At 45.0% G+C, this 57,671-nt stretch carries 55 protein-coding genes (2 of these 55 running past the window's edge); 16 read left to right on the top strand and 39 right to left on the bottom strand.

What is annotated here, in order from left to right; genetic code table 11:
• From D1614_RS04845 to queA, 4 genes are all read left to right on the top strand, one after another.
• Positions 1 to 215 carry the 3' portion of a DUF3098 domain-containing protein gene (locus D1614_RS04845; RefSeq protein ID WP_119436765.1) on the top strand. The gene continues 43 nt to the left of window position 1, outside the view, so only the last 215 of its 258 coding nucleotides appear in the window; the start codon falls outside the window, past its left edge; its stop codon occupies positions 213 to 215.
• Between the two features lie 8 nt (positions 216 to 223).
• Entirely contained in the window at positions 224 to 1,003 is a 780-nt protein-coding gene (locus D1614_RS04840; RefSeq protein ID WP_119436764.1) for an undecaprenyl-diphosphate phosphatase, read from the top strand.
• Between the two features lie 46 nt (positions 1,004 to 1,049).
• Positions 1,050 to 1,763, top strand: a complete 714-nt coding sequence (gene truB / locus D1614_RS04835) for a tRNA pseudouridine(55) synthase TruB (protein WP_119436763.1) — start codon at positions 1,050 to 1,052, stop codon at positions 1,761 to 1,763.
• Between the two features lie 97 nt (positions 1,764 to 1,860).
• The gene (gene queA, locus D1614_RS04830; protein ID WP_119436762.1) at positions 1,861 to 2,910 is read left to right on the top strand and encodes a tRNA preQ1(34) S-adenosylmethionine ribosyltransferase-isomerase QueA; all 1,050 of its coding nucleotides are present in this window, start codon (positions 1,861 to 1,863) and stop codon (positions 2,908 to 2,910) included.
• Between the two features lie 84 nt (positions 2,911 to 2,994).
• Here the strand turns inward: queA and D1614_RS04825 are convergent, their stop codons facing one another.
• From D1614_RS04825 to D1614_RS04745, 17 genes are all read right to left on the bottom strand, one after another.
• Positions 2,995 to 3,675: a hypothetical protein gene (locus tag D1614_RS04825; RefSeq protein WP_119436761.1), complete on the bottom strand. Its 681-nt coding sequence runs from the start codon at positions 3,673 to 3,675 to the stop codon at positions 2,995 to 2,997.
• A gap of 190 nt (positions 3,676 to 3,865) precedes the next feature.
• On the bottom strand, positions 3,866 to 4,483 hold the full coding sequence (gene hisIE / locus D1614_RS04820) for a bifunctional phosphoribosyl-AMP cyclohydrolase/phosphoribosyl-ATP diphosphatase HisIE (protein WP_119436760.1): 618 nt from the start codon (positions 4,481 to 4,483) through the stop codon (positions 3,866 to 3,868).
• A gap of 36 nt (positions 4,484 to 4,519) precedes the next feature.
• Positions 4,520 to 5,275: an imidazole glycerol phosphate synthase subunit HisF gene (hisF, locus tag D1614_RS04815; RefSeq protein WP_119436759.1), complete on the bottom strand. Its 756-nt coding sequence runs from the start codon at positions 5,273 to 5,275 to the stop codon at positions 4,520 to 4,522.
• A 29-nt stretch (positions 5,276 to 5,304) separates the two neighbouring features.
• The gene (gene hisA, locus D1614_RS04810) at positions 5,305 to 6,039 is read right to left on the bottom strand and encodes a 1-(5-phosphoribosyl)-5-[(5-phosphoribosylamino)methylideneamino]imidazole-4-carboxamide isomerase (protein ID WP_241558080.1); all 735 of its coding nucleotides are present in this window, start codon (positions 6,037 to 6,039) and stop codon (positions 5,305 to 5,307) included.
• Positions 6,036 to 6,305, bottom strand: coding sequence for a type II toxin-antitoxin system RelE family toxin (locus tag D1614_RS04805; protein ID WP_119436757.1), 270 nt, complete (start codon positions 6,303 to 6,305; stop codon positions 6,036 to 6,038). Before D1614_RS04805 ends, hisA begins: the two co-directional genes overlap by 4 nt.
• The gene (locus D1614_RS04800) at positions 6,305 to 6,520 is read right to left on the bottom strand and encodes a hypothetical protein (RefSeq protein WP_119436756.1); all 216 of its coding nucleotides are present in this window, start codon (positions 6,518 to 6,520) and stop codon (positions 6,305 to 6,307) included. The genes D1614_RS04805 and D1614_RS04800 overlap by 1 nt, the downstream gene beginning before the upstream one ends.
• A 35-nt stretch (positions 6,521 to 6,555) precedes the next feature.
• On the bottom strand, positions 6,556 to 7,500 hold the full coding sequence (locus tag D1614_RS04795) for an N-acetylornithine carbamoyltransferase (protein ID WP_119436755.1): 945 nt from the start codon (positions 7,498 to 7,500) through the stop codon (positions 6,556 to 6,558).
• Between the two features lie 89 nt (positions 7,501 to 7,589).
• Positions 7,590 to 7,883: a type II toxin-antitoxin system RelE/ParE family toxin gene (locus tag D1614_RS04790; protein ID WP_119436754.1), complete on the bottom strand. Its 294-nt coding sequence runs from the start codon at positions 7,881 to 7,883 to the stop codon at positions 7,590 to 7,592.
• Complete coding sequence (locus tag D1614_RS04785; protein ID WP_119436753.1) at positions 7,865 to 8,101, bottom strand: hypothetical protein; 237 nt, start codon at positions 8,099 to 8,101, stop codon at positions 7,865 to 7,867. The genes D1614_RS04790 and D1614_RS04785 overlap by 19 nt, the downstream gene beginning before the upstream one ends.
• 30 nt (positions 8,102 to 8,131) lie before the next feature.
• Positions 8,132 to 9,382 (bottom strand): glutamate-5-semialdehyde dehydrogenase, encoded by a 1,251-nt coding sequence (locus tag D1614_RS04780; RefSeq protein ID WP_119436752.1) that lies wholly within the window; start codon positions 9,380 to 9,382, stop codon positions 8,132 to 8,134.
• Between the two features lie 195 nt (positions 9,383 to 9,577).
• A complete protein-coding gene (gene proB, locus D1614_RS04775; protein ID WP_119436751.1) occupies positions 9,578 to 10,681 on the bottom strand; it encodes a glutamate 5-kinase in 1,104 nt (367 codons plus the stop codon).
• Positions 10,682 to 10,764: 83 nt separating this feature from the next.
• Complete coding sequence (gene proC / locus D1614_RS04770; RefSeq protein ID WP_119436750.1) at positions 10,765 to 11,565, bottom strand: pyrroline-5-carboxylate reductase; 801 nt, start codon at positions 11,563 to 11,565, stop codon at positions 10,765 to 10,767.
• Positions 11,566 to 11,597: 32 nt separating this feature from the next.
• On the bottom strand, positions 11,598 to 12,752 hold the full coding sequence (locus tag D1614_RS04765) for an aspartate aminotransferase family protein (protein ID WP_119436749.1): 1,155 nt from the start codon (positions 12,750 to 12,752) through the stop codon (positions 11,598 to 11,600).
• An 86-nt stretch (positions 12,753 to 12,838) separates the two neighbouring features.
• A complete protein-coding gene (argC, locus tag D1614_RS04760) occupies positions 12,839 to 13,807 on the bottom strand; it encodes an N-acetyl-gamma-glutamyl-phosphate reductase (RefSeq protein ID WP_119436748.1) in 969 nt (322 codons plus the stop codon).
• A gap of 323 nt (positions 13,808 to 14,130) precedes the next feature.
• Positions 14,131 to 15,324: an argininosuccinate synthase gene (argG, locus tag D1614_RS04755; protein ID WP_119436747.1), complete on the bottom strand. Its 1,194-nt coding sequence runs from the start codon at positions 15,322 to 15,324 to the stop codon at positions 14,131 to 14,133.
• Positions 15,325 to 15,416: 92 nt separating this feature from the next.
• On the bottom strand, positions 15,417 to 16,073 hold the full coding sequence (locus tag D1614_RS04750; protein ID WP_119436746.1) for a GNAT family N-acetyltransferase: 657 nt from the start codon (positions 16,071 to 16,073) through the stop codon (positions 15,417 to 15,419).
• 8 nt (positions 16,074 to 16,081) lie between these two features.
• Positions 16,082 to 16,561: an arginine repressor gene (locus D1614_RS04745; RefSeq protein WP_119436918.1), complete on the bottom strand. Its 480-nt coding sequence runs from the start codon at positions 16,559 to 16,561 to the stop codon at positions 16,082 to 16,084.
• A 219-nt stretch (positions 16,562 to 16,780) separates the two neighbouring features.
• On the opposite strand from D1614_RS04745, the gene carA reads away from it, so the two are divergent.
• From carA to D1614_RS04725, 4 genes are all read left to right on the top strand, one after another.
• Positions 16,781 to 17,866: a glutamine-hydrolyzing carbamoyl-phosphate synthase small subunit gene (carA, locus tag D1614_RS04740; RefSeq protein ID WP_119436745.1), complete on the top strand. Its 1,086-nt coding sequence runs from the start codon at positions 16,781 to 16,783 to the stop codon at positions 17,864 to 17,866.
• A 49-nt stretch (positions 17,867 to 17,915) separates the two neighbouring features.
• Entirely contained in the window at positions 17,916 to 18,290 is a 375-nt protein-coding gene (locus D1614_RS04735; RefSeq protein WP_119436744.1) for a four helix bundle protein, read from the top strand.
• A gap of 68 nt (positions 18,291 to 18,358) precedes the next feature.
• Positions 18,359 to 21,589 carry a carbamoyl-phosphate synthase (glutamine-hydrolyzing) large subunit gene (gene carB / locus D1614_RS04730; RefSeq protein ID WP_241558079.1) on the top strand — a complete coding sequence of 1,077 codons (3,231 nt, stop codon included), beginning with the start codon at positions 18,359 to 18,361 and terminating at the stop codon, positions 21,587 to 21,589.
• A gap of 324 nt (positions 21,590 to 21,913) precedes the next feature.
• Positions 21,914 to 23,155, top strand: a complete 1,242-nt coding sequence (locus D1614_RS04725; RefSeq protein ID WP_119436743.1) for a serpin family protein — start codon at positions 21,914 to 21,916, stop codon at positions 23,153 to 23,155.
• Between the two features lie 464 nt (positions 23,156 to 23,619).
• Here D1614_RS04725 and D1614_RS04720 read toward each other — a convergent pair whose 3' ends face one another.
• The 14 genes from D1614_RS04720 to D1614_RS04655 form a co-directional block, all read right to left on the bottom strand.
• Positions 23,620 to 23,931, bottom strand: a complete 312-nt coding sequence (locus D1614_RS04720; protein WP_119436742.1) for a copper ion binding protein — start codon at positions 23,929 to 23,931, stop codon at positions 23,620 to 23,622.
• A 41-nt stretch (positions 23,932 to 23,972) separates the two neighbouring features.
• Positions 23,973 to 24,446: a DUF302 domain-containing protein gene (locus D1614_RS04715; RefSeq protein WP_119436741.1), complete on the bottom strand. Its 474-nt coding sequence runs from the start codon at positions 24,444 to 24,446 to the stop codon at positions 23,973 to 23,975.
• Positions 24,447 to 24,586: 140 nt separating this feature from the next.
• Positions 24,587 to 25,498: a cysteine synthase A gene (gene cysK / locus D1614_RS04710; RefSeq protein ID WP_119436740.1), complete on the bottom strand. Its 912-nt coding sequence runs from the start codon at positions 25,496 to 25,498 to the stop codon at positions 24,587 to 24,589.
• Between the two features lie 335 nt (positions 25,499 to 25,833).
• Positions 25,834 to 27,174: an ABC transporter permease gene (locus tag D1614_RS04705; RefSeq protein ID WP_119436739.1), complete on the bottom strand. Its 1,341-nt coding sequence runs from the start codon at positions 27,172 to 27,174 to the stop codon at positions 25,834 to 25,836.
• Between the two features lie 45 nt (positions 27,175 to 27,219).
• Entirely contained in the window at positions 27,220 to 28,143 is a 924-nt protein-coding gene (locus D1614_RS04700; RefSeq protein ID WP_119436738.1) for an ABC transporter ATP-binding protein, read from the bottom strand.
• 682 nt (positions 28,144 to 28,825) lie between these two features.
• Positions 28,826 to 30,247, bottom strand: a complete 1,422-nt coding sequence (locus D1614_RS04695) for a flotillin family protein (RefSeq protein WP_119436737.1) — start codon at positions 30,245 to 30,247, stop codon at positions 28,826 to 28,828.
• Positions 30,248 to 30,270: 23 nt separating this feature from the next.
• The gene (locus D1614_RS04690) at positions 30,271 to 30,867 is read right to left on the bottom strand and encodes a hypothetical protein (RefSeq protein WP_147384021.1); all 597 of its coding nucleotides are present in this window, start codon (positions 30,865 to 30,867) and stop codon (positions 30,271 to 30,273) included.
• A gap of 389 nt (positions 30,868 to 31,256) precedes the next feature.
• Positions 31,257 to 32,417: a quinol:cytochrome C oxidoreductase gene (locus D1614_RS04685; protein ID WP_119436735.1), complete on the bottom strand. Its 1,161-nt coding sequence runs from the start codon at positions 32,415 to 32,417 to the stop codon at positions 31,257 to 31,259.
• Positions 32,418 to 32,435: 18 nt separating this feature from the next.
• The gene (locus D1614_RS04680; protein ID WP_162304417.1) at positions 32,436 to 33,002 is read right to left on the bottom strand and encodes a c-type cytochrome; all 567 of its coding nucleotides are present in this window, start codon (positions 33,000 to 33,002) and stop codon (positions 32,436 to 32,438) included.
• A 56-nt stretch (positions 33,003 to 33,058) separates the two neighbouring features.
• A complete protein-coding gene (locus D1614_RS04675) occupies positions 33,059 to 33,556 on the bottom strand; it encodes a DUF3341 domain-containing protein (RefSeq protein WP_119436733.1) in 498 nt (165 codons plus the stop codon).
• Positions 33,549 to 34,937 (bottom strand): NrfD/PsrC family molybdoenzyme membrane anchor subunit, encoded by a 1,389-nt coding sequence (nrfD, locus tag D1614_RS04670; protein WP_119436732.1) that lies wholly within the window; start codon positions 34,935 to 34,937, stop codon positions 33,549 to 33,551. Before nrfD ends, D1614_RS04675 begins: the two co-directional genes overlap by 8 nt.
• A 101-nt stretch (positions 34,938 to 35,038) precedes the next feature.
• On the bottom strand, positions 35,039 to 37,975 hold the full coding sequence (locus D1614_RS04665; RefSeq protein WP_119436731.1) for a TAT-variant-translocated molybdopterin oxidoreductase: 2,937 nt from the start codon (positions 37,973 to 37,975) through the stop codon (positions 35,039 to 35,041).
• Between the two features lie 116 nt (positions 37,976 to 38,091).
• Complete coding sequence (locus D1614_RS04660) at positions 38,092 to 39,243, bottom strand: cytochrome c3 family protein (RefSeq protein ID WP_119436730.1); 1,152 nt, start codon at positions 39,241 to 39,243, stop codon at positions 38,092 to 38,094.
• Between the two features lie 195 nt (positions 39,244 to 39,438).
• On the bottom strand, positions 39,439 to 40,563 hold the full coding sequence (locus tag D1614_RS04655) for an AI-2E family transporter (RefSeq protein WP_119436729.1): 1,125 nt from the start codon (positions 40,561 to 40,563) through the stop codon (positions 39,439 to 39,441).
• Between the two features lie 130 nt (positions 40,564 to 40,693).
• Here D1614_RS04655 and D1614_RS04650 point away from each other — a divergent pair, with 130 nt between their 5' ends.
• The 7 genes from D1614_RS04650 (at position 40,694) to lon (ending at position 49,172) form a co-directional block, all read left to right on the top strand.
• Positions 40,694 to 41,992, top strand: a complete 1,299-nt coding sequence (locus tag D1614_RS04650; protein ID WP_162304416.1) for an oligosaccharide flippase family protein — start codon at positions 40,694 to 40,696, stop codon at positions 41,990 to 41,992.
• Between the two features lie 3 nt (positions 41,993 to 41,995).
• The gene (locus D1614_RS04645; protein ID WP_119436727.1) at positions 41,996 to 42,709 is read left to right on the top strand and encodes a DNA alkylation repair protein; all 714 of its coding nucleotides are present in this window, start codon (positions 41,996 to 41,998) and stop codon (positions 42,707 to 42,709) included.
• 120 nt (positions 42,710 to 42,829) lie between these two features.
• Entirely contained in the window at positions 42,830 to 43,600 is a 771-nt protein-coding gene (locus tag D1614_RS04640) for a Bax inhibitor-1/YccA family protein (RefSeq protein ID WP_119436726.1), read from the top strand.
• 115 nt (positions 43,601 to 43,715) lie between these two features.
• The gene (locus tag D1614_RS04635) at positions 43,716 to 44,879 is read left to right on the top strand and encodes a GNAT family N-acetyltransferase (protein WP_119436725.1); all 1,164 of its coding nucleotides are present in this window, start codon (positions 43,716 to 43,718) and stop codon (positions 44,877 to 44,879) included.
• Between the two features lie 49 nt (positions 44,880 to 44,928).
• Positions 44,929 to 46,098, top strand: a complete 1,170-nt coding sequence (locus D1614_RS04630; RefSeq protein WP_119436724.1) for a GNAT family N-acetyltransferase — start codon at positions 44,929 to 44,931, stop codon at positions 46,096 to 46,098.
• Positions 46,099 to 46,245: 147 nt separating this feature from the next.
• Positions 46,246 to 46,509 carry a type B 50S ribosomal protein L31 gene (locus D1614_RS04625; RefSeq protein ID WP_119436723.1) on the top strand — a complete coding sequence of 88 codons (264 nt, stop codon included), beginning with the start codon at positions 46,246 to 46,248 and terminating at the stop codon, positions 46,507 to 46,509.
• Between the two features lie 209 nt (positions 46,510 to 46,718).
• Positions 46,719 to 49,172 carry an endopeptidase La gene (gene lon, locus D1614_RS04620; protein ID WP_119436722.1) on the top strand — a complete coding sequence of 818 codons (2,454 nt, stop codon included), beginning with the start codon at positions 46,719 to 46,721 and terminating at the stop codon, positions 49,170 to 49,172.
• Between the two features lie 73 nt (positions 49,173 to 49,245).
• Here lon and D1614_RS04615 read toward each other — a convergent pair whose 3' ends face one another.
• The 4 genes from D1614_RS04615 to D1614_RS04600 form a co-directional block, all read right to left on the bottom strand.
• On the bottom strand, positions 49,246 to 50,082 hold the full coding sequence (locus tag D1614_RS04615) for a nucleotidyl transferase AbiEii/AbiGii toxin family protein (RefSeq protein ID WP_119436721.1): 837 nt from the start codon (positions 50,080 to 50,082) through the stop codon (positions 49,246 to 49,248).
• Complete coding sequence (locus D1614_RS04610) at positions 50,075 to 50,704, bottom strand: type IV toxin-antitoxin system AbiEi family antitoxin domain-containing protein (protein WP_119436720.1); 630 nt, start codon at positions 50,702 to 50,704, stop codon at positions 50,075 to 50,077. Before D1614_RS04610 ends, D1614_RS04615 begins: the two co-directional genes overlap by 8 nt.
• A 238-nt stretch (positions 50,705 to 50,942) precedes the next feature.
• The gene (locus D1614_RS04605; protein ID WP_119436719.1) at positions 50,943 to 51,248 is read right to left on the bottom strand and encodes a metal-sulfur cluster assembly factor; all 306 of its coding nucleotides are present in this window, start codon (positions 51,246 to 51,248) and stop codon (positions 50,943 to 50,945) included.
• 10 nt (positions 51,249 to 51,258) lie between these two features.
• Complete coding sequence (locus D1614_RS04600; protein ID WP_119436718.1) at positions 51,259 to 51,681, bottom strand: SufE family protein; 423 nt, start codon at positions 51,679 to 51,681, stop codon at positions 51,259 to 51,261.
• A 358-nt stretch (positions 51,682 to 52,039) separates the two neighbouring features.
• On the opposite strand from D1614_RS04600, the gene rbr reads away from it, so the two are divergent.
• Positions 52,040 to 52,615 (top strand): rubrerythrin, encoded by a 576-nt coding sequence (rbr, locus tag D1614_RS04595; RefSeq protein WP_119436717.1) that lies wholly within the window; start codon positions 52,040 to 52,042, stop codon positions 52,613 to 52,615.
• Positions 52,616 to 52,660: 45 nt separating this feature from the next.
• Here rbr and D1614_RS04590 read toward each other — a convergent pair whose 3' ends face one another.
• The 4 genes from D1614_RS04590 to sufB all read right to left on the bottom strand — a co-directional run.
• A complete protein-coding gene (locus tag D1614_RS04590; RefSeq protein WP_119436916.1) occupies positions 52,661 to 53,878 on the bottom strand; it encodes an aminotransferase class V-fold PLP-dependent enzyme in 1,218 nt (405 codons plus the stop codon).
• A gap of 157 nt (positions 53,879 to 54,035) precedes the next feature.
• A complete protein-coding gene (sufD, locus tag D1614_RS04585) occupies positions 54,036 to 55,403 on the bottom strand; it encodes a Fe-S cluster assembly protein SufD (RefSeq protein ID WP_119436716.1) in 1,368 nt (455 codons plus the stop codon).
• 1 nt (position 55,404) lies between these two features.
• The gene (sufC, locus tag D1614_RS04580; RefSeq protein WP_119436715.1) at positions 55,405 to 56,151 is read right to left on the bottom strand and encodes a Fe-S cluster assembly ATPase SufC; all 747 of its coding nucleotides are present in this window, start codon (positions 56,149 to 56,151) and stop codon (positions 55,405 to 55,407) included.
• Positions 56,152 to 56,239: 88 nt separating this feature from the next.
• Positions 56,240 to 57,671 carry the 3' portion of a Fe-S cluster assembly protein SufB gene (sufB, locus tag D1614_RS04575; RefSeq protein ID WP_119436714.1) on the bottom strand. 14 nt of this gene lie beyond the right edge of the window, so the window shows 1,432 of its 1,446 coding nt (coding positions 15-1,446); its start codon lies beyond the right edge, outside the window — the gene reads right to left on this strand; its stop codon occupies positions 56,240 to 56,242.

The raw sequence follows: 57,671 nt of genomic DNA, 5'->3' as shown, positions 1-57,671 counted from the left end.
CCCTCGGAAAAGAGAACTATAAATTAATGGCTATTGGCTTTGCCATCATTATTTTAGGTTTTATTTTAATGGCCGGCGGTGGCAGTCATGATCCCAATGTTTTTAGTGAAGAAATTTTCAGCTTCCGCCGAATTACACTGGCACCGATTCTTCTTTTCATCGGTTTTGTTTTTGAGATCTACGCCATTATGAAAAAACCCAAAGAGGAAGAATAAACGGCCCGATGAACGAACTCCAGGCACTTCTACTCGGAATTATCCAGGGACTTACTGAATTTCTACCTATCAGCTCAAGCGGACACCTTGAAATGGGGCATGCTTTGCTGGGAATACACGAAGGCAACAACCTGTTGTTTGTGCTCGTCGTGCACGTTGCCACCGTTTTAAGTACACTGGTTGTGTTCCGAAAAGACATAAAAGTTTTATGCCGGGATCTGTTTGCATTCAAATGGAACCAATCAACCCAGTACATTGCCAAGCTACTTTTATCTTCGGTTCCCATTGTAATCATCGGTCTCATTTTCAAGAAGCAAATCGAAGGTCTTTTTACCGGTAACCTTTTACTAGTGGGCTGTATGCTGCTGGTTACTGCCGGCTTACTTACACTCACCACCTTTGTAAAGAAAAGTGATGGTGAAATCACCTATAAAAACGCATTCATAATTGGCATCGCGCAAACACTTGCCATTTTACCCGGTATCTCCCGCAGTGGATCTACCATTGCCATCGGTCTCTTATTAAAAGGAAAGAAAGAAGATGTCGCCCGTTTTTCGTTTCTGATGGTACTTCTACCTATTCTTGGAGCATTGGGTTACGACTTGTTGAGAGAAGGCGTGGTTGTATCAGAAGTCAACATCAAAAACCTGGCAATTGGTTTTATAGCAGCCTTTGGTTCCGGCTTGCTGGCCTGCTCCTGGATGATCAAAATTGTAAAACGAGGCAAACTGATTTATTTCGCCGTTTATTGCGCGCTTATGGGACTTATTGCTATCTTTGCAGCTTGATTTTCAAGAACTTTAATCCAATGCTCTGAAATTCAGAGAATTACGCATGCCCGAATTAAAAAACAAATATGACTTTCCTGCCGGAGAGATTTTATTGTTTGACAAAGATTTGAAATGGACTTCGTTTGATCTTGTAAACAAGGTCCGTTATGAACTTTGCCGGAAACTGGGTATTAAGAAGCTAAAAGTAGGGCACGCCGGAACACTCGATCCGTTGGCTACCGGGCTAATGATTTTATGCACCGGGAAGGCCACAAAAAAAATAGAGGAAATTCAATACCAGGAAAAAGAATACCTGGCTACCATTAAACTAGGCGCCACAACTCCTTCTTTCGATTTGGAAACCGAAGAAGACAGTTCGGCCGACTACAGTCATGTAACTCCTGAAATGCTGAATGAAGTGTTAAAGACATTCATTGGCGAGATCGAGCAGGTACCTCCCATATTTTCGGCTGTTAAAGTAAAGGGAAAGAGGGCTTTTGATTATGCCCGAAGTGGAAAGGAGCTAGAACTTCCACCCAAAAAAATTGTTATAAAAGAGATCAAAACAGAGCAGTTTGATTTACCCTACATAAACTTGAGGGTTACCTGCGGCAAAGGGACTTACATTAGGTCTCTGGCGCGGGATATAGGAAAAGAATTAAATTGTGGGGCTTATTTAACCGCTCTGGAGCGAACAAGAATTGGAGATTTTGGTTTGAATGATGCATTTAGTGTAAATTATTTTCTGGAAAATTTAACTTTAGATGAATCAAAATGAAATTTCAGCCGTATAACGGAACTCTGAATAAAAAAACCAATTATCTGTACTATTTTTGTCAATCACTTAAAAAAGAATTACTTAAAAAGAGAAGCATATGAAGTTATCAAAATTCAAGTATGAGCTGAATCCAGAAAGAATTGCCTTACATCCGGCCGACAATCGAGATGAGTCAAAACTGATGGTTTTGAACAGAGCTACCCGGACCATCGAACATCGCTTGTTCAAAGATGTGCTTGACTATTTTGATGATCAAGATGTAATGATTTTCAATGACACCAAAGTTTTCCCTGCGCGTTTGTATGGGAACAAGGAAAAGACCGGTGCCGAAATCGAGGTATTTTTGCTGCGCGAACTCAACCGCGAACAACGTCTTTGGGATGTGTTGGTTGATCCTGCCCGGAAAATCCGTATCGGTAACAAGTTGTACTTTGGCGACGACGATCTGCTGGTAGCCGAAGTGATAGACAATACAACATCGCGCGGACGTACGCTTCGTTTCCTGTTTGACGGTCCTTACGATGAATTCAAAAAGGCACTTTACGGTCTCGGCGAAACACCTCTGCCTAAGTTTATCAATCGCCAGGTTCAGCCTGAAGATAAAGACAGGTATCAAACGATTTTTGCCAAACACGAAGGTGCTGTAGCTGCCCCAACTGCCGGGCTGCACTTTAGCCGCGAGTTGATGAAACGTTTGGAGATAAAAGGAATTGATTTTGCCTACGTAACACTGCATGTTGGACTGGGCAACTTCCGCAGCGTGGACGTGGAAGACCTTACCAAACATAAAATGGATTCAGAACAGATCTGGATTCGCCAGGAAGCCTGCGACGTGGTAAACAATGCGAAAGAAAACAAGCGAAATGTTTGTGCGGTTGGAACCACTGTAATGCGCACCCTGGAAAGTTCAGTTTCAACTCAGGGACATTTAAAACCTTACGAAGGTTGGACCAACAAATTTATTTTCCCGCCTTACGATTTTAGTGTGGCTAACTCGATGATCACCAATTTCCACCTTCCTTACTCAACACTGTTGATGATGGTGGCAGCTTTTGGCGGTTACGATTTTGTAATGGAAGCCTACAAATCGGCCATTAAAGAAGACTATCGTTTTGGAACATACGGAGATGCAATGCTGATTATTTAAATAACATTGCCGGAAAAACATACAAGCCGCGACTGTTCATCAGGATCGCGGCTTTTTTATGTTGCCGCAAAGCTCCCGAAACTTCTACAAGTTCACCAACACTTTATAATACGTGAATTTACAGCGTTTGTCCGGATCAAACTGATAATACGCAATGGCTATCCGGCAGATATCCTGAATCACGGAATAAATGCTCGAAACCTCCATTCTCCCGTATTTATTGAGCTCTGCATCGCTCTCGAGTGCCATAAAACAATCTTCGCACTCATCCACACGCCCGGCACAAACCAGGATTTTATCAAACAATGAATCCATGGTACCCTTATCCGTAATTCGCTGCCGTGATTCTTCATCAAGATTGGCGGCAAAGGTTTTCAGAAATTTATAAAGACTGAAATGATCACCGTTTTTGGCATCGCTGAAATACTCTGTATAACCAGTCTTCTCAAAAAACGCTCTCAGAAACTCCTTGTCTTTCTTAAAATCGACTTTCATGGAAGCACGAAGCACTTTCAAATGCTGGAGACCCTCCACCATTACCTCGTGCCAATGCTTGTAGTGCTCGTCTTCTATAGAATCCAGACTATCGGAATAGTGTTTTTCGATCGTATCATCGATCCAGATATTCAGCGAAGTGGCGTATTCAGGATCCCATTCTTTTCGCAAAATACTTAGTTCGTAAATGTTCTCCCTGAAGGTTCGGGCAATTTTCTGACACGCTAAAATCGTGGCCGTACTGGTTGGGCAAACGGTTAGAGTTTCCATAAAAAGTTATTTTGTAGTTAGTAGATATAACAAAGCTACGGACTACAAAACAATTACACCAAATCACAAAACCTTTATTTTCAATGTTTTGCAACTATGTTACGTAACATAGTTACGCAACACCTTTTTTTGAACATATGGCACCTAATATATACCTAAAAGCAAGTCGCAGGGAGTAGTGTCAGCAGGCTTATTTATGCCTTTTCTTTAATTCCCGTACGATGTCTTCGATCCGGTATCCTTTGTGGGTAAGCAGAACAATAAGGTGATAAAGCAGATCTCCTGCTTCGTAAATAAAGTTTTCATCGTCGTTGGCCATGGCCCCAATGATCGTTTCCACTGCTTCCTCCCCTACTTTCTGGGTAATTTTCCGCGTTCCTTTCTGAAACAAGGAAGTGGTGTAAGAGCCTTCAGGCATTTCTGCCTTACGCTTATCAATAAAATCCTGGAGATAGGTCAAAAACTGAATTTCGTTTCCGGTGTTGCTTTCTTCAAAACAGGTATCAGCACCGGTATGGCAAACCGGGCCAACAGGATCTACCTTTATAAGTAAAGTATCGTTATCGCAGTCAATGGCAATCGAAACCACTTTCAGGAAGTTCCCCGATTCTTCACCTTTGGTCCATAACCGATTTTTGGTACGGCTGAAAAAAGTCACTTTCCCTATTTCCTTTGTCTTTGAAAGAGCCTCCTCGTTCATAAAACCCAGCATGAGAACTTTTTGGGTTTCGGCGTCCTGAATAATGGCCGGAATAAGCCCGTCCATTTTGTTAAAATCGATAGCTGATACTGCTGTTAACGTCTTCATTGATTTATATTTACTGCGAAGTTAAGCATCGTAAGCCTAACGAACCACAATTCCTTTTTCTTTTAAATATTTCTTAAGCACCGGAATCGGTATTTCATTGTAGTGAAAAATACTGGCTGCCAGGCCCGCATCCGCTTTCCCTTCGGTAAAAACATCTACAAAATGCTCTTTTTTGCCTGCTCCTCCCGACGCAATAATCGGGATCTTCAACATGTCGGCCATACGCGAAAGCTGCTGATTGGCAAAACCATTTTTGGTTCCGTCGTGATTCATCGAGGTGAACAGAATCTCTCCTGCCCCGCGGTCTTCCGCTTCTTTGGCCCACGAAAAAAGCTCCTTGTCGGTTGGAATACGACCGCCGTTAACCGTAACAGTCCAATGGTCGTTCTCGTCGCCCCGTGCATCGATCGCCACTACCACAAACTGGCTTCCAAAGTTCAAAGCCAGCTCGTCGATCAGTTTCGGATTACGCACTGCTGACGAGTTGATCGAAATTTTATCAGCTCCTGCACTTAATAATTTTTCGGCATCAGCCAGTTCGCTGATTCCACCACCAACTGTAAACGGGATATTCAGGTGTGCTGCAATACGTTTTACCAGTTCCACAAAAGTTTTTCGACCTTCGTGCGTCGCTGTAATATCCAGGAAACACAATTCATCGGCCCCTTCGGCAGCGTATTTTGCTCCCAACTCCACGGGGTCGCCCACCTCCTGAATATTCACAAAATTGACCCCTTTAACGGTTTGCCCGTTACGGATATCCAAACATGGTATAATTCTTTTTGCCAGCATACTTAATTTCAAAGTAGAAGGTTCAGAGTTTAAAGTATAAACCGTTCTATTTCCTTCAAAGTTATCCGATTCTCGTAGATTGCCTTACCGGTTATCACGCCCGGCACGCCCATTTCATCCAATTTTAATATATCGTCCATGGAAGCGATGCCTCCGCTGGCTATAATTTCAACTTTGGGGAGCTCCTTCATTATCTGCTCATAAAGATCAAAAGCCGGTCCGCTCAGCATTCCGTCGCGGCTGATATCGGTCGAAATCACTTTAGAAATGCCTTGCTGGTGGTACTCTTTTATAAACCCAACAACCGGAAGTTCTGTCGACTCCAGCCAGCCACTTACCGCTATTTTGCCGTCTTTTGCATCGGCTCCCAGGATAATTTTTTCGCAGCCGTATTTTTCCAGCCAGATCAAAAAAGTTTCTTTCTGCTTCACGGCAATACTTCCACCGGTAACCATTGAAGCACCCGAGTTAAAGGCAATCTCCAGGTCTTTGTCGGCTTTTAATCCTCCACCAAAGTCGATTACCAGGTTTGTTTTCGTCGCAATGGTTTCCAGCACCTTGTAGTTCACAATATGCTGTGCTTTTGCCCCATCGAGATCTACCAGGTGCAAACGCGAAATACCGGCGTCTTCAAACATCTGCGCCACCTCCAGGGGATTTTCGTTGTACACCGTTTTCTGGTTGTAGTCTCCCTGCGAAAGCCGCACACATTTCCCTTCTATCAGGTCAATGGCCGGGATGATTTCTATTTTTTTATCCATCATTTCTTTTTATAAACGTCGCCTCTTGCTCCTGCCGATATCACTAAAATCAGTAACTCTCCTTCAACTACTTTATACAAAATCCTTATTCTCCCAATTCGAAGACGTAAAAGATTGTCTTCTCCTTTCATCTTCTTAATATCCAGTTGTGGATGAACAAAAGGATTTTCCTTCAAATACTCCAGTTTTTCTCTGATAATTTTTTTCTCGAGCGGAGTTCGTGATTTCAGAAATTTTACTGCCTTTTTATGAATTTTAATGGTGTACATCAAAGGGTGTCTTTCACGTCATCCCAGTCGTCAAAATCAGAAAGGTCTTTTTTCTCTAATTTATCATGTACAGCATACCAGGCTTTCTCCTCTTCGGCGGTAAGTCCATCCGGATCTTCATCGTAAATACGAAAGCTTCCCTTTGGCAAACGCCGGAGCAAGTCGCGAAAAGCATCGTACACTTTGTCTGATATTTCAATCGTAATGGACTTCATTCTTTTTACTGTTCTACAAATCTACAACATCCGACTTATCCTTCCAAAATCATTTTTAAGACAGCCTGCGCCGTTACCTGGCGGTTGTAAGCTTCTTCCACCACAATTGAATTGGGGCTGTCAATCACTCCGTCGGTCACCACCACATTGCGGCGAACCGGCAAACAGTGCATAAATTTGGCCTCGTTGGTCAAAGCCATTTTGGCCTCATCAACCGTCCAGCCAAAGTCTTTTGAGAGAATTTGCCCGTAATGCGTGTACGACGCCCAGTTTTTGGCATACACAAAATCGGCCCCTTCAAATGCTTTTTTCTGATCGTACTCAACCTTTACATCTCCCATAAACTCGGGCGCCAGTTCATAACCTTCGGGATGCGTCACTACCAGTTCGTAGTCGGTTTCGCGCATCCATTCCACAAACGAGTTGGCTACCGCCTGGGGCAATGCCCGCGGATGCGGCGCCCAGGTAAGCACCACTTTGGGTCGATCTACCTTTTTGTACTCTTCAATGGTCACCAGGTCGGCATAACTTTGCAGTGGATGACGGGTAGCACCTTCCATGCTAACTACCGGAACCCCGGCATAATCAACAAACTGGGTCAGAATCCGCTCCGAATAATCGGCCTCTTTATCCTCGAACTTCGCAAAAGCCCTTACCCCAATCACATCGCAATATCTTCCAATTACCGGAATTGCCTCGCGTAAATGTTCCGCATTCTTACCATCCATCACAACTCCCATTTCCGACTCCAGTTGCCAGCTGTCTTCGGTAACATTCAGCACCATGGTATTCATTCCCATATTCATGGCAGCTTTCTGCGTACTTAAACGCGTACGCAAACTGGAATTAAAGAACACCAACACCATGGTTTTATTTTTCCCGAGGTGCTGAAATCCGTATGGGTTTTTCTTGATTTCAAATGCGGTTTCAATCGCTTTCTCAATGCTGGGCAGGTCTTTTACAGAGATAAACTTTTTCACGTGCTTAAAATTGTTTTGTTTATTGAGGAAACACTTAAAATTACGGTGTTTACCTATCTTATGATTTGGTCTTTATTTTCTACTTCTGTTTACCAACAGTCTTCATTATTGTTCCGGCAATGATCGCATAACATAACCACCAGTATCTGCTTGTCAAATATTTCATAAATAATCTGACAGTCCTTCGATGTCATAGTACGAACCGTAGGCAAAGCTGTTTCATTTCCCTTCAAAGGATGTTTGGCAATCTTGTGCAGGCTTTTATTAACCCGGGAATTCAATTCATTACCGTATCCGGCTGAACCTTTCTTTTTGTAATAATCAAGAATGGTATACAAATCGACTTTTGCCTCTCTTGACCAGATTATCTCCCGTGCAGCCATTTACCAACCTCTTTTTGCAGTTCGTTGTGCGAAATTGTCCGGTTCAGTCTCAGCTGTTCTCGTGCCACCTTAATCCGTTCCTTTTGGTATTCGTTCAGCTGGCGTTTATCTTCCGTAGTTTTGTTTTCTAAAATTGTTTTTATAGCTGACAAAAACGATTCATCTTCAATCCGCAACAGCTGTTCAACAATATTGTGTCGTATCTCTAATGTGCTCATACTTAACTTTTACTACGAAATTATTTACAACTAAGTGGGCCTTACCTGGCCGCTACCCTCAACAATCCATTTATAACTGGTTAATTCTTCCAGAGCCATCGGGCCCCGTGCGTGCAGCTTTTGCGTACTGATTCCTATCTCCGCTCCCAGCCCAAATTGAGCTCCGTCGGTGTAAGCAGTTGATGCGTTGGAATACACAGCCGATGCATCCACCAGTTTTCGGAATGTTCCAATACGTTCAGCATTTTCACTTACAATGGCTTCGCTGTGTTTTGAACTGTATTGACTGATATGCGAAACGGCCTCGTCAAAACTATCCACGGTTTTTACCGACATTTTCAGCGACAGAAACTCCGTACCATAGCTTTCGGGGGTAGCCTGAAAAAGCAAATCCTGCGGATACTTTCCTTTCAATACTTCGTACGAACGCTCATCGGCATAAATCACCACTTTCTCTTCAAGCAACTTTGCACCAAAAGCCGGAAGTTCATTCAACCTGCTTTCATGAATCACCAAACAGTCCAGGGCATTACAAACCGACGGCCGCCGTGTTTTTGCATTGAAAATAATTTCGCGGCCTTTGGCGGCATCCCCAAATTCATCAAAATAAGTATGACAAATTCCGGCCCCGGTTTCAATTACCGGAATGGTGGCATTCTCGCGTACAAAATTGATCAGTCCCTGACTTCCCCTCGGGATGATCAGGTCGATGTAACCATGTGCACGCAACATTTCGTTGGTTTCTTCGCGGCCCGCCGGCAGCAAAGCAACTGTATTTTCGTTTAATCCGAATTTCTTTAAAACATCCTGAATGATCGAAACAATGGCCTGATTGGAATCAATGGCGTCGCTCCCGCCTTTCAGCACACAGGCGTTCCCTGATTTCAGGCAAAGCGCAAACACATCGAAGGTAACATTCGGACGCGCTTCATAAATAATGCCGATCACACCAAAAGGGACTGTCACTTTTTTGATTTTCAAACCATTCGGACGGTCCATTTCTTTCAGCGTTATTCCAACCGGGCTATCCAGCAAAGCCACATTCTCCATGTCGGAGGCGATTCCTTCAATCCTTTCCTTCGTAAGTTTCAGGCGGTCGTATTTGGGATCTTCCGGGTCCATCCGGCTTAGGTCTTTCTGGTTTTCCTCCAGAATATAAGCTGTATTTGCCCGGGCCTGAGCGGCTACTTCCAGCAACACTTCCTTCACGCGATCGTTCTCAACCAGATTGAGCTGACGCGATGCTTCAAGGACTTTCTTCAGTTGTTGTTCGATCTTCATTTCTTTATTTATTATGGCTTTAAAAAGCACTGGTTTCGAAATAACCCTCTCCCGGGGGAGGGAGAGGGAGCTCAGAATACGTTATCAATTAGGGCATCAAAAAAAGGGAGAATGAATGATTGCCGTTGAACCGGCTTTTGTTGAAAGTTACCCTGAGCTGTTTTTACATATAATCTGTCCTTTTATAATTCAGTTTTAACTTGCCCCGTTCTTGTTTTCGAGGTACAAATAATCGTAATGAACTACCGGCCGTTGTTTCTCCGACAGTTTTTCCTTGTCCAATTTATCTGAATGGTAAGCGGCCTTCCCAAGTCCCACCGTTTCTCCTTTCTCGTCAAGAATTTTGATCAGGTCGCCTTTTTTAAATTCAGTATCAATGCGCACCACGCCCACCGGCAACAGGCTAACTGCCTTTTCCGAATTCAGCGCGTTCACCGCACCTGCATTCACTACAATCTGTCCTTTTGCAAAACCATCGGAATAAGCAATCCATTTTTTTACGCCGCTCGATGGTTTTTCGTTGGGCACAAAAAAGGTATGCTTTAACGATTGCTGAACGTCCAATAAATCAATCAGAACATTGTCGCGGGTACCGTTGGCCACGTGTACTCCAATTCCGTCGCCGGCCACTTTTTTGGCTATTCTGAACTTGGTCAGCATTCCGCCGCGGCCAAAATTCGAACGTTCGGAAGAAATCGCGTTTTGAGCTTCGTTGTCCGTAATTTCAATTCGTTCGATCAGTTTTGCATCCTCATTTTTGGGATGAGCATTGTAAACCCCATCGATGTTACTCAGGATGATCAGGGCTTCGGAATCAACCATGGAGGCGATCAGTCCCGAAAGCTCATCGTTGTCGGTAAACATCAGTTCGGTAACCGAAATTGTATCGTTCTCGTTTACGATTGGGATCACTTTGTTTTCAAGCAAAGTACTGAAACAGTTTTTCATGTTCAGGTAATGCCCGCGGCTCGAAAAATTCTCCTTGGTGGTAAGCACCTGGGCACAAACCAGGCCGTCTTCCTGGAAAAAGTCGGAATAACGTGAGATCAGTTTCACCTGTCCCAAGGCGGCCCACAACTGGCGTTGCGATACAGCGTCCGTTTTTTTGCAAGGCTGCATCACGGCACGTCCGGCAGCCACCGCCCCGGAAGACACCAACACAACCTCCACTCCGTTTTTGTGCAGAAAAGCAATCTGATCAACCAAATGCGCGATGCGTGACACATTCAATGTCCCATCGGATTTGGCCAATACATTGCTGCCAACTTTTATGGTTATTTTTTTATATCGAAATTGCATTTTTCTTCATCTCCATATTGGTGTAGGGGTACCAATTTTATTTATCTGCGGCCGGCAAATGAATCCAACCGCGACCTTGTTCTTTACTTTGTCGGGGCAATTTTTTTGTACGATGCCAGTACTCCCTGTATCAACGATGCACTGAAGCCTTTGTGCTCCATTTCGTTCAACCCGGTGATGGTCACGCCCATCGGGGTTGTAACTTTATCGATCTCCCTTTCCGGGTGATGGCCCGATTGCAAAAGCAGTTCGGTGGCTCCTTTTACGGTTTGCGCCGTAATAAACTGGGCCATTTCTGCCCCAAAGCCAATCTCAATTCCGCCCTGCATGGCAGCACGAATGTAACGCAATGCGTAAGCAATTCCGCAGGAAGAAAGAACGGTTGCAGCCGCCATCAACTCTTCCGGAATCTCAACCGTTTTACCCATATTGTTAAACATCTCTACCACAAAATCTTTGTGCGGCGCCGTGTTTCCGTTGGCTGAGATACAGGTTAGCGACTCGCGCAATGCGATCGCCGTATTGGGCATTACCCTGAAAATCGGGATGTCGGTCCCGGCCATTTCAGCCAGTTCGTTCATTCCTACTCCGGAAACAATCGAAATCAAGATCTTTTCCGCCGAAAGTGCTCCTTTTATTTCTTTGAGCACACCTTCAATATGATACGGTTTTACCGCCACAATCACCACCTCGGCCTTTTTGGCTGCCTCCAGGTTGTCGGTAAAAGTGCTGACGCCCAACTCAGCCAATTTGGCGAGCGTGCTTTCCTTTCGGTCAGAAACCGAGATGTCGGAAGCCGGCACAAACCCAGACTTTACAAGACCAATGGCGATAGCGCCCCCCATGTTTCCGACACCTATTATTGCTATTTTTTTGTTGTTCATAACCGGCAATTTAGTCGTTCATGTTTTACATTCTATTTCTTTTCAGCAAACGTAGCTGAAACATCTGCGTAAACGGCTTCAAAGGCAGCCAAGAAATCGTCGGCCTGCGCAATTGTTAACCCAAGCGGCGGCAACAAGCGAATGATGTTTTGCCCCGAAACGCCCGTGAAAATGCCATAGTCAAACAAAAGCTTTTTGCGAATTTCAGCAATCGGGAACGGAAACTCCATCCCAATCATCAGGCCTTTTCCACGCACTTCAAAATCGCCGTCCATCGCCGTCAGGCTTTCCATCAGGTAATTTCCGGTCTTCTCGGCATTCTCTACCAGGCTTTCGTTCTGAATTACATCCAGCACAGCAATGGCAGCGGCACAAGCCAGGTGATTCCCTCCAAAAGTAGTTCCCAACATTCCGTACCACGGTTCAATTTCGGGCTGAATCAACACACCACCAATCGGGAAACCATTACCCATTCCCTTTGCCAGGGTAATGATGTCGGGTTTGATGCCGGCATACTGAAAGGCAAAGAAACGCCCGCTACGTCCGTAACCCGACTGAATTTCATCCAAAATTAAGGCAGCCACGTATTTTTCGGTAAGCTTTTTCAACTGTTGCAGAAAGGCAATATCCGGCAGGCGAATTCCGCCGATTCCCTGGATACCTTCCACAATTACAGCCGCTACGTCGCCGTTTTTCAGCACTTCTTCGGTAGCTTCAATATCGTTAAACGGAAGAATCACCGCATTGGGGCTCTCGTTTACCGGTGCCACAATTTTCGGGTTATCGGTAATCGCTACCGCTGCCGAAGTCCGGCCATGAAACCCTTTTTTATAGCTGATAATTTTTTTCTTACCGGTAATAAACGACGCCAGTTTCAAGGCATTTTCGTTGGCTTCGGCGCCCGAGTTACACAGAAAAAGACTGTATTCATCGCATCCGGAAACCTTGCCCAGTTTATCAGCCAACTCGTGTTGCAACGGATTTTGAACAGAGTTCGAATAAAATCCGATCTGCGACAACTGATCCGAAATTTTTTGCACGTAAGCCGGATGGCTGTGGCCGATGGAAATTACTGCATGCCCTCCGTACAAATCGAGGTATTTGTTTCCATCCTTGTCCCAAACATAGCACCCTTCGGCTTTTACCGGGGTAATGTCAAAAAGCGGGTATACATCAAATAGTTTCATATTGTTCAAGTTGGAAGTACAAAGCTGAAAGCACGAAGCCGAACAGTTCTTCCTCCAATTATTAATTTCTAATTCTCAGTTTCTAATTAAAAAGCAACGGGCTTTAAACCCAGTCCTGCTTTTTCATCCAGTCCGAACATCAGGTTCATATTCTGAACCGCCTGCCCGGAAGCACCTTTTAAAAGGTTATCAGTTACCGTAATCACCACCAGTTTTTCACCGTGTTTCTCGAGATAAATAACGGCTTTATTGGTGTTCACCACCTGTTTTACGGATGGATTTTCGTCTACCACAAAAACAAACGGATGACCGACGTAATAGTTTTTGTAAATCTCGGTTGCCTCTTCGATCGAACCATTGTAATTGGTATAAGCGGCAACAAAAATACCACGCGTATGGTTTCCGCGAATCGGAACAAAATTAAAACCGCTCTCAAAACCGGGTTGCAACTGTTTCCAGCTTTGAAGAATCTCGCCTTCGTGCTGGTGTTCGAAAATTTTATAGGCCGACAGGTTGTTGTTGCGCCAGCTAAAATGCGACGTGGATGTAGGCTTTTGTCCGGCGCCGGTAGAACCGGTAATGGCCTGAACATGCACTTCGTCTTTTAACAAACCTCTTTCGGCCAAAGGCAAAAATGCCAGCTGAATTCCGGTGGCAAAACAGCCCGGATTGGCAATATACTTAGCTGATTTTATGGCTTCGCGATTTAACTCGGGCAAACCGTATATAAAATCGTTCCCTGCTCTTTTCAGGCGAAAATCGTGACTCAGGTCGATGATCTTCAATCCTTCAGGCAGGTTATTTTGCTCCACAAATTCTTTTGATTTTCCGTGACCCATACACAGGAAAATCACATCTGCCTTTTCAAAAGGCATTTCTTCGGTAAAAACCAGGTCGGTATCACCCAGCAAGTCAATATGCACGTTTGAAACAGCATTTCCGGCATTACTTGTACTCTGAACAAACACCACTTCCGCCTCCGGATGATGAATAAGAATACGCAACAACTCACCGGCAGTGTACCCGGCTCCTCCTATAATTCCAACTTTAATCATTTAATTTGATTAACGAATGTCGATTAACGAATTTTGATTGAAGATTTTCTGTTAATTGACATTCAATATTCAACTTATTAAAAGTTAATGAATGTTTGAATTTTCACGACGAACTCACCCTGATTTCGACACCGATAGTTATCGGGACTCAATCGTCCCTCTCTTCGGGAAGAGAGGGAATGAGGGAGAGTTATAAAACTCAGATTATTACTAAATCCAACTATATTCATTTAACTTAAAAACAACTTTTAACTCCATGATTAACGATTTTTGATTCTAGATTTTTCTATAAAATCTTCCACCGTTTATCCTCATTCAACATTCTAAAGATCTCCGTTTACCTTGTTGTATATCTTCAACGAGTTCGACAAAATTTTGGTAAATCCTTTTACGTCGTCGGCAGTCCAGGCTTCCACCGTTTCGCCGTATTGTCCGAATCCGGAATTCATCAGGTCGTGTTCCGACTCAATTCCTACCAGGTCGAAATGATACGGACGCAATTTCACGATCACTTTGCCGGTCACCTTTTCCTGTGTCGATTCCAGGAAATCTTCGATGTTGCGCATTACCGGTTCCTGGTACATGGCTTCGTGCAGAAACATTCCGTACCAGTTACCCAGCTGCTCTTTCCAGTACATCTGCCATTTGGTAAGCGTATGTTTTTCGAGCAAATGATGTGCTTTGATAATGATCAGCGGTGCGGCGGCCTCAAAACCAACGCGGCCTTTAATACCGATAATGGTATCTCCAACATGGGTATCGCGGCCAATGGCGTATTTCGATGCGATTTCTTCCAGCGCACGGATAATTTCCGGGCCGTTTTCATAAAACTCGCCATTCAATGCCACAAACTCTCCTTTTTCAAAACCAAGTTCAATCACTGCCTCGTCGGTTGCTTCCAATTGTTTTGGATAAGCGCTTTCGGGCAAATTTTTATCGGTGGTCAGCGTTTCCTTGCCTCCTACACTGGTTCCCCAAAGCCCCTGGTTAATGGAGTACTCCATTTTGGTAAAATCGGCCTCGAACCCGTGCTTTTTTAGGTAATCAATTTCCTGCTGACGGGTAAGTAACAAATCGCGGGTAGGCGTAATAATTTCGATTTCGGGCGCTAGTACCTGGAAAGTAAGGTCGAAACGAATCTGGTCGTTTCCGGCACCGGTACTTCCGTGCGCAATGGCGGTTGCCCCAATTTCCTTGGCATATTCGATGGTGGCAATGGCCTGAAACGCGCGCTCCGAGCTTACCGAAATAGGATAGGTATTGTTTCGAAGCACATTTCCGAAAACCATGTAACGGATGCACTTTTCGTAATACTCGTTGGTAACATCGAGGGTAACGTGCTGAACAGCCCCCAAGGCCAAAGCCCTTTTCTCGATCGCCTTTAGTTCCTCGTCCGAGAAACCTCCTGTGTTGGCGATGGCCGTATAAACATCAAAACCTTTTTCCTCTTTTAAATACTTTACGCAAAACGAGGTATCGAGCCCCCCGCTAAATGCCAAAACCACTTTTTTGCTCATAATATATTTTTCTTGAAAGAAGAGTGACAGCAAAACTTACTCCCTCCAGGTAATCTGTAGCTGTCTGTTCCCTCTACAGTGCGGTCACTCTCTTATTTATTCCTATTCAGTAATTTGTTCTTTTTATTTGCCAAACCCGGCTTAATCCGCGGAATCAGATCCAAAAGGCTGCGCTTTTTAATCGGGCTGCCATTAACTACCGGTTTTTCCCAGGCCGGATCGTACAACATGCCGGTACACAAACATTTGCTACGGCCTGTCCGCTCCAGAATATCGTGATTCACACACCCCTGACATCCCTTCCAAAACTGGTCATCCAAAGTTAACTCTGAAAATGTTACCGGACGGTATCCCAGCTCGTGATTAATCTTCATTACCGCCAAACCGGTGGTCAAACCAAATATTTTTGAATTCGGGTACTTTTTCCTCGAAAGCTCAAAAGCTTTCTTTTTAATAGCTTTCGCCAGGCCAATTCCGCGGTACTCTTCACGCACAATCAAACCCGAGTTGGCGACAAAACCTTTTTCCTGCCAGGTTTCGATGTAGCAAAAACCCGCAAACTGTTCCCCCTCAATAGCAATAATGGCTTTTCCCTCCTGCATTTTGGAAGAGAGATATTCATATGTTCGGCGAGCGATACCCGTTCCCCTCTTTTTCGAGGCTTCATCAATGGCATCGTTTATATCGTCAACAAATTTGAGGTGTTCCTCACTGGCCACCTCAACCCTAATATTATCCAAACTTTTCATGCCTGTTCTTATAACTTTTCTTTCAGCTTTGGCATTATTTTTACTAATGCCTCCATCAAATCATTTTTTGAAATTCCTTCCCTCTGTATAATTAATATGGTATCATCACCCGCTACTGTGCCGATGATCTCCCATGTATTTGAACCATCAATAACAGCCGCAATACTGCTTGCATACCCCGGCAAAGTTCTCAAAACCGCCAGGCTACCCGAGAATTGCAAATCCTTGAAACCATCAGCCAGGTAGTTTACCCGCGTTTGCTCGGCCAGCGAAACAGGTGCTCCGTTTTCGGGGATGGTATAAATATATCCCAGTACCGGATGCGGCACTTTGGCCACCTGCAAAACCTTCAGATCGCGCGAAAGGGTTGCCTGTGTCAGCTCGTAACCTTTGTTCTTCAGGGCAACCAACAATTCTTCCTGACTCTGAACCTTCCCGTTCTGAATTATTTTTCTGATTTCAAGTTGTCTTTGTACTTTATTCTTCATTGAATAAATATTCATTTTCGATGTAAAAATATTCATTTCAATTTAGAATCAAACTAATTTATTCAGAATAATTACTATTTTTGCAACGATTTTGATTTTGGCTTAATGTTACGATCATTATTTATGTGGAATACTTATCAGAAAATATCTATAGAAGAGAACTGAAATGCGTTTGTCGATTTTAGAACAAACGCATTTTTTTTAATATCATATCGGAATATGTTTAAAGTAAGACAGGCAAAATTAACATTGGAGGACGGAACTGTTTTCGTTGGAAAATCGTTCGGAAGCGAAAAATCAGTCGCTGGAGAGGTAGTGTTTTATACAGCAATGACCGGTTATCCCGAGAGTTTGACTGATCCGTCGTACACAGGCCAGATTCTGGTTTCGACTTACCCAATGATTGGGAATTACGGCGTTCCGTTTAACCAAAAAGAAAACGGGATCCATAAATTTTACGAATCGAACAAACTGCATATCACTGGTTTGATCATTTCTGACTACTCGTTTGAATTCAGTCACTGGAATGCTGAAAAAAGCTTATCCGACTGGTTGAAAGAATCCGAGGTTCCGGGCTTATTCGACATCGACACGAGAGCCTTAACAAAAATTTTACGTGAGAAAGGTTCGATGCTGGGAAAAATCGAATTTGATGAAGAAATCGACTTCTACGATCCCAACAAGGAAAACCTGGTTGCCGTTGCCAGCTGCAAAGAACGCGAAGTATATGGCGAAGGGGAACACAAAGTGGTGCTAATCGATTGCGGCGTAAAAAACAACATTATCCGCTGCCTCATTGACCGGAACGCCACGGTAATCCGTGTTCCGTGGGATTACGATTTTACCGGAGAAGAATACGACGGCGTATTTATCTCCAACGGACCCGGCGACCCGGCCATGTGCGATGCCACTGTTAAATACATCAAAACGGTGATTGCCGAAGAGAAACCGATTATGGGGATTTGCCTCGGAAACCAGCTGCTGGCGCGCGCTGCCGGAGCTGACACTTACAAACTGAAATACGGTCACCGCAGCCACAACCAGCCGGTACTTCTGGAAGGGACCAACAAATGTTACATCACTTCCCAGAACCACGGGTTTGCGGTAGCCACCAAAACATTGCCCGCAGACTGGGAGCCATTGTTCACCAACGTGAACGACGAGACCAACGAAGGAATCAGGCACAAAACCAAGCCGTTCTTCTCTACTCAGTTCCACCCCGAGGCATCGAGTGGCCCAACTGACACCGAGTTTTTGTTCGACGAGTTCATCAAAAATATTGTGGAATACAAAAAACAGGTTTGAACCGCAGAATATCGATTAACGATTTAAGAATTAAGAACGAAAAGAAGAGATGAACAGATTTGATTTGGAGGAAAGGTTGATAAAATCCACAGCTATGATTATCAGGCTGGCAGAAACATTACCGAATTCTCCGGTTGGCAGTCACATGCAAAATCAGATCGTCCGTTCAGGAACATCTCCTGCTCTGAATTATGGCGAAGCTCAGAGTGCTGAATCTAAAAAAGATTTCATTCATAAAATGAGCATTTGCCTTAAAGAACTTAGGGAGACCTTTGTTGCACTCAAGATTATAAAGTATTCCGGCCTTACTAAGACAGTAGATTTACTGGAAGAATGTTTTATTGAGAACAACGAATTGATATCCATCTTTGTTAAAAGCATTGAAACAGCAAAAAAGAACAGAAGTGTAGAACACAACGATTAAGGTTGCATTGAGGCCACTCAATCGAAAATCTTCAGTCGTTAATCATCATTCGAAAATCAATAGTTATCATGATACATACACATATTAAAAAAGCGATCGTACTGGGTTCGGGTGCCCTGAAAATTGGCGAAGCCGGTGAATTTGACTATTCAGGTTCGCAGGCATTAAAAGCGCTGAAAGAAGAAGGAGTTGAAACGGTTTTGATCAACCCGAACATTGCCACCATCCAGACTTCGGACAACATTGCCGACAAGATTTACTTTTTGCCGGTAACCCCGCATTTTGTGGAAGAAGTTATAAAAAAGGAAAAGCCACAGGGGATTTTGCTGGCTTTTGGTGGACAGACTGCGCTCAACTGCGGAGTAGCACTTTTTAAATCGGGCGTACTCGAGAAATACAACGTGGAAGTTGTCGGTACTCCGGTGCAATCGATCATCGATACTGAAGACCGCGATATCTTCGCCAAAATGCTGGCGGAAATTGACGTAAAAACCCCAAAAAGCATCGCGGCCGCCAACATGGAAGAGGCCAAAGCCGCTGCCAAACAGGTTGGGTTCCCGATCATTATCCGGGCAGCTTACACCCTGGGAGGACTTGGTTCAGGCTTCTGCGAAAACGAAGAAGAACTGGAAAAACTCGCAGGAAGTGCTTTCTCGTATTCTCCGCAAATCCTGGTAGAAGAATCGATCAAAGGCTGGAAAGAAGTTGAATACGAAGTAGTACGCGACAGATACGACAACTGTATTACGGTGTGTAACATGGAGAACTTCGACCCGCTGGGAATTCACACCGGAGAAAGTATTGTAGTGGCACCTTCGCAAACGCTTTCCAACTCAGAATACCATAAACTGAGAGCCATCTCTATAAAAATCATCCGCCGTGTAGGTGTAGTGGGCGAATGTAACGTTCAGTTTGCTCTCGATCCAAACTCGGAAGACTACCGCGTAATTGAAGTAAACGCACGTTTATCCCGCTCTTCGGCACTGGCCTCAAAAGCAACCGGTTATCCGCTGGCATTTGTGGCTGCAAAATTGGGGCTGGGTTACGGTCTGCATCAGCTGAAAAACTCAGTAACCAAAGTTACCACTGCCGCTTTTGAACCCGCACTCGACTACTGTGTGGTAAAAATCCCGCGCTGGGACCTGAGTAAATTCGTAGGCGTTTCAAAAAACATCGGCAGCTCGATGAAATCGGTGGGCGAAATCATGGCCATCGGACGTACCTTTGAAGAAGCCATTCAGAAAGGTATCCGTATGGTGGGACTTGGCATGCACGGATTTGTTGGAAACCGCGAAGAGATCAACATCCAGGAAATAGAACAAGAGCTGACCAACCCAACCGACCGCCGAATCTTTGCCATCGCCGAAGCTTTTAACAAAGGCTACTCGATCGACGAGATTCACGAAAAAACCAAAATCGACCGCTGGTTTCTGCAAAAGCTAAACAACATTTACAAAATAAAACTGGAACTGCGCCAGGTAAACGAACTGGAGCAACTTCCGTTACCACTGCTGAAAGCAGCCAAACAAGCGGGTTTCTCCGACTTCCAGATTGCCCGGTTGGTGATTAAAAGTTCGGTAAAAGAAATTTTCAGCGATTTGCTGCGTGTCCGTGCTTTCCGTAAAGCACACGGCATTGTTCCCGTTGTAAAACAGATCGACACGCTGGCTGGCGAGTATCCGGCTCAAACCAATTACCTGTACCTGACGCACAATGGTACCGAAAACGATGTTCAGTATTTAGGAGATCATAAATCGGTAATAGTGCTCGGCTCCGGTGCTTACCGTATCGGAAGTTCGGTGGAATTTGACTGGTGTAGCGTAAACACCATCGACACAATTAAAGAGCAGGGCTACCGCGCAGTGATGATCAACTACAACCCGGAAACAGTAAGTACCGACTACGATACCTGCGACCGGCTTTATTTTGACGAGCTGAGTTTTGAGCGCGTAATGGATATTTACGACCTCGAAAATCCGCACGGAGTAGTGGTTTCGATGGGAGGACAGATTCCGAACAACCTGGCCATGAAACTCCACGGGCAGAATGTTCCGGTATTGGGAACTTCGCCGGTGAAAATCGACAATGCGGAAGACCGCGAGAAGTTTTCTTCGCTACTGGATAGCCTGGTTGTAGACCAGCCACGCTGGGCCCGCCTTTCTACCATCGAAGACATTCACAAGTTTGTGGATGAAGTGGGCTACCCGGTGTTGATCCGTCCGTCGTACGTACTTTCGGGAGCAGCCATGAACGTGGTTTCCAACCCCGACCAGCTGGTTCACTTCCTCGAAATGGCCACCAATGTATCGAAAGAACATCCGGTGGTAGTGACCGAGTTTATCGAGAATGCCAAGGAAATTGAAATTGACGCGGTGGCCAACAACGGTGAAATGATCGCCTATGCCATTTCGGAACACGTGGAATTTGCCGGGGTTCACTCGGGAGATGCCACCATCGTTTTCCCGCCGCAGAAACTGTACGTGGAAACCATCCGCCGGGTGAAGAAAATTGCCCGCCAGATTGCCAAAGGACTCGAAATTACCGGGCCTTTCAACATGCAGTTCCTGGCTAAAGACAACGACATAAAAGTAATTGAATGTAACCTGCGTGCTTCGCGAAGCTTCCCGTTCGTATCGAAGGTAATGAAGCTCAACCTGATTGAGATCGCTACTAAAGTGATGCTGGGAATCGATGTTCCGAAACCCGACAAGTCGCTGTTTGAACTCGACTATGTGGGTGTAAAAGCACCGCAGTTCTCGTTTGCACGTTTGCTGAAAGCCGACCCGGTACTGGGTGTGGATATGTCGTCGACCGGCGAAGTAGGTTGCATCGGGGAAAATTTCTACGAGGCTATCCTGAAATCAATGCTGTCAGTAGGCTACAATTTCCCGAAGAAAAACATCCTGATCTCGTCCGGACCATCACGCGGCAAACTGGAGTTACTCAACAGCGCCCGGATGCTGGTAGAACGTGGTTTCAATATTTTTGCTACAGAAGGAACACACAAGTTCTTCCGCGACAATGGCATCGAAAACACACTGATTTACTGGCCCGACGAAGAAGGACAATCGCCGAATACGCTGGACTACATCAAGCAGAAGAAAATCGACCTGGTGATCAACATCCCGAAAAACCATACCAACCGGGAGTTGAAAAACGGATATACCATCCGCAGAAGCGCTATCGACTACAACATTCCGCTGATTACCAATGCCCGTGTGGCAAGTGCTTTCCTTTACGCAATTTGCAAATACACACTGGAAGATGTCAAAATAAAAAGCTGGGACGAATACAAATAGGATCAGCTAAATTGCAAGTATAGAAAAGCTCCGGTCAGCATTCGTTTGACCGGAGCTTTTTCAGTTTTACCAACTCTTAGAGCAGCCTAAATTGAGCTTAAAGACTCGTTCTTTATTTCAATCAATACATAAAGAACGAGTCTCTTTTGTAAAATAAATTCCGAACACAAAGCAACCATTTCCCAAGCAAATCCATCTAAGTAAAAAATCTATCATTCAAAAACTTGACTATGAAACGACCATGACGAAGAATTGCCACAAACAGGTATAATTAAAATCATGGGAGTTCCATCGAATACTAACTAAATAAACAATTTTAATGAGATGAAAACAAATGTTACGCTTCTTCTTGCCTTCCTGCTTACGGGGCTGCTAAGCTGCCAGCAAAGCAACGACGACGATCAACCCGAAACCAGGGAGCCCAAATCCATCGTACTTCCCGACTACGCCAACGAGGTGTTGACCAAAAGCAACCATTTTGGCATTTCGCTTTTTACTGAAGTAGCCGGTGCAGAACAGAAAAACATGATGCTTTCGCCCCTTAGCGCCAACATAGCTTTGAACATGGCCATGAACGGAGCAGCCGGCAATACTTTTACGCAAATGCGCGACATGCTCGGCTATAACAACCTGACTCAGGACGAAATAAATGAGCTTTACCAAACACTGGTAGAGCAATTACTGGAAGCCGACAACAAAGTGACGCTTAACCTGGCCAATGCCATGTTTTACAGGAATGGATTTCCGGTAAAACCTTCGTACAAAGAGGCCATGCAAACCGATTACCAGGCAGATATTGAAGGACTTGATTTTAGCGACGTAGTCAACACCTTGAAGCGAATCAACGGTTGGGCATCGGATCATACAAACGGAAAAATCGACAAAGTTTTAAATGAAATCTCAGGCGATGCAGTAATGTTCCTGCTAAACGCGGTGTATTTTAAAGGCGACTGGACACAACAGTTTGAAAAAAACGATACGGAGAATTTGCCTTTTACTCTCACCAATGGTGAAAGTATCGAAGTCCCTACCATGTCGGGAAAAATTCCGCTAAGAAGATACAACGGAAATGGATTCTCGGCATACGAACTCAGCTATGGCCGCGATAATTTTGTAATGGACCTTATTTTACCCAACGAAAGCCTGCCCGGAATGCTACCCGTATTTACCGGAGAAACCTACGAAGAAATCACTTCGGAGCTCGACCAGCAGGAAGCTAAAATCAAATACAATGTACTGCTGCCAAAATTCAAATTCAAGTACGAGAAAAAACTGAATGAGTATCTTCAGAATCTTGGTATGACAGATGCCTTTGGTCCTGCGGATTTCTCAAACCTGAGCGATGTTACCACGTTTATTTCCTTCGTAAAACAAAACACTTTTGTGGATGTAAATGAAGAAGGAACAGAAGCCGCCGCTGTTACTACCATCGGATTCGAAGTAACCTCAGCAGGCGGAGGAACACCTACGGTACATTTCGACAAACCGTTTGTTTTCGTCGTCCGCGAACGCACCACCAATACGTTGTTGTTTATTGGCACGGTTTATAATCCGCTAGAAGTATAATACCAAATTTACTTCAAGGTGAGCCTTAAATAATTTCAGAATATTTGTGTTTAGGCAAGGCATAAAAAGGAAGCATAGCCAAAGTTCTGTTGAGTTTTTATAACGAAGCATAAACGCAAAGAAATGGAATTATAAGGCTCAGTCTGAGGTAATTTTGGTATAAGCTCCCAACACCCTAAGGCCAACATAAAAAAGCTCCGGTCGTTTGACCGGAGCTTTTATTTAATTCAGATAGATGTACGTTTCCCATTTTTTGGATTTTCTGAAGACGGTAAACGTCTTGTTCGAAATCCCGGAATGCAGGCCGATTTTTGCTTTCCAAACCGGACCCCGTTCCCTGGTCTCTAATTTTCTGTTGTTTGTTTTCATGTTTTCAATTTCATCACATTGGCTCAATATACAAAATCTACCCAAACTTAAAAGAAATACGACCGATTATTTTCCCCAACCGGTTAAAAACAAGCCTATTCGGTAGATTTCACTTCGTAGCCACGCTTTTTTACAGCTTCTTTAATATCGTCGAGCTTCAACACCGAAGCGTTGTATTTTACCACGGCGGTTGAATCACTGAGCGTCACCTTCACGGCTTCAATTCCTTCCAAACTGCCGATCCCTTTTTCCACTGACATCACACAATGTTCGCAGGTCATTCCGCCAATACTCAGCGAAACTTCCGTCACCTCGGCCGCAGCCGCCGACTTGGCGTCCGTCTTCTTTTCTGCCGAACCACAGGCAAACAAACCAATGGCAAGCAGTAAAAACAGTACTTTCTTCATCTTTGTTAGTTTTTGATTTTTATTCTTATTCGTTCAATCGACTACCTAACTACCGGAGCAAGAATCTGCAGGTTCTCGGCGCTGGCATCTCCCATCACTTCTTTTACCTTTTTCCCCATCAATTTAGAAAAAAGTCCCGAGTTCAGCATCGACACATAAGTTTTTCCTCCTTTTTCGTACACGGCAACCCGGCAAGGCATTAAAGCAGATACCATTCGTTCGTTATCGTCGCTGAGAATTCTGTAGGCATGTTCCGGTTTGCACAACGAAAACACCTTTACCGGTCTTACTTCCAATCCGTTCTTTTTCATGGTTGCCTGCAAATCGTACACATGCGGCATGCTCCACTTGTTTTCCTGAACCGATTGCGTGATCGCTTCTACCGTTTCGTCAAAGCCAAGTTTGCTTTCGTTGATCACAAACATTTGTTTAGGCAAAACCACAACGATTAAAACCACCATCAGGCCTATTCCTACAAGTAATCCTGTTAAAAACATAGCTGCTCCTTTCTTCATTTTTAAAAATTTCTTTGATTACGAAAGAAACAACCATTCTGGACTTTTGTTCGATCAACTACATTGACACGTCCCCCATCGACCCGAACTTTCTTGCCCCAAAACGATGGAGAGCCAGTTAAAACTAACCGGCTCCCTTTTTAATACAATCCGTCGATTGATAAGTATCTTTCCCCATGGTCGTACGAGAAGGTAAGAATCCTTGAGCCTTTGGGCAGTTCCTTGATTTTTTTGGCCACTGCTGCCAGCGAAGCTCCCGAAGAGATTCCCACAAAAAGTCCTTCCTCTTTAGCCGCTCTTTGTGCGTATTCAAAAGCCTCTTCCTTGCCCACCTCAATGGTTCCGTCGAGCAACTCTGTATTCAGGTTTTTCGGAATAAAACCGGCCCCGATTCCCTGGATGGTATGCGGTCCCGGATCTTTTCCGCCAATAACCGGGCTGGTATCGGGTTCTACCGCAAACACTTTAATGTTTGGAAATTTTGCCTTTAAAACCTCTGCCACTCCTGAAATATGGCCACCGGTTCCCACTCCCGTGATCAGGTAATCAAAACCTTCCGGGAAGTCGTTGATGATTTCCTGTGCGGTAAAATCGCGGTGAACAGCCACATTGGCCGGGTTATCAAACTGCAACGGAATCCACGAATTCGGGATTTCAGCCGAAAGCTCCTGGGCTTTGGCAATCGCTCCCTTCATTCCCTTTTCTTTGGGAGTAAGTTCCAGTTCGGCACCCAAAGCAGTCAACACACGACGTCTTTCGAGCGACATCGACTCGGGCATGGTCAGGATCAGGCGGTAACCTTTCACCGCAGCCACCAGTGCCAGTCCGATACCCGTATTTCCGGAAGTGGGTTCAATAATCACCGAACCGTCTTTCAAAATGCCGTTCTTCTCTGCATCTTCGATCATCGACAGCGCAATACGGTCTTTGATGCTTCCCCCCGGATTTGTTTTTTCAACTTTTACCCATACCTCGTATCCTTCGGGGTACAATCGGTTCATCTTCACATGTGGCGTGTTGCCAATCGTTTCAAGAATGTTTTGTGCTCTCATCTTGTTAATTTTAATTTCTCCTTTACGGATTAAGACGCCACCTTTCCTTTGGTCTGCCGACTGTTCGGAACCTGTGTCATCTTGTTCTATTTTTTTGAGTTATATGTTTCTTCTAAATAAATGCCAATAAAAAAGCCTTCCCGTTATTCGGAAAGGCCTTGTTATCGTCACTCGACTAAGTTCAATTTATACTACGACAATACCTTTCCGGAAATTTCCGAACAGCAACACATATAAGTATGGTACATGATTATTGTCATAATTTGAGCAATATAGGTAATTTTTATTAAATCTAAATAACACACAAAGGATTATCCTTCTTTTTTTGAGATTTTTTAATTTTTATACCGCAACCACTTGATCAGCTCTTTCAAATTCACCTTTTTCCCGTACATCAGCAAACCTACGCGGTAGATTTTCGCAGCGGCGTAGATGGCTCCCACGGTTGCCAACACCAACAGCGCCATCGAAAGCAGAATTTCCCAGGTTGGTAAACCATAAGGAATGCGGGCCATCATAGCAACAGGCGAAGTAAATGGAATGATCGATGTCCAGAATGCCAGCTGCCCTTCGGGATTTTTGGCAATCGGGAACAGCAACATGATCGAAAGAATGAGCGGGAAAGTTACCGGAAAAACCATCTGCTGCGAATCTTCGTCGTTGTCGACAGCGGCACCAACGGCGCCCAGCAACGAACTGTACAAAAGGTAACCGGCCAGGAAATAAAATACAAACGAAAACAGGATCAGCGGAATATTCAGGTTACCGATCATTTCCATGATTTCGTTCACCTTATTGGGTTCGGCAGCCTGTGCCATGGCAGGATTCATTCCCCCCTGTGCTTCCATGAGGCTTTGCCCCATTTGCTGAGCCGTTTCAGGCGCAAAAAATCCCTGCACTACAAAAAGTCCGATACCGCCCAAAGCCACCCAAATCGCCACCTGAGTTAATCCAACCAACGCCGTACCGATGATCTTTCCGGCCATTAATTGCGAAGGCTTTACCGATGATATGATCACCTCGATGATGCGGCTTTTCTTTTCTTCCATCACGCTGCGCATAACCATGGCGCCGTACATAAACACAAAAAAGTAGATGATGATCCCCATCGCATAACTGGCAATAAATGCCACAATCGATGAGCTCTTTTTAGCCTCTCCCGATTCTGACAGCTTCAGCGTATTCAGCCGCACCGAAGTGCGGGTTTGCTTTAGCCGCTCGTCGAGGTCGGGAATACCCGAATCATCGATCACCTTCTGCCGTTTGTCGTTCTCGATAAAACGGCTCATCCGGCGTTCGATCTGCTCGGTCAGCTCCAAAGGCAACTGCTTTTCTGATACCAGCTGCGCCTGGTTGTTGGTGTAAATATTGCCGGGAATATACAACACCGCATAGTAGCCACTGCCTTTTAACTTACCTTTCAGTTCTGTGTATTCTTCTTGCGGGACAAAGTGGAATTTGGTAGCTCCCTGGTCACCAAACTCACCTAAAAACAGCGACGACTCGTCGTACACTGCAATGGTTCTCTCCTGCGTGTCGTCTTTCACCGAAAAATAGATCACCAGCGCATACACACCGGCAATCAGAATGGGCATCAATATCGTGAGAATGATAAAGGATTTCTTTTGGACCCTTTTCAAATACTCTTGTTTCAGGATTAAAAATGTATTGTTCATTGTTCTTTATTTACTTCATGAAGTGGTAATATTCGAAACCGTTTCTCACTTTTTGTTGGCGTTCTGAACCGCTTTGATAAACACGTCGTTCATGCTTGGGATCACCTCCTCAAAAGCACTTATTTCTACCACCGGCATCAAGGCCTGCAACAGGTCGTTGTTTGAATTGCCGTTCAGGTACTGAATTTTGAGGGTGTTTTCTTTCTCCGTTTCAGCATGGCCGATGATCTCGTACTGAGCCCCCAGCACTTTTTCCACATCGGCAAATTGTCCGCGGTAGCGTACGTCAAAAATGTTCGACTTGTATTTCTCACGGATCGCGTCAGTAGGACCATCCTCAATCTTCACCGATTTGTTGATCAGCGCAATGCTGTCACACAATTCTTCCACCGAGCCCATGTTGTGGGTCGAAAAGATAATGGTAGCTCCTTCGCTGCGGAGGTTCAGAATTTCTTCTTTCAGAAGGTTGGCGTTAATGGGGTCGAAGCCGCTGAAAGGCTCGTCGAAAATCAGCAGCTTGGGTTGATGCACCACCGTGGTCACAAACTGAACTTTCTGTTGCATCCCTTTCGAGAGTTCTTCCACTTTTTTGTTCCACCAGGGCATGATGTCAAATTTTTCGAACCACTTTTTGAGGTTGCGAACCGCATCCCCGCGCGACATTCCTTTCAATTGTGCCAGGTAAATCGCCTGGTCGCCGATCTTCATTTTTTTGTACAAACCCCTTTCTTCGGGCAGGTAGCCGATTTGCGAAATATCAGCGCGGGTCATTTTTCGCCCCGCTAAAAATATTTCGCCCTTATCCGGTGCGGTAATCTGGTTAATGATGCGGATCAGCGTGGTTTTCCCGGCGCCGTTGGGCCCCAGCAAGCCAAAAATGCTTTGCTCTTTTACCGAAATGCTCACATCCGACAGGGCTTTGGTAGAGGCAAACACCTTCTCCACATTCCGCGCTTCAAATAATTCCATATTGATTTTTATTGAATAGTATTTGTTTTACCGTACAAATTACGGCTTTGGTATAGATTATTAAAGAAAGCTGCAAAATAACAATCTCTGAAAAAATTATCGGTCAACGGGGCAATTTAGCCGACAAACGCTGAGCTGCAAGTGTTCTTATTTAACATTCCCTGATTTATTCCACATAAAGTAGTTCTGAATATTCAGCTGTTTTGGGATTGGACCTTGTTAGCAAGGATGTTTTACAAATCATAAATCCAATCCAGCGTTGGCAGCAAACGTACTAGCTACGTTAGCTTCCTTTTCTTTTGAACGACAAACGTACTGAGTACATTCATTCACTTTTCATAGGGGGGCGCAATGTACTGAGTACATTGCCTCCTTTTTCGATTGGACGACAAACGTACCAAATACGTTACGTCCTTTATCTTCTGGGCGACAAACGTCCTGACCACGTTGCTCACCTTTCATCAGGACAAGAAACGTTGGCTGTTTTTTCTTGTAGTGCACGGGACAAAGCTCATTCTAAAATTTAACAGTTTAGCAATTTGGCAATAGTTCGTAGCACGAAACACTCTGAACTTTAAACGCTGAACCCTGAACTCAGTACCTCAATCCTTCAGTCCTTCAACAAAAACACCGGCCTTCAAAAAAAGAAAACCGGTGTTTTGCGTTGTATCGTCGTCCGATGTTATTTCGGATCAAAGTCTGTTTCATCGCTCACTTCAGGAGCCTCTTCAGTAGCCACTTCTTCGGCGGGTGTGCCTTTCAGATAATTGGGCAGTTCCATCCCGGCCGATTTAAATACATCGTCGAGCGGAGGAAGAGAGCCCAGCAGTCCCTGCATAAAGTTGGCAGTCGATGTTTTACCGTCTTTGCCGTTACCGGTTTCCCAAACCGTAACTTTATCGATCTTAATGTTCTTGATGGCTTCCACCTGTGTTTTCACCAGTTCAGGCAATTTGTCGGTGATCATCATCAGGGCAGCACTTTGTGCATCGCCACCGGCAGCCTTCACCAGTTTTTCAAAACCTTCGGCCTGTTTGCTCAGGATTTCGTATATACCTTTTCCTTCTGCCGCCATTTTCACGTAAATCGCGTCGGCTTCCCCTTTGGCGATCCGGCGTTTTTGTTCGGCTATGGCTTCGGCATCAATCTCCACTTTTTGTTTATCGATTTCGGCCGGAACCACAATGTTGGCCACCTGCGTAGCTTTGTCTCTCTCGGCCCTCACCTGCTCGGCCAGTTTTTCGGCAGCATAGGCTTCCTGCAGCGCCTGGGCATCGGTTACTTTCTCGGCAGCCACCGCACGGCGGTTCGCCTCAGCTTCCCTCTCCCGACGATCGGCATCCGAGTTGGCAATCGTAACTTTTGCCAGGTTCTCCCCTTCCACAGCGGTAGCATCAGCACTGGCCACCTGCACACGTTGTTCGCGATGTGCCATGGCCTGTCCAATTTCCCCGTCACGGTTTTTCTCCGCCACACTTTTCTTGGCGTCGTTGATGGCCTTTGCAGCAGCTTCTTTACCCAGCGCTTCAATATAGCCCGACTCGTCGTTGATGTCGGTTACGTTTACGTTGATCAGTTTCAAACCGATCTTTTTCAGTTCCGCTTCCACATTTGACGAAACCGCTGCCAAAAACAAGTCGCGGTTGCTGTTGATCTCTTCGATTTCCATGGTAGCCACTACCAAACGCAACTGACCAAAAATGATGTCTTTTGCCAGATTGCTGATCAGGTCTTGCGATAAACCCAGCAAACGCTCGGCAGCATTGTTCATTACATTGGGTTCGGTTGAAATACCCACCGTAAAACGGGAAGGCACGTCCACACGAATGTTTTGCTTACTCAGTGCGTTGGTCAGGTTGATTTCGATGGAAATAGGTGTTAAATCCAGAAATGCATACGAATGAATGATGGGCCAGATAAACGCAGCACCCCCGTGAATACACTTCGATGAACGTGATTCGCGGTCGGAGCCTTTGCCAATTTTACCATACACCACCAGAATGCGGTCGGAGGGGCATCGTTTGTACCTCCTCATCATTGCCACCACTATTACAAAAAGGAAAAAGGCGGCAACGGTGATTAGAATAACAAAATAATCTTGCATTGATTTTTAGTTTTTATGGGTGTTTAATTTCCTTGTTTTTTTACCAGCAGAATGCTGTCGTCGATCACATCAACCACCTGTACAATGGATGCGGTGGCAATTTCATCCAGGTCGTCGGTAATGGCATCGAGCGTACGCACCGATCCCTGAACTGTAAGCTGCACTTTTCCCATCCCGCCTCTTTGGGCCGGAATACGAAGATACACCTCGCCCAGCCTACCAATGGCATTGTTCATTTTCAAAGTGCCGTTCTCGGCCAGTTTCGACATCAGGTAAAACAGCGTCCCCATCAGCAACATCATCAGCAGTCCACAAAAAACCGCCAGCAAAATGACAAGCCACGGTGCCATTCCGGCATTGATAAAGCCAATTCCGGACCAGCCAAAAACCGCAAAGAAAGCCACAATGTTTTTCACCGATATAAACTGGAAAGGAATGGTATCGCCATCTGCAATGTCGGCATCCACGTCGGTGTCGACATCGGTATCCGTATCTCCGCCAAAGATGGAAAGCACCATCAGCAAAATCAAAATAAGGGTAGTTGGAATGGCCAGGTACCAAAATATTCTTTCGAACAATTCCATTGTCGACCAATCCGGGAGTATTGAAATTAACAGCATGGGAAAAGAATTTGTAGTTTTCAGCTAATTTAATCGAACAGAAGTTTTTTCCAACAAAATTGGGGTACTGGTTTGCTGAAATATGTTCAATAACACTTTAGCATCTTTCCATTTTAGGGGAAACGGCATTTGAGTGCAGCCTAAAACACAAAAAAATCTACTGTCTTTTATCTTTTAACCACAGAGGGCACAGAGTAGACACAGAGCAACACTGAATTAGAAGTCTGCCCGGCATATTTTAGCGGATGGAGTCATAAAAAAGAGGTCGTGACTCGGGGCTCAAAGCTCAAGGCTCGCAGCTCATTCAAGCATTTCCCATACAAACAAAAAGCGCACCCCGAAAACGGAATGCGCAGTGATGAAACGTTTATTCTGTTTAACCAATAATTCTAAAAATGATGATGGATACTTTCCTGTAAGTACGGATGATTTTTGGGAACCAGCGAAGCTTTTGTCAGGGCAGTTCCAACTACCCATGCAAACAAGCCCGCATAGCCAAGGAAAGTACCGATTTCGAGCAAGCCAAATTTGGCTTCGTGAACCGTTGCCGGCCAAATAATATAGTACAGCTCGGTATATTGCCCGATGATCAGCAACAATACCACCGGAAGGATGATCATTTTACTGCGCGAAGATTTACGCGGCATCAAAACCAGGAACGGTACGGCCCAGTTGAGAATGATGTTTGCAAAGAACAGAATCTTGTAGGTTCCTTCCCAACGCTTTACAAACCACATGGTTTCTTCGGGAATGTTGCCATACCAAATCAGCATGAATTCAGCAAAATTAAAATAGCCCCAAACGATGCTCGCCATAAAAATATAACGGGTAAAGTCGTGCAGGTGGCTTCCGTTCAGCTGCTTGTAATATCCTTGTTTTGAGAGCAGAATCACGATCAGCGCCATGATGGACGAAGCATGCAACAACCCGGCAATAAAACTTTTGCCGGCAAACAGCGTGCTGTACCAGTGCGGTTCGAGCGACATCAGCATATCAACTCCAAACAAGCTGAATGAAAAGGCGATGATGAATATAAATATCTTGGAATACCGTTCCGATTTCTTGAAATACTCCATACCTCCGTGCTCATCTTCCTGTAAAGAAAGCTTGCGCAACAACCGCGACATGATTATCCACAGTGCAAAAAATACCACCACCCGGATAAAAAAGAAGGGAATGTTCAGGTAAGGCGATTTGAACTGCAACAAATGATCGTGCTGAACTACTTCGTCGTGGGTCCATTCGTAAATCGAATGCATTCCGAAATACATCAACACGAAAAAGCCCGCTGCGTATGGGAAATAGGAAGCCAGGGCTTCGGGCACCCGTTTAAACATGGCCGACCATCCCGACTGCGTGATGTACTGGATAGCCCCAAAAAAGGCGGCCCCCACTGCCAGCGACACGAAATAATAATTGTTCAACAGGTAATTGGCCCACGTACGTTTGGCATCGAACACAAAGCCCAGTGCAAACGAAAGCACCCCAATTCCGATGAGCACATACGTGAGTAATTTAAATTTCTTTGAAAGAACAACTCTCTCTTCCATAATCGGATATTTTGAAAACTATTTCTGTAACTCGTTTTTAATATACATCGCAATCTTCCAGCGGTCGTCGGGCGAAAGCATCGAACCGTGTTCTGCCATAATTCCGTAGCCCACGGTAATTACGTGGTAAATATCGGCCTCCGGGTTGGCCCTCATCTTTTCGCTGAGCAAACTGGCCGGCGGATAGGTGTACTTTTTTCGTACAAATAACTGTCCCTGTCCATCGCCCTTTTCGCCGTGGCATTGTGCACAGTAAATGTCGTATTGCTTTTTACCGCGTGTCAGATTGTCTTCCGTCAGCGGAACTTCGCTTACCAGTGTCTGGGCTGCCAGCGCACGATCTTCATCCGTTTTCTGATAAGGATAAGGCATCATCCCGCGGGGAATGGTCCCGGCCACCGGTGGCTGCATGGTTTTCCCGTCCTTAAAATTCGGATTAGGCGTGTAGCTTTCGTAGGCCGATGATTCCACCATATCGTCGAAATACTGCCAGCCCGTAGCCCGGCGGTCGTAATCGCACGAGGTGAAGGCAAAAGCAAAAAGTAAAAAGGCAAAAGAAAACCTTGTTTTTTTGATGAAATTCATTGTATCTGATTTAGTCTCAATACTCATATCTCCTTGTCTCCATACTTATCTTTGCATTACTCTACTTCTCCGTGTTCCCTGATAATTTCCTCTACAGCCTTTGCGTTGTCGCCCAGGTTTTCAGTATCGAGCACGATTACAAACTTGTCGTCGGTGGCACGTTCATGAAAAATCTCAGCTTTTTTCCCCGGAAATATCTTTGCCCTTGCGGAAAAAGTAAACAGAGTAAGCAAAGTGATCGAAAGGATGGTAGCCACAATGGTTACCACAATAAACGAAGGGAAGGCGTTAAAAGGCTTTCCACCGTAATGAAGCGGCCAGTCGATCACCGCTGCGTAAGTCAGGAAACTCAGAATCCCGACAGCAGCAAACAAACCGTAGAAGAAAGCCGCGTGAGTGATCCGGGTTTTCTTTCCCATTCCCTCCAGAATTTCGTGAATCGGATAAGGAGTATACACTTCAGTCGGTAAAATTCCTTTGGCTTTGATCTTTTCGAAAGCATCCACCAAAGTTGCCTCATCGTTGAAAACTCCCAGAATATACTTCTTACTCATGGCCGGTAGATTTTAGTTGTCCGTTGTTGGGTTTATCAAATTTAGCCACCGATTTCAGTTCCGAAATAGCGATCATCGGGATATAGCGGAAGAACAGCAAGACCCCGGTAATAAACATACCGATCGTTCCGGTGAAAAAGGCGATCTCCACCCAGGTAGGCGAATACGACGCCCAGGCAGAAGGCAGGTAATCGCGGCTTAGCGAAGTAACCACAATGTTAAAACGCTCGAACCACATACCAATGTTGATGATAATTGAGATGATAAACACGACCCACATCCGGCGGCGAACAGCCTTGAACCAGAACAACTGCGGAATAACCGCATTGGCAATAAACATAGCCCAGAACTGGAAAGCATATTCCCCGAATAACCGGGTTCTGAAAAAGAGCGAAAACTCGTAATCGTTGGCAGAATACCAGGCCATAAATACCTCGGTAACATAAGCCGTTCCCATGATCAGCGAAATAAAGATCAGGATGCGGCACACTGCATCAACGTGTGAGTCGGTAATAAAATCGTTCATTTTATAGAGGCCGCGCATGGTAATTACCAGTGTCAGTACCATCGCAAAACCTGAGAAAATAGCACCCACCACAAAGTAAGGCGGAAAGATGGTTGTATGCCAGCCGGGTTTCACAGAAACCGCAAAGTCGGTAGAAACGATCGAGTGAACCGATACCACCAATACCGCGGCGATACCACCCAGCACAAAACTCAATCCTTCGAAACGCAGCCACTCTTTGCTCGATCCGGTCCATCCAAACGAGAAGAAACCGTAAACTGCTTTTTTTACCTTCGATTTGGCAGTGTCGCGAATGGTCGCAAAGTCAGGCACCATTCCGAAGTACCAAAAACTGGCAGATATAAGAAGGTAAGCCGAAATGGCCACAAAGTCCCAGAAAAGCGGTGAATTAAAGTTCACCCACAAAGGGCCCCGGGTATTCGGGTAAGGAAAAATCCAGAAAAACAACCACGGCCGTCCCATGTGTAACAGCGGAAATAAACTCGCACAAAACACTGCGACCACGGTCATTGCTTCGGCGGCGCGGTTAATGGCTGTTCTCCACTTCTGACGCAGGATCAGCAGGAAAATCGAGAACGCCGTTCCGGCATGTCCGATACCGATCCACCACACAAAGTTGATGATGGCCCATCCCCAGGCAATGGAGTTATTCACCCCCCAGGTACCAATCCCCGTGGAAATCGTAACGTATTTGGCATACAGTCCAAAACCAAACATACTCAGGCTGACCAGCAAGGCGGCATACCACCAGAGTGGCGGCTTCTTTCGGTGAATCGGGGCAAGGATCTCCTGCGAGATTTGCCCGAGGCTTTTATCGCCCTCGATCAGTTTTCCTCTTACCTTCGAATTGTACATAAGTTATTATGCTTTTGACCTCAAACCCCAAAGGGGCTTTTCTGGCTTAGTTATTTACTATTTTATATCCCATCAAAATCTCACTACTCATTACTGAATACTTAACTCTTCTTATTCCTTACTTTGGTTAAATATCCTACAGATGGCAAAGTATGCAACTCTTCCAGCAGATGGTAGTTTCGTTCGTTTTTGAAGTATTTCGAAATTTTGCTGTTCGGATCGTTCAGGTCACCAAACACCAGCGCATCTGCCGGGCACGACTGAACACAGGCCGGTTGAATTTCTCCGTCTTCGACTTTTCTTCCGGCAACACGGGCTGCAGTTTTCTTTTCCTGAATACGCTGTACACAGAACGAACACTTCTCCACCACCCCGCGCGAACGAACCGTCACATCGGGGTTCAATACCATCCGGCCCAACTCACTGTTCGAATTAAAATCGAAAGCATCGTTTTTCACGTATTCAAACCAGTTAAAGCGACGCACTTTGTACGGACAGTTGTTCACACAATACTTGGTTCCCACGCAGCGGTTGTAGGCCATTTGATTCAAACCTTCGTCGCTGTGCGGAGTTGCCGAAACCGGGCAAACATTCTCACACGGCGCATTGTCGCAATGCTGACACATTACCGGCTGGTGGTAAACTTCCGGGTTCTCGGGGTTATTCGAAAAGTAGCGGTCAATCCGAATCCAGTGCATGATACGGCGGTTGCGCACCTCTTCTTTCCCGATCACCTGAACATTGTTCTCTGCCTGGCACGAAATCGCACAGTTGCTGCAACCGATACACGACGACAGATCGACTGCCATTCCCCAATGGTGCCCTTTGAATTCGGGAGCCGGGTACAGGCTTACATCGTGTTTTTCGTGTTCTTCTTTTAACTCGTTGCCCGATCGCGGATCGATTTGCCAGTCGCTGAAATTGGTTTCGCGCACAATTGGCCGGCCTTCCATCGAGTGATGCGTCTGCGAAAGCGCCAATTCAAAGGTTTTAGCAGTAGTCTGCACATCGGCACCCGCTACCCAGAATTTCCTGGCTCCGTTCTCAACCGACACAAAGGGGTACATGTTTGTCCCCACTCCGTCGCCCACTTTACCAGCCACCTCACGGCCGTAACCGAGCGCCACCGAGATGGTTCCGGCAGCTTGTCCGGGCTGAATAAACACCGGCAACTCAACACCGTTAATAGTGATCACTGACTCGTTCTGAAGTCCGTTTTCCTCGGCCCATTTTACCGGAACCGCAGCAAAGTTGTCCCAGCTGATTTTGGCCACCGGGTCGGGTAATTCCTGCAACCACGGGTTGTTGCCCGAGCTTCCGTCTTTTAATCCCACACTCTCGTACAAAACCACTTCCCAGCCGTTGGATTCTGACAGAGCGCTCAACGCTTCTCCCAGTCCGGCTTCGGAATAAGTAAGTTCCGGACTTGCATTTCCCGGCTCGAAAACGCCTTTTTGCAAGGTGTCGTTCCAGAAAATGCGGGCATCAGTATTGGTATTCTGAAGTTTGGAAAGTTCCTCGCTCCAGTGCTTTTTTACAAATTCATAGTAATTGGGTGTTTCTTCTCCGGCCCACTTCAGCAAGCTCTCCTGAACCTGCCGACTGTCAAACAGTTTGGAGATGGTGGGCTGCGCCAGGCTGAACATTCCTGATTTGGGTTCAGCATCGTTCCAGCTTTCCAGGTAATGCGGCTCCGGACAAACCCAGTGACAGGCGGCCGTGGTTTCATCTTTTCGGTCGGAAAAAGAAAGCGACAACTCGACGCCCGCAATCAAATCTTTTAGTTCGCTGCCTTTCGGATGGTTGTAAACGGGGTTAACTCCCCAACACAGCACCCCGGCAACGGTTTTATTTTTTAATTCTGAAATGAAAGTCTCAAAATCGGCATCAATTCCCTGATGCGTATTTAGTGTCCTGCCGGTCAAAACAGTATTTCCGTAATTTCCGAGCAGTTGGTTAATCGCGTTTACAATCAACTGAGTATGTACGTCGTTACTTCCGGAAACCACCAGCGACTGTCCTTCGTTTGCCAGCAGATCCTCGGCCAGTCCGTTGATATCAACCGGGCTGGCAGGAGCCATCACCGTCATCGAACCCTTTGCCTGCAACAACTGGTAATAGAGCGCTGTCAGGATTGTTTTTTCTTCCGAAGGCTTGACCGGAAAGCGAACATCGGCATTGGAGCCGGTCACCGTCATGCCCGTTTCAAATTGATAATGACGATTCATAACGTCGCCTTTTTCAAGCACCCTTCTGCCAGCCGAATAACCTTTGATGTATTCCACCGACGAAAGCCAGGTTCCCAGGAAATCGGCACCAAAACCCACAATTACTTTCGCCTTTTCAAAACGGTAATCGGGAATAAAAGCCGCACCAAAACTCAGCTCGTTGGCTTTGAGTATTCCCGCGGCCGAAACGGCATCGTAAGGGAGCCACTCCACAACCGGGTATCTTTCCTGAAATTGCTGAATTACTTTTTTGGTAGAAGGCGAAATGATGGAAGAAGTGAGAAGTACAACTTTTTTGTTGTCCTGGTTCAATTGCGCCAGTTTCTTACCAATGTAATCATCTACCTCTTCCCAGGTAGTTGCCTCGCCTCTTTTCAGCGGTGTTTTAAAACGGGCATCGTCATACAAATTCAAAACCGAAGCCTGCACCCGGGCCGAAGTTCCGCGTTGCGAGACCGATGAAAGATCGTTTCCTTCAATCTTAATCGGACGTCCATCACGCACTTTTACCAACACACTGCAATATTCATTGCCTTCAAAATAAGAAGATGCGTAGTAATTGGCCACACCCGGAGTTACTTCCTCGGGTTTTACAAGATAAGGGATCGCTTTATCGACCGGGCGTTTGCAACTGGCAACCACTGCTGCCGCAGCCACACTAAACCCAAAAGTTTTAAGGAAATCGCGGCGGGATGAACCGGCGGCTTTTTGAGCAACAGCCCTCTTGGCATCCACTTCCAGCCTGATCTCGCTTTTCTTAAATGCTACCGGATCATTTAACTCGTCTAAACTTCTCCAATATTTTGTCATAATTTTTAGCTGTTAGGCGCTAGTTTACAATCTCTAGCTCTTTAAACTTTCAACATTAAATTTTGAACTTTACGCGATTACCAATCGCATTTCCCTTGGTTTCTTCAAACTCTGAACTAATAATGACAACGCATACAATCGTTGGCACCAATATCATTGGCAGTAACCGAATCGATCGCTCCCGATTTCAGGTCTTCGTGCAGTTTTACAAAATGTTCGTAATATCCGTTTCCTTCAAAGTCAACTTTTGTGTCGCGGTGACAGTCAATACACCAACCCATTGATAGATCGGCGTTTTGACGCATGATATCCATTTCCTCCACCGGCCCGTGACATTGTTTGCAGTCGAGTTTACCCGAGCCCACATGAATCGCATGGCTAAAGAAAACATGATCGGGGAGGTTATGAATTCGCACCCACTCAATGGGTTTGCCGGTTTCGTTGGCTTCCACCACTTTGGCAATTTCGAACTTGCCGCTGTGCGTTCCTTCCCGGATCAAAACATGGCAGTTCATACAAAGATTGGCTGCCGGAATTCCGGCCGACTTGCTGTTCTCTGCAGTGGTATGACAATACATACAATCGATACCGTTGTCGCCAACATGCACCTTGTGCGAAAACTTCACCGGCTGATCGGGAGCATAATTTTCCTGCCGCCCCAGTTTAATGGCATCGGTAACAATCATTTTCACCTGCCAGCCAAAAGCTCCCACAAAAATGAGCATCGGAATAACTTTCCATTTAATATTGTGCAGGAAGATCAACTCAACCAAGGCCCAGGTGAGCAACAAGCCTAATGCAAAAAACAGGATCAGGTTGAAATATGTGGGCTTGGCAGGAGCCGGACCCTTGTGTGCCAGATTATCAAGATAAAGCTTGACGGTTTTCAGGTCTTCTTCTGCAATTTTGAAATTTACATGCGATGCCTCCATTTTCGCTCCCGTGGGATTCATAACAGATGCCTGAAATGAGGCAAAATCCTTGTCAACAAACTTGAGGGCCAGGTCCATGGCCGAAGGATTCCAGTTCAGGGTATCAACGGGATTGAGGTTGTGACACGAAACACAGGATGCAAACTCCCGGTTCGCCGGCAACAAACCTTTGAAAAACCGTTCCCCGCGTTTGACCTCCTCCTGCGAGTGTCCGTCGGTCACCACAGATTCGGCAGCAGCATAAATAGTATTGGAAATTGAAAAAAATGCAGCGAACAGGAAAATGAAAACCGGCAGATTTTTCCGCAACATTTTCCCAACGAAATATTTTCTCATTCTGTTCAGTTTAGCAATGTAACTAAGGCTTTTTATTGGATAAATCACCTATATTAACAATAGACTCTCTCTATTGTTCCTAATAAATTAAATTTTTTTTGAATTAACTGAACACCTGACAATTGCACCTTCATTTCATGCAAAAAACAAGATAAAAACGGCCTTTTCGAACAGATAAAAACGCAGAAAAAAGATCTAATTCTCTTCTTTCTCCAACCCGCGGGTCATTTTTTGAACCAACTTCATATTTTCGAGGAACTCCCCGGCGATCACTCTTAAAATGGTGTACACCGGAATAGCCAGAATCATTCCTAGAATACCGGCCATGCTCCCGGCTGCCAGAATCACCAGGAAGATTTCCAGCGGATGGGCTTTTACGCTGCTGGAATAAATAAAGGGCTGAAACAAAACATTGTCTAACACCTGAACAAGTCCAAACACCAATGTCATCCACCCCAACATCGGGAGGGTTACAGTCATAAAATCAGCATGGATATGAAGTGCTGCCCCAATCAGCAAACCCAGAAAAGCTCCCATCCACGGGCCCAAATAAGGAATGACGTTGAGAATTCCGCAAAACAGGCCGATCACAACAGCATGTTCAAAACCAATGCCCACAATGGTGAGGCCAACCGTGTCGAGCAGCATCACCATAAACACCTCAAACACAAGCCCGATAAAATACCGGCGCAACAGATAGGAAATGGAATCGAGCGCATGCGCAACCTTTGTTTCCAGGCTACTCGGGACCAGCAAAATGATGAATTCCCGAAACATGTTCTGCTCTTTCAGGAAGAAATAAGTGATAAAAGAAACCGAGAAAAAACCGATCAAAACCTCGCCCAATGTTCCGGCTACCACGCCAAACCAGTTCGAGACTTTGGAAAAATCGATTTGTGCACCGATGGTTTCACTCATGAGATCCAGAAAACTTCTCTCGTTTATGTTAACCGGCTCGCGGGTGAAGAACTTCTGAATACTCAACAGCGGCTCCTCAATCGAATCCAGCACCGCCGTAAAATCAATTTTTGAGAGGGTTTCCAGTTCCTTGATCAGCAGCGGAATTATAAAACGAAAAAAGGAAAGAAAAACAATCCAGATAACTAAAAGCGAAACAAAAGCTGCTATTCCGGAAGAGATCCTGAAACGTCTGTATTTCAACTTAGTGAGCCAGCGCATCAGCGGCCGCCCCATGAAAGACAGCACTACCGAAACCAGGATATAGGTAACAATATTGCTGAAATACCACATAAGAAAAAGGATGAACAGAAATCCGGCGATCAACAGGGTATTGCGGGTCCAGCCTTTAAGTTGAATCATTTTCGTTGAGCTTTTTAACAAAAGTAAGTGATAAAATCGAAAATCCCTTGAGCCGGTGAAGGAAATCAAAACACCTGCCCAATGACCGGTTGTGCATCTAATTTTCTATTTTTAACACCAAATTAAGCGGGTGAAAAAAGCACTAAATACAGTTTCGGCCTTTCAGTTTTTCCAACTGGCGCGTTATTCCACACTTATTCTTATCGGTATTGTTTTTGCCAAAACAGCGCTTACACAAAGCGAAATCGGCGAATACGAAACCTTTGTTTTTGTAGCGGGCGCACTCAGTTTCTTTTGGCTCAATGGTTTATTAAAAGCATTGTTGCCCATCGGAAATAATTCGGAACGATCGAAAACAAATATCTTCAGTGCGTTCCTGGTCATTCAGGCTTTTAGCTTGCTTGCGGCTTTGCTGCTGTACTTTTTGCAACCCTTGTTTTCGCAACTGCTTTTAAACCGCCACCCGGTTCCGGAAATCAATTTACTACTTGCATTTATTATACTAAGTGCACCCGCCAGCCTGGTAGAACATTACTACCTGCTTCGCAACAAAAACAAGGCGATGGTAATTTACGCCATCATCTCTTTTGGCTTGCAACTCATTTTGGTGCTGGTTCCCGTTGTTTTGGGTTTTCCCATAAAATGGGCGCTCATCGGGCTTGTGTTGTCTGCATTCTTCCGGTATGCCTGGCTTTGGATACTGTTGATTGTCAACAACGAATTATTTGCTTCCGGGGCGTTTATCCGTGAGCACTTAAAGCTTGGCAGCCCGCTGGTTATTGCCACTTTGCTTGGCGGATCGGCACAATTTGTTGATGGTTTTATAGTTACCTCTCGGTTTAGCGAAGAAGCTTTTGCGATATTTCGTTACGGTGCACGCGAACTTCCACTGGCAATGCTAATGGCCAATGCGCTGAGCAGTGCCATGTTACCCGCCTTTGCCAACGACAGCAACCGCCACGAGAACCTGCAACAGTTAAAAGCCAGCGTTACCCGGCTGATGCATTTTCTTTTCCCGCTGACGGCTGTTTTGCTCCTTGTTTCCAAACCGCTGTTCCCGCTTGTTTTCAATCCCGGTTTTGCTGAAAGCGCCACCGTTTTCAATGTCTACCTTTTGCTGATCATCAGCCGCTTGATGATGCCGCAAACCATTCTGAACGGACTTCAGATTACAAAACCCATTATGCTGGCCTCGGTTATGGAATTAATTCTGAACGTCAGCCTGAGTCTTGTATTTGTTCAGTTTTGGGGACTGCCGGGCATTGCTTTTGCCACTTTTATTGCCTTCCTGTTTGAAAAAATCTACCTTGCCTACAGTGTAAAAAAACGGTTTAATATTTCCATCGCTGCCTACCTCCCGGTTGGAATATATACACTATATTCCCTCGGAATTGTGGTAATCTTTATTTTTGCTGAATTAATTTACTAGAAAATGGATTTTATTCTCGATAACCAGGAAACCGAAGAACAATATCAAAACCTGCTCCGGGCCATCAAACTGCGGAAAAGCGGCGAGGTTTCCGATGCCATGAACCATCAGGGAATCAGCTACAAACTGAACTGGGGAGTTTCCATCATCGATTTGCGCGAACTGGCAAAAAACTACAAACGTAATCATTTACTGGCGCTAAAACTCTGGAACAAACAGTGGCGCGAAACCATGATCCTGGCCACCCTGCTCGATGAACCTTCCGAAGTAAGTGAAGAACAGATGGGTTTCTGGACAAAATCGTTTGAAACCACCGAAATTGCCGAACAGGCATCGGCCAACTTATGGTGCAAAACCAAGTTTGCGTTTATCAAAGCGCTTGAATGGTGCCGCGGAAAAAAGCACATCGTACGTTTCACGGGGGTTCACTTAATGGGGCGCCTGGCGATTACTGACAAAAAAGCCATCGACGAAATGTTTGAGCCTTTTTTCGAAGAGCTTCCCACGTTGGCCCGCGACGAAAAGCTTTTTACCCCACTTTACCGCGCAGTTATTGCCATGGGAACGCGCTCAAAACAGCTCAACACGGCTTGTATTGAGCTCTCGCAAAACCTACAGTCCGACAGTTCGGCAACAGCCGTTCTACTGGGCAATCAGCTTTACGAAGAACTGACAAGCGATTACGTACAGGAAACTTTCGGCGAGGAAAAGCCTTAACTTACTTTAACTGCAATCTTGTCAGCCGGAATTTAATTTGGCAAACAGTTTGATTTAGCCCAACCTTGATGACATGAATATTGTTACATTACTCAACAACAGAAATTATAAACAATTAAAATGATGAACATTTCAAAATCTTCGAATCCCGTTTTCAGAGAAAATGTATTTAGCAGGGATTATACAAATCCCTCGCAAGCCATGACCATAAACGGGACCATGAACAAAACCGCACTGATGCTTTTACTCGTAATTGCCGGTGCCGTTTTTACATGGAATAAATTCTTTGAAGCCATTGCTACCAGCCCTGAAGCAGGCATGGCCGCAGTCGGCCCCTGGTTGCTGGTAGGCGGAATCGGTGGTTTTATTACCGTGCTTGTTACTGTTTTCAGGCCACAGAGCTCGGGTATTTCGGCTCCTATCTATGCTGTTTTCGAAGGCTTGCTGCTGGGAGGTATTTCAGCCATCCTCGAAATGAAGTTCGACGGGATTGTTATTCGCGCGGTAGCATTAACCATGGCCGTTTTTTTAGCCATGCTTTTTCTTTACCGTTCGGGTGCCATTAAAGTAACCAACAAATTTATGATGGTGGTTTTTGCAGCCACGGCAGGCATTGCTCTGGTGTACCTAGGGAGTTTTATTGCCGGACTGTTTGGGGCTCAAATGTCGTTCCTGTATGGGAACTCAAACTTCAGCATCGGTTTTAGCCTGGTGGTAGTTGCTGTTGCAGCACTTAACCTGGTACTCGACTTTTCATTTATTGAAAGAGCTTCGGCTTCGGGCGCTCCCAAATACATGGAGTGGTACGGTGCCTTTGGCTTGATGGTGACCCTGGTATGGTTGTACCTGGAAATTCTTCGGCTGCTTTCGAAAGTTGCCAGCCGCGATTAATAAAGTTTCCGCTAGTTTAAGAAAAGGATTTATCTCGTATTGCGGGGTAAATCCTTTTTTAATTTCCTTCCAAAAACGTTACTTTCGGATTCCGGAACGTAAAAAATAAAGTTTCATGCAAATCATTCAGGTTACCAACCGAAAATTGGTAGATGAATTTCACAAAGTACCAGAAAATATTTACAGAAAAGACCCCAACTGGATCCCGTCTTTGCAGATGATGATCGAGAACACCTTCAACCCAAATAAAAACAAACGCTATTTAAACGGCGACGCTGCCCGCTGGCTACTGCAAAAAGAGGAAAAATACATCGGACGGATTGCTGCTTTTTACGATGAAAAATATGCCGGCGGCTACGATCAACCCACCGGTTGCTGTGGTTTTTTCGAATGCATCGACAACCAGGAAGCAGCCAAGCTGCTTTTTGACACAGCCCGCGACTGGCTCCGTGAAAACGGCATGGAAGCGATGGACGGCCCGGTAAACTTTGACGAAAACTTCTTTTACTGGGGCTTGCTGACCGACGGTTTTCAGCCGCAAACTTTTGGCATGCAATACAACCCGAAGTATTACCTGGCTCTTTTTAAAGAATACGGCTTTAAAACCTACTACCGGCAATACAGTTATTCTCTCGATATTACCAACCCCGACCTGCCCGACAGGTTTTGGCGGATTGCCAGCTGGGTGGCACAAAAACCCGGATATTCTTTTGAGCATTTCCGCTACAAAGACCAGGACCGGTACATCCGCGATTTTATAGAGATCCATCAAAAAGCCTGGGGAGGCCACGCAAACTACAAGCCGCTGGATTTTAACCTGGTAAAAAGCTTGTTAAAAAACGCAAAGATCATCCTCGACGAAGAGTTTGTCTGGTACGCCTATCACAATGGGAAACCGATCGCTTTTTTTATGCAGATACTGGACTTGAACCAGGTCATTCAAAAGCTGAGAACGGGAAAACTAAACCTGTGGCAAGCCCTTAAAATGCTCTACCTTATCAAGCGAAAAACCATCACACGCTGCAGGGTTATTGTGTTGGGTGTGGTTCCGGGCTACCAGGGCAAAGGAATCGAGTCGGGTATTTTTCACCACCTGAAAAAAGTGATGCTAAAGAAACATTGGTACAACGATATGGAGATGAGCTGGGTGGGTGATTTCAACCCAAAAATGAATGCGCTTTTCAAATCGTTTGGTGCCGATCATAAACTCACACACCGAACCATGCGGTATTTATTCGACCGTAAAAAAGAGTTTGTACGGGCTCCAATTATTGAATAAAAGCTCGATGATTTATCCATTTTAAACTATTTTGGCATAAAATTTCACCATGCAACTGATAGAAGTTACCGATAAGAAAACCCGGAAGCTGTTTCACAGTATTCCGCAGCAGATATACAAAAACGATCCCAACTGGCCGGCAGTTCCTCCCATGATGATTGAATCCATTTTCAATCCGAAAAAGAACAAAACCTTTAAAAAAGGAAAAGCCATTCGTTGGGTGTTGCAAGCTGACGACGGGAAATTACTGGGACGAATCGCAGCTTTTATCAATTTCGACCTGGCCAAAACCTACGAACAACCAACCGGCGGTTGCGGCTTTTTTGAATGTGTCGACAACCAGGAAGCTGCCAATATGCTCTTTGAAGCAGCGGCTGAATGGAACAAAAAAAATGGTATGGAAGCCATGGACGGCCCCATTAATTTTGGAGAAAATTATGTGAACTGGGGCTTGCTCGCCGATGGTTTTAATCACCAGGGATACGGTATGCCGTACAACCCCAGCTACTATGAAAAACTTTTCCGCGGGTTTGGCTTCGATGTGTATTTTGAGCAGTATTCCTATCACCTCGATTATACCGTTCCCTTCCCGGAGCGTTTCTGGAAAATTGCTACCTGGGTAGCCCAAAAACCCCAGTTTAAATTCCGGCATTTTGATTACAGCCAAACCGATAAATTTGTAAAAGATTTTTGCCAGGTGTATGATGCAGCGTGGTCGTTTCACGAGCACTACAAGCCTTTAAATCCAGATGATTTATATGATTTTCTGAATGAGTCGAAAGCCATTCTCGACCCTGAAATGATCTGGTTTGCTTACGACAAAGACCGCCCCATTGCCATGTTTGTGATGGTGCCCGATGTTAACCAGATTTTTATGAAACTGGGAGGAAAAATGAACCTGTGGGGAATTCTGAAATTCTTTTATTACAAGCGAAAAAAAGTAATGACACGTACCCGGATTCTGTTAATGGGCGTTGATCCGAAATACCAGCGTTCGGGAATCGAGTCCGGAATTTTCTGGCACCAGGAACAAATCATGAAGAAAAAGTCGCACCAGCACTATACCGAAGTTGAGCTTTCGTGGGCCGGCGATTTCAACCCGAAAATTATTGCCATTTATGAAGCAACCGGTGCCAAACGAGCCAAAACACATTACACCATGCGGTATATGTTCGACCGCACCAAAGAAGTTAAAAAAGCTCCGATAATTGGTGCCTGACAACAACTTAAATAACAAGCAAATAAATAGCAGAAGTTTTTGGAAAAATGTAAACAATATTTATCTTTGCAGCCCGAATTAGAAAATGTAATAACGCAAGAATGGATTACAGTATAGAATGTAACCATTCGAAAAACATATAAAAAAATGAAAAAAGACATTCATCCTAAGGAATACAGACTGGTAGCGTTCAGAGATATGTCGAACGGACACACTTTCTTTACACGCTCAACTGTTGACACCAAAGAAACAGAAGTTATCGATGGCGTTGAATATCCGATCTACAAACTTGAGATCTCGAATACTTCTCACCCGTTCTACACAGGTAAAACCAAACTGGTGGACACTGCAGGACGTGTTGACAAGTTCATGAACCGTTACAGCAAACACATGGAAAACCGGAAAAAATAATTTTTCGAGAAGATACAGCAAAGCATCCGCCAACCGACGGGTGCTTTTTTTTTGTTCCCAACATGCAATTTTGTCGGTATTTATGGCTTTTGGAATGAACAATCGGCGATTGTTTGCCTTGTTTGTAATTGGCACGGCTATTGCCAATCAGTAGCCCTGTACATTCAGGCACTTTGCCTGCGACATTCTGTCATTTTTAGAAAAGAACTATGGGTAAAATTAAGAACACAGCATTTGAAGTTTTATACGCATCCGGAATGATGAACGACGATTCCGAATTTATCCCGATTATTGCCGACGGGGATGACAAGGAATTAAAAAATACCGAAATTCCATCGGTATTGCCCATTCTTCCGTTGCGAAACACGGTTCTCTTTCCGGGAGTAGTTTTGCCAATCACCGTCGGGCGCGAACGTTCGCTTCAATTGGTCCGCGATGTAAACCGCGGAAACAAACTTCTCGGAACTGTAGCCCAAAAAGATTATACGATTGACCGCCCCGAAAAAGAAGATCTTTACGAAGTTGGAACCGTTGCCGAAATTCTGAAGGTACTGGAAATGCCCGACGGATCGACTTCGGTGATCATCCAGGGAAAAAGAAGATACCAAATACGGGAATTCATCAGTGAAGATCCTTACTTCAAAGCAACGGTGGAACCCTTGGAAGACATCAGCCCAACCGACGATAACGAATTCAACGCCATTGTGGGTTCGCTCAAAGACCTGTCTATTAAAATTGCACAGTTTTCGTCGAACGTACCGCCGGAAGCTACTTTTGCGGTTAAGAACATAGAGAACTCAACTTTCCTGATCAACTTTATTTGCTCGAACACCGATTTGAGTGTGGAAGACAAACAAAAGTTACTGGAAATTGCCGAGCTGAAAGACCGTGGCATCCAGGCCATCAGCTTTTTGGTAAAAGAAGTTCAGATGCTGGAGCTAAAACACGATATCCAGAAAAAGGTAAAAACCGACCTGGATCGTCAGCAGCGTGAATACATGCTGAACCAGCAAATGAAAACCATCCAGGATGAGTTGGGCGGCAACCCGATCGAACAGGAAATAAATGCATTAAAAGAAAAGGCAAAGGAAAAGAAATGGGGCAAAGATGTGGCTCAGTTCTTTGAAAAGGAAGTGGAAAAACTGGGACGGCTTAACCCGGCAGCCGGCGAATATTCAGTGCAGTTTACCTTCTGTCAGACCTTGCTCGACCTTCCATGGAACGAATACACCGAAGATAACTTTGATCTGAAACATGCCAGCAAAGTGCTGGACGAAGATCATTACGGGCTGGAAAAAGTAAAGGAACGTATTTTGGAACACCTGGCGGTTCTGAAATTAAAGAACGATATGAAGGCTCCGATTCTTTGTCTTTACGGCCCTCCCGGAGTTGGAAAGACTTCGCTTGGGAAATCGGTAGCCCGTGCATTGGGCAGAAAATACGCCCGCATGAGTTTGGGTGGTCTGCACGACGAATCAGAAATTCGCGGGCACCGGAAAACTTATATCGGAGCCATGCCCGGCCGGATTATTCAGAACGTTAAAAAAGCCAAATCATCGAACCCGGTTTTTATTCTGGACGAGATCGACAAGGTGTCGAAACATTTTCACGGCGATCCTGCATCAGCTTTGCTGGAAGTGCTGGACCCGGAACAAAATAGCGAATTTCACGACAATTATATTGAGCACGATTTCGACCTGTCGAAGGTGATGTTTATTGCCACAGCGAACTCGCTAAGCACCATTGCACCACCGTTACGCGATCGCTTGGAACTGATTGAAGTGAGCGGCTACCTGCTGGAAGAAAAGGTAGAAATTGCCAAACGGCATTTGATTCCCAAACAACTTGAAAACCACGGTTTAAAAAAGTCAGACATCACTTTTACAAAAGAAGTGATCGAGCTGATCATTGATGGTTACACCCGTGAATCGGGTGTTCGCGAGCTCGACAAGAAGATTGCAAAAGTGGTGCGCAGGGTAGCCAAAAAGATTGCTTTTGAGGAAGACTACAATAAAAAACTTACCCGCGATGACATTCGTGAATACCTGGGTGTTACTGAATATTCGAAGGAAAAATACCAGGGGAACGATTTTGCGGGAGTGGTTACCGGCCTTGCCTGGACAGCCGTTGGCGGAGAAATTCTTTATGTAGAATCGAGCCTCAGCAAAGGCAAGGGAGCATTAACACTTACCGGAAACCTGGGCGATGTAATGAAAGAATCGGCCATGCTGGCACACGAATATTTAAAATCGCATGCTGACGAGCTTGACCTGAATCCGGAAATATTCACCAACTGGAATGTGCACATTCACGTTCCGGAAGGCGCAATCCCAAAAGACGGCCCGTCGGCCGGGGTTACCATGGTTACTTCGCTGGCGTCAACTTACACTCAGCGGAAAGTAAAGAAAAGTCTCGCGATGACAGGTGAAATTACCCTCCGCGGAAAAGTACTTCCGGTGGGTGGAATCAAAGAGAAAATTCTGGCAGCCAAACGGGCCGGCATTACCGAAATCATCCTTTCGGAACAAAACAGGAAAAACCTGGAAGACATTAAGGAAGCCTATCTGAAAGGATTGAAGTTCCATTTCGTAAATACGATTATGGACGTACTGGAGATTGCACTGCTAAAAACCAAAGTGGATAAGCCGTTGAAGATTTCGTAAACATAGTGGGAGGAAATTCCCGTATCGCAGATAAAAAATCCCTTAGGACTTTTAAGTTTCCTAAGGGATTTTTTCATTCCTCAAACTTCATAAATTCAAGCAGTTGTAGAAAATATTCCGTCGACCAGATAGTAAGTTCCTGCGGATGCAAAACAAAACGACGCACATCATCTCTTACCTGTTCAATTTTTGTGGTCGCAATTTTAGTTTTTAGAAGCTCCACAAACTGCTCTTGGGACAAATCCCTGAAACCAAGCCCTTCACTTTGAATAGCACGTTCTTTAAAATGGTTGAAATCAAGCGGAACATTATTCCTGATGTACCATTCAAAATCATACCAATCCCTTCCTTTTACCCGGTTTCGCCAATTGCGGAAAAGCAGCGCATGCATTTTTCCGGCAAATAACCCGGGCAAAGTAAAACAGCGCGTCATAAATGAAAAAGGAAGCAAAAGCAGCTTGTATTCTGTTTTAAATTTCAATGGCGGATTTTTATCTACTTCAATTTTTACCTTGACCGATGGCTCGGCGTTGAACCGAATATTTACAATGTCGGTAGTATCCTTTAAAAAGGCTGATTCAATATGCGTATCTATATTTTTCTCTTTTTTTTCGATATCAATATTTCGTCCCACCGCAAGGAACTCTGCTTGAATGACATCAAAATAATTCTCAAGCCGGAAATCAGCCTCCGCTTTCATTAACGAAAAGTCCATATCCTCGGAAAAGCGGGGCAGCTTATGAAAGATACGCAGACAGGTACCTCCGTAAAAAGCCGCTTTTTCAAAAAAACCAGCCCTGTTTAACCCCGCCAGGCACACCTGCTGCATTACTTCGTGCATGGCGTTTAGCCGGTCTTCTTTTGTTGTGATGTTGTAACGCGACATCATTTGATTGAAAATATCAGCCATTTTGCAAAACCTCCAGTAAAAAATTTAACTCCCGGCTTTTCCTACGATGCTGAGCACAAGCTGCAACAATATCAATGTCCCAGACAGGGCGTTCGCTCAAATCGATTCGCAGATCGTAAAGAATATACTCACGCGCTGCCCGAGCCGACTGAAATCGCAAACCCGACGTTGAAATAATTAAATCGCAAAGCGCTTTTTCGGGTGTGGCTATCAAAAAAGCATACTCATCTCCAACAAGCACCTGTTCTATCCCGATCGAGTAATAGTCTTCCGGCACAGTTATATACTCAAACTCACCCAGCGGCGTTGAATAGCTTTTGGCTCTTTTAAAAGTAGATGAAACCACGGCATTTACTCTTTCGGGATTCAGCCGGTGATAGGAAAGCGCACTTTCACACGAAACATAAGACGGTCCGTAGAGATTATTTGCGATCAACTCCCTTGAAACTTCCCGAGTGCCACTTGCGGAGCTGGCAATATACAAGCCCCGACGCAGGCGAATTAACTCGCCCGAACGTTCCATACTGGATATTTTGTTGTTCGGAGAACGATAAGCTCCAAGCAGTTCCCTTACAACAGGCATCTCCATTGGGATATTGGGATATGTATAATCTCTTGCCATTACTTTTCTGCATACAAAAGTAGCTGATTTTACACACTTAATCAACTATATTTACATTTTCTACTCAAATACAGCTACTGCAATCCAAATAAGAATTTTTCGAATACACCAAAAGCATACAAAAAACAGATGGCATCCGACTGAGATTTCCCACATTCGAATGCCATCTGTTTTTCCCGGAACTCCCAATAAAATAAAAAAACCCTAAGGGAGCTTCGCGACCCTTAGGGTTTTTTGGTTAAAAGAACCCCAGTTCCAAACGGGCCTCTTCGCTCATCATCGACTTATCCCACGGCGGCTCAAACGTCAGATCCACATTCACTGTTTGAATGCCCTCAACCGATTGAGCAGCCTGCGTAACATCGTCGATCAGCACATCTACCACCGGACATCCGGGAGCGGTGAGCGTCATTACAATGCTGGCATTGTTTTCTTCATCCACATCCACATTGTAGATCAGTCCCAAATCATATACATTCACCGGAATTTCCGGATCGTAGACCTCTTTGAGGTTATTTATGATTAAATCAATTCTTTTGTCCATGTCAGTCTCCTTATCCTGCAATCTTGCTATAAGCAACAGCGTATAACCTAATTTGTTTTACCATGGCCAGCAATCCGTTAGACCGGGTGGGTGACAAATGCTGTTTTAAACCAATATCATCGATAAAATGCAGTTCGTTTTCCAGCAATTCCTGCGGCGTTCTTTCCGAAGCCACCCGCAGCAACAAAGCAACCAGGCCTTTTACGATAACGGCATCACTTTCTCCGCGAAAGTGAATCTTCCCGTCTTTCATTTCAGCTACCAGCCACACCCGCGACTGGCATCCTTTAATCAGGTTCTGATCGTTTTTGTCGATGGCATCCAGTTCTCCCAGATCGTTTCCAAGCTCAATCAGGTATGAATATTTATCCATCCATTCATCAAACATCGAAAATTCGCCAATTATCTCTTGCTGTACTTGTTCAATGGTCATACTCAATTTCTTAATACAGGATGCAAATGTCGTAATTTTTCAGTTATTACAAGAATCATCTTTCTGAAAAAATGGGGAATATATTTCGGACACACAGCATTTTAAACAAATGACAAAAATGAATCCAAGGCCGCTAAACTTTCCCAATACCCAGGAATAAGACAAGTAAAATTTCGGATTGAGATCAATTCTCTTCTTGCTCACTACTTTGCGTCCTCCTGCGCCTTACCGATAATGTACTTGCTTCGCTTTTTTGAATAAGTATAAATAAGTAAATGCTTCGTTTCACCTCTTTTATTATTTCTATCTTAATCGTTTCAAAAAAATCAACATTGTAGAACCTTTAAATATTCTTGAAATGAATTCATTAGCAGGGACAAAAACAGAACAAAATTTACTGAAAGCATTTGCCGGCGAATCGCAGGCCCGCATGCGTTATGATTACTTTGCCAGCCAGGCCAAAAAAGAAGGGTTGGAGCAAATTGCAGCGCTTTTCACTGAAACCGCTTTAAACGAAAAAGAACACGCTAAAAGGTTCTTCAAATTTTTGGAAGGAAGCATGGTAGAAATTACCGCTACTTACCCGGCCGGAAAAATCGGCACAACCCTGGAAAACCTGAAAGCCTCGGCTGACGGCGAAAACGAAGAATGGGTGGACCTGTATCCCGAGTTTGCCAAAGTTGCCGAAGAAGAGGGTTTTAAAGAAATTGCCATGGCCTTTAAATTAATTGCAAGGGTAGAAGAAGCCCACGAAAAAAGATTCCGTACCCTTTACGACAATCTGAATGAAGGCAAGGTTTTTAAACGCGGCGACAAAGTGGTTTGGAAATGCAGAAACTGTGGTTTTCTTCATGAAGGAATGGCTGCGCCGAAAATGTGCCCGGCTTGCCAGCACCCACAGTCATACTTCGAAATCAAAGAGTCAAATTATTAAACTCAATAAGACCCTAAGGAACTTCAACCTTAGGGTTTTCTTTTTTCAGAACATCATCTTCACCTTGTTCAATGCGGCCATAAATACATCGATTTCGTCTTTGGTATTGTAGATTCCGAACGAAATGCGCACACAGCCCTGAATGCCGTAATGCGCCATAACGGTATCGGCACACAAATGCCCGGTACGAAGTGCAATCCCCATTTTATCGAGTAGCATACCCAAATCGTACGAATGAATTCCTTCGATGTTAAACGAGATCACTCCCGATTTCCGGGGCGCTTCACCATAAATCTTCATGCCCTCTATTTCCTTCAGCTTTTGAGTAGCATAGACAAGCAGCGAATGTTCCCAGGCGGCCATGTTTTCCAACCCGATTTTATTCATCAGACCGAGCGCAGCACCAAAGGCAATTACCCCTGAAATATGCGGCGTACCCGCTTCGAATTTATACGGTAACTCATTGAAAGTTGTGCCTTCGAACGAAACCTCCGAGATCATCTCCCCTCCTCCCTGGTAGGGCGGCATTTCTTCGAGCCACTTTTCTTTTCCGTACAAAATACCCACGCCGTTGGGGCCGTACATCTTGTGGGCAGAAAAAACATAGAAATCGGCATCCAGTTCCTGTACATCAATCGAAATGTGGGGAGATGCCTGTGCACCATCCACCAGAACAGCCACCTTGCTTTGGTGGGCGAGTTCAATTATTTCTTTTACCGGATTGATCGTTCCCAATACATTGGAAACATGAGCTACTGCAATCAGTTTTGTTTTTTCATTGATGAGAGACGGAAGCTTTTCAATTTCCAAAACCCCCAGGTCGTTAAACGGAAGCTTGACAATTTTTGCCCCTTTCCGGCCAGCGGCCAGCTGCCACGGAACAATGTTGGCGTGGTGTTCCATTTCCGAAACAATGATTTCATCTCCGGCCTTCACAAAACGCTCACAAAACGAACTTGCCACCAGGTTAATACTTTCGGTGGTTCCTTTGGTAAAAATGATTTCCCTGCGGGAAGCAGCATTAATAAAAGCCCGCACCTGCTCGCGTACATCTTCAAATTCCTGCGTGGCTTTATCGGCCATAAAATGCGCCCCGCGGTGTATGTTTCCGTAGTGATCGTTGTGCAGTTCTTCCTCCTTCTTCAATACCTGAAAAGGCTTCTGAGAAGAAGCAGCGCTATCGAAATAAATCAAAGGTTTGTTGTAAACCTCCTTCTTCAATACAGGAAAGAAACTACGTATTTCGTCTATGTTGTAAGCCATGTCTGTTTTGTTTTTCCGTTCACCGAACGGGCAGTTGCAAAGGTGCGAAAGATTTCTTAAAACAAAGAACCGCTCTTTGTATGAAAGAACGGTCACCTTGTAATCCCTTCCGATGTATCCAAACGGATATTCTCCGGGTTAATCTATAACTTAAAAATTAACAGTCTTTTCCGTAAGAGCACTCGTGGCAACGCGCCAGTTCGCCTCTTAATCTTTTATCAACCAGTTCGTCGATACGTTCACGCAGCGGCTCCAGTTTAATCTCCTGGATCACTTCGTGCGCAAAAGCATTCATCATCATCAGTCGAGCCTTGTCTTCGTCAATTCCCCTGGCGCGAAGGTAGAACAATGCTTCCTCGTCAATCTGCCCAACCGTAGCACCGTGGCTGCATTTTACGTCGTCGGCATCAATAATCAGCTGCGGCTTGGTTTGCATGGTCGCCTGGTCGGTCAGCAACAAGTTGTTGTTTCGCTGAAATGCATTTGTTTTTTGTGCATCGCGAACCACGTGTATCCTGCCCGAAAATGCTCCGGTTGATTGCTCATCCAGTACATTTTTGTAAACCTGGTTACTTACGCAATGCGGCTTTGCATGAATTACCTGCGTGAAATTATCGGCGTGTTGTTTTTTATCCAAAAACGTAATACCGTACATATTGGCTTCGCAATTCTCTCCGTTCAGAATGAATTTCAGGTTATTGCGAATCAGGCCTCCATGCAAGGATGCAGTGTGTGTTGTTACCCGCGAGTCGCGTTGCTGTTCTACAAAAACCGAATGAATGCTGGTTGCTTTGTTGTGCTGATTTTGCAAAGCGTAAAACTCCACTTCAGCATTGCTTCCTGCAAAAACTTCGGTTACCGAGTTGCTCAGGTAGTTGTTCAAGTTTTCGCTGTGATCGCACAACAACAGTTGCAGTTTTGCGCCTTCTTCCACACAAATATAGTTTCGCTGCGTAACCAGCAGATCAGACGATCCTTTCATCAAGTTGATGATCTGAATGGCTTTATCAAGCACCACGCCTTTCGGAACAAACAGGAAGAAACCGTCTTTGGCAAATGCGGTGTTCATCGCCACCATCGGGTCTTCGTCCGGGTTGGCCAGACTGGCATATTTCGAAAGAAGTTCAGGACGTTCCTTTGAAATATTCTCCAGGCTGTCAAGGATCACTCCTTCCGGAAGCTGATCAATTGCGCTGCTCTTTTTTGAAAACCATCCGTTGTAAACAAAGGCCAGCGTAGTATTCAACTGCGGCACATCGCAACGGAAAATTTCCTGCAGATTGGCTTCTTCATCTGTCCGCGAATGCACAAAGGCAAATTCCGGAGCAAACGAAGGATGCAGGTTGGTATATTTATAGTCTTCGTTTTTTCGCGTCGGGATACCCTGCATTACAAAACTCTGAAATGCCTTGCTTCGCTGGGCATTCAGGATGTCGGAAGAACCTTCGAAAAGCTCCTCTTTCACCTGTTTGTAATACGCGGTGTACTTAAGCGATAAATCGACTTTTTCTAATGTAACACTCATCTTAGTTGTCTGTTTTAATCCAGTCGTACCCTTTTTCTTCCAGTTCGAGGGCCAGCTCTTTCCCAGCCGTTTTTACAATTTTCCCTTTGTAAAGAATGTGTACAAAATCGGGTACAATATAATCCAGCAGGCGTTGGTAGTGGGTTACCACAATGGCCGATCTTTCCGGAGAACGTAACGCGTTTACTCCGTTGGCCACTGTTTTCAATGCGTCAATATCAAGACCAGAGTCGGTTTCATCCAAAATAGCCAAACGGGGTTCAAGCAATGCCATCTGGAAAATTTCGTTTTTCTTTTTCTCTCCACCGGAGAAACCTTCATTCACCGAGCGGTTGGTCAGATTCGGATGCATGTCGACCATGTCCATCTTTTCGCGCATCAGTTTCAGGAATTCGCCTGCGGTAAGTTCTTTTTCGCCTTTGTGTTTGCGGTGTTCATTTACGGCCGACTTCAGAAAGTTCACCATTGGCACGCCCGGAATTTCAACCGGGTACTGGAAACTTAGAAAAAGACCATCTTTTGCACGGTCTTCCGGTGCTTTTTCCAGCAAATCTTCGCCGTCAAAAAGTACGGAACCCGAAGTAACTTCGTACTCTTCTTTTCCGGCCAAAACATTTGCCAGGGTACTTTTCCCCGACCCGTTCGGGCCCATGATGGCATGAACTTCACCCGGCTTCACTTCCAGGTTGATTCCTTTCAGTATTTCCATTCCCTCAACGGAAACATATAAATCTTTTATTGATAACATTTTAAATAGTATTGAGATTTGAGTATTGAGTAAAGAGCCTCTTTACTTCCTCTTTAACTTTGAACTTTTAACATTAAACTCTGAACACTTAGCCTACACTGCCCTCCAAACTGATCTGCAACAACTTCTGGGCTTCTACTGCAAACTCCATCGGAAGTTTGTTCAGCACCTCCTTGGCATAACCGTTTACGATCATTCCAATGGCCATTTCGGTGTCGATACCGCGCTGGTTGCAGTAAAAAATCTGGTCTTCTCCAATCTTCGAGGTGGTTGCTTCGTGTTCCACTACCGACGATTTGTTTCCTACTTCTATGTATGGGAAAGTGTGTGCACCACAGGTATCGTTTAATAACAGCGAATCACACTGCGAGAAGTTTCGTGAGTTTTTCGCTCCCGGGAGAATCTTCACCAAACCACGGTACGAGTTATCGCTTTTACCGGCTGAAATACCTTTTGAAATGATCGTTGACTTGGTATTTTTACCAATGTGGATCATTTTAGAACCGGTGTCGGCCTGCTGGTGATTGTTGGTAACAGCCACCGAGTTAAACTCACCAACTGAATTGTCACCCATCAGAATACAACTTGGGTATTTCCAGGTAATGGCTGATCCGGTTTCTACCTGAGTCCAGCTGATTTTGGAAGAAACACCGCGGCAAACACCTCGCTTGGTTACGAAGTTGTAAATACCGCCTTTCCCGTTTTTATCACCCGGGTACCAGTTCTGAACCGTAGAATATTTTACTTCCGCGCGGTCGAGTGCAATAATTTCAACCACCGCTGCATGCAACTGGTTTTCGTCACGCATTGGAGCCGTGCAACCTTCCAGGTAACTAACGTAACTGTCGTCGTCGGCTACAATCAGCGTCCGCTCAAACTGACCGGTATTGGCTGCGTTGATACGAAAATAGGTTGACAATTCCATCGGACAGCGAACTCCCTTTGGAATGTAGCAAAACGAACCGTCGCTAAACACGGCCGAATTTAAGGCCGCAAAGTAATTGTCGGCAACCGGCACCGCTTGTCCGAGGTATTTCTGTACCAACTCGGGATGCTCTTTCACCGCTTCCGAGAACGAGCAGAAAATAATACCTTTTTCAGCTAGAGTTTCCTTGAAAGTGGTTTTAACCGAAACGCTGTCGATTACCGCATCAACGGCCACCCCCGCCAACTGTTTCTGTTCTTCGAGCGGAATTCCCAACTTGTTGAAAGTCTCCAGCAACTCGGGATCAACTTCATCCAAACTATCGTATTTTGCTTTATTCTTTGGTGCAGCGTAATAACTGATTGCCTGAAAATCGATGGCCGGGACTTTTAAATAGGCCCAGTTGGGCATTTTCATTTTCAGCCATCTACGGTAAGCCTCCAAGCGGAAATTCAACATGAACTCCGGCTCTTCCTTTTTGGCAGAAATCAAACGAATCACATCCTCGTTCAGTCCTTTCTCAATAATATCGGTTTCAATATCGGTTACGAAACCGTATTTATATTCGCCTTGCGTAACATCTGATAATATCTTA

This window comes from Maribellus luteus (assembly GCF_003576475.1).
Lineage (GTDB): Bacteria > Bacteroidota > Bacteroidia > Bacteroidales > Prolixibacteraceae > Draconibacterium > Draconibacterium luteum.
The sequence above is the reverse complement of the archived record's forward strand: the minus strand, read 5'-3'. Positions and strand labels throughout refer to the sequence as shown.

Excerpts from the sequence above, each read along its gene's own strand:
- D1614_RS04840 (WP_119436764.1), top strand. The coding sequence starts at position 224 with ATGAACGAACTCCAGGCACTTCTACTCGGAATTATCCAGGGACTTACT.
- truB (WP_119436763.1), top strand. The coding sequence starts at position 1,050 with ATGCCCGAATTAAAAAACAAATATGACTTTCCTGCCGGAGAGATTTTA.
- queA (WP_119436762.1), top strand. The coding sequence starts at position 1,861 with ATGAAGTTATCAAAATTCAAGTATGAGCTGAATCCAGAAAGAATTGCC.
- D1614_RS04825 (WP_119436761.1), bottom strand. The coding sequence starts at position 3,675 with ATGGAAACTCTAACCGTTTGCCCAACCAGTACGGCCACGATTTTAGCG.
- hisIE (WP_119436760.1), bottom strand. The coding sequence starts at position 4,483 with ATGAAGACGTTAACAGCAGTATCAGCTATCGATTTTAACAAAATGGAC.
- hisF (WP_119436759.1), bottom strand. The coding sequence starts at position 5,275 with ATGCTGGCAAAAAGAATTATACCATGTTTGGATATCCGTAACGGGCAA.
- hisA (WP_241558080.1), bottom strand. The coding sequence starts at position 6,039 with ATGATGGATAAAAAAATAGAAATCATCCCGGCCATTGACCTGATAGAA.
- D1614_RS04805 (WP_119436757.1), bottom strand. The coding sequence starts at position 6,305 with ATGTACACCATTAAAATTCATAAAAAGGCAGTAAAATTTCTGAAATCA.
- D1614_RS04800 (WP_119436756.1), bottom strand. The coding sequence starts at position 6,520 with ATGAAGTCCATTACGATTGAAATATCAGACAAAGTGTACGATGCTTTT.
- D1614_RS04790 (WP_119436754.1), bottom strand. The coding sequence starts at position 7,883 with ATGGCTGCACGGGAGATAATCTGGTCAAGAGAGGCAAAAGTCGATTTG.
- D1614_RS04785 (WP_119436753.1), bottom strand. The coding sequence starts at position 8,101 with ATGAGCACATTAGAGATACGACACAATATTGTTGAACAGCTGTTGCGG.
- D1614_RS04780 (WP_119436752.1), bottom strand. The coding sequence starts at position 9,382 with ATGAAGATCGAACAACAACTGAAGAAAGTCCTTGAAGCATCGCGTCAG.
- proB (WP_119436751.1), bottom strand. The coding sequence starts at position 10,681 with ATGCAATTTCGATATAAAAAAATAACCATAAAAGTTGGCAGCAATGTA.
- proC (WP_119436750.1), bottom strand. The coding sequence starts at position 11,565 with ATGAACAACAAAAAAATAGCAATAATAGGTGTCGGAAACATGGGGGGC.
- D1614_RS04765 (WP_119436749.1), bottom strand. The coding sequence starts at position 12,752 with ATGAAACTATTTGATGTATACCCGCTTTTTGACATTACCCCGGTAAAA.
- argC (WP_119436748.1), bottom strand. The coding sequence starts at position 13,807 with ATGATTAAAGTTGGAATTATAGGAGGAGCCGGGTACACTGCCGGTGAG.
- argG (WP_119436747.1), bottom strand. The coding sequence starts at position 15,324 with ATGAGCAAAAAAGTGGTTTTGGCATTTAGCGGGGGGCTCGATACCTCG.
- D1614_RS04750 (WP_119436746.1), bottom strand. The coding sequence starts at position 16,073 with ATGAAAAGTTTGGATAATATTAGGGTTGAGGTGGCCAGTGAGGAACAC.
- D1614_RS04745 (WP_119436918.1), bottom strand. The coding sequence starts at position 16,561 with ATGAAGAATAAAGTACAAAGACAACTTGAAATCAGAAAAATAATTCAG.
- carA (WP_119436745.1), top strand. The coding sequence starts at position 16,781 with ATGTTTAAAGTAAGACAGGCAAAATTAACATTGGAGGACGGAACTGTT.
- D1614_RS04735 (WP_119436744.1), top strand. The coding sequence starts at position 17,916 with ATGAACAGATTTGATTTGGAGGAAAGGTTGATAAAATCCACAGCTATG.
- carB (WP_241558079.1), top strand. The coding sequence starts at position 18,359 with ATGATACATACACATATTAAAAAAGCGATCGTACTGGGTTCGGGTGCC.
- D1614_RS04725 (WP_119436743.1), top strand. The coding sequence starts at position 21,914 with ATGAAAACAAATGTTACGCTTCTTCTTGCCTTCCTGCTTACGGGGCTG.
- D1614_RS04720 (WP_119436742.1), bottom strand. The coding sequence starts at position 23,931 with ATGAAGAAAGTACTGTTTTTACTGCTTGCCATTGGTTTGTTTGCCTGT.
- D1614_RS04715 (WP_119436741.1), bottom strand. The coding sequence starts at position 24,446 with ATGAAGAAAGGAGCAGCTATGTTTTTAACAGGATTACTTGTAGGAATA.
- cysK (WP_119436740.1), bottom strand. The coding sequence starts at position 25,498 with ATGAGAGCACAAAACATTCTTGAAACGATTGGCAACACGCCACATGTG.
- D1614_RS04705 (WP_119436739.1), bottom strand. The coding sequence starts at position 27,174 with ATGAACAATACATTTTTAATCCTGAAACAAGAGTATTTGAAAAGGGTC.
- D1614_RS04700 (WP_119436738.1), bottom strand. The coding sequence starts at position 28,143 with ATGGAATTATTTGAAGCGCGGAATGTGGAGAAGGTGTTTGCCTCTACC.
- D1614_RS04695 (WP_119436737.1), bottom strand. The coding sequence starts at position 30,247 with ATGCAAGATTATTTTGTTATTCTAATCACCGTTGCCGCCTTTTTCCTT.
- D1614_RS04690 (WP_147384021.1), bottom strand. The coding sequence starts at position 30,867 with ATGCTGTTAATTTCAATACTCCCGGATTGGTCGACAATGGAATTGTTC.
- D1614_RS04685 (WP_119436735.1), bottom strand. The coding sequence starts at position 32,417 with ATGGAAGAGAGAGTTGTTCTTTCAAAGAAATTTAAATTACTCACGTAT.
- D1614_RS04680 (WP_162304417.1), bottom strand. The coding sequence starts at position 33,002 with ATGAATTTCATCAAAAAAACAAGGTTTTCTTTTGCCTTTTTACTTTTT.
- D1614_RS04675 (WP_119436733.1), bottom strand. The coding sequence starts at position 33,556 with ATGAGTAAGAAGTATATTCTGGGAGTTTTCAACGATGAGGCAACTTTG.
- nrfD (WP_119436732.1), bottom strand. The coding sequence starts at position 34,937 with ATGTACAATTCGAAGGTAAGAGGAAAACTGATCGAGGGCGATAAAAGC.
- D1614_RS04665 (WP_119436731.1), bottom strand. The coding sequence starts at position 37,975 with ATGACAAAATATTGGAGAAGTTTAGACGAGTTAAATGATCCGGTAGCA.
- D1614_RS04660 (WP_119436730.1), bottom strand. The coding sequence starts at position 39,243 with ATGAGAAAATATTTCGTTGGGAAAATGTTGCGGAAAAATCTGCCGGTT.
- D1614_RS04655 (WP_119436729.1), bottom strand. The coding sequence starts at position 40,563 with ATGATTCAACTTAAAGGCTGGACCCGCAATACCCTGTTGATCGCCGGA.
- D1614_RS04645 (WP_119436727.1), top strand. The coding sequence starts at position 41,996 with ATGGATTTTATTCTCGATAACCAGGAAACCGAAGAACAATATCAAAAC.
- D1614_RS04640 (WP_119436726.1), top strand. The coding sequence starts at position 42,830 with ATGATGAACATTTCAAAATCTTCGAATCCCGTTTTCAGAGAAAATGTA.
- D1614_RS04635 (WP_119436725.1), top strand. The coding sequence starts at position 43,716 with ATGCAAATCATTCAGGTTACCAACCGAAAATTGGTAGATGAATTTCAC.
- D1614_RS04630 (WP_119436724.1), top strand. The coding sequence starts at position 44,929 with ATGCAACTGATAGAAGTTACCGATAAGAAAACCCGGAAGCTGTTTCAC.
- D1614_RS04625 (WP_119436723.1), top strand. The coding sequence starts at position 46,246 with ATGAAAAAAGACATTCATCCTAAGGAATACAGACTGGTAGCGTTCAGA.
- lon (WP_119436722.1), top strand. The coding sequence starts at position 46,719 with ATGGGTAAAATTAAGAACACAGCATTTGAAGTTTTATACGCATCCGGA.
- D1614_RS04615 (WP_119436721.1), bottom strand. The coding sequence starts at position 50,082 with ATGGCTGATATTTTCAATCAAATGATGTCGCGTTACAACATCACAACA.
- D1614_RS04610 (WP_119436720.1), bottom strand. The coding sequence starts at position 50,704 with ATGGCAAGAGATTATACATATCCCAATATCCCAATGGAGATGCCTGTT.
- D1614_RS04605 (WP_119436719.1), bottom strand. The coding sequence starts at position 51,248 with ATGGACAAAAGAATTGATTTAATCATAAATAACCTCAAAGAGGTCTAC.
- D1614_RS04600 (WP_119436718.1), bottom strand. The coding sequence starts at position 51,681 with ATGACCATTGAACAAGTACAGCAAGAGATAATTGGCGAATTTTCGATG.
- rbr (WP_119436717.1), top strand. The coding sequence starts at position 52,040 with ATGAATTCATTAGCAGGGACAAAAACAGAACAAAATTTACTGAAAGCA.
- D1614_RS04590 (WP_119436916.1), bottom strand. The coding sequence starts at position 53,878 with ATGGCTTACAACATAGACGAAATACGTAGTTTCTTTCCTGTATTGAAG.
- sufD (WP_119436716.1), bottom strand. The coding sequence starts at position 55,403 with ATGAGTGTTACATTAGAAAAAGTCGATTTATCGCTTAAGTACACCGCG.
- sufC (WP_119436715.1), bottom strand. The coding sequence starts at position 56,151 with ATGTTATCAATAAAAGATTTATATGTTTCCGTTGAGGGAATGGAAATA.